43 protein-coding genes and 3 pseudogenes (1 of these 46 only partly in view) are annotated in these 46,795 nt (G+C 52.3%); 11 read left to right on the top strand and 35 right to left on the bottom strand.

The features are described from left to right. The first annotated feature begins 40 nt into the window (after positions 1-40). On the top strand, positions 41-241 hold the full coding sequence (locus GOV45_RS23670) for a DUF6635 family protein (RefSeq protein ID WP_170481839.1): 201 nt from the start codon (positions 41-43) through the stop codon (positions 239-241). Between the two features lie 73 nt (positions 242-314). Here the strand turns inward: GOV45_RS23670 and GOV45_RS21155 are convergent, their stop codons facing one another. Further along, positions 315-1,244, bottom strand: coding sequence for a LysR family transcriptional regulator (locus GOV45_RS21155; protein ID WP_170481836.1), 930 nt, complete (start codon positions 1,242-1,244; stop codon positions 315-317). 123 nt (positions 1,245-1,367) lie between these two features. Here GOV45_RS21155 and GOV45_RS21150 point away from each other — a divergent pair, with 123 nt between their 5' ends. Beyond that, on the top strand, positions 1,368-1,799 hold the full coding sequence (locus tag GOV45_RS21150) for a cupin domain-containing protein (protein WP_254448079.1): 432 nt from the start codon (positions 1,368-1,370) through the stop codon (positions 1,797-1,799). 5 nt (positions 1,800-1,804) lie between these two features. After that, positions 1,805-2,662 (top strand): glutathione S-transferase family protein, encoded by an 858-nt coding sequence (locus GOV45_RS21145; protein ID WP_170481831.1) that lies wholly within the window; start codon positions 1,805-1,807, stop codon positions 2,660-2,662. Positions 2,663-2,904: 242 nt separating this feature from the next. On the opposite strand, the gene GOV45_RS21140 is transcribed toward GOV45_RS21145, so the two are convergent. The 3 genes and pseudogenes from GOV45_RS21140 to GOV45_RS23185 all read right to left on the bottom strand — a co-directional run bounded on the left by GOV45_RS21140 (position 2,905) and on the right by GOV45_RS23185 (position 7,074). Beyond that, on the bottom strand, positions 2,905-4,500 hold the full coding sequence (locus tag GOV45_RS21140) for a tannase/feruloyl esterase family alpha/beta hydrolase (protein WP_170481830.1): 1,596 nt from the start codon (positions 4,498-4,500) through the stop codon (positions 2,905-2,907). Between the two features lie 375 nt (positions 4,501-4,875). Further along, positions 4,876-4,977 (bottom strand): annotated as a pseudogene (locus GOV45_RS21135) (IS6 family transposase); the annotation flags it as partial. 300 nt (positions 4,978-5,277) lie between these two features. Further along, positions 5,278-7,074 (bottom strand): MBL fold metallo-hydrolase, encoded by a 1,797-nt coding sequence (locus GOV45_RS23185; protein WP_217362468.1) that lies wholly within the window; start codon positions 7,072-7,074, stop codon positions 5,278-5,280. A 112-nt stretch (positions 7,075-7,186) separates the two neighbouring features. On the opposite strand from GOV45_RS23185, the gene GOV45_RS21125 reads away from it, so the two are divergent. Continuing rightward, a complete protein-coding gene (locus tag GOV45_RS21125) occupies positions 7,187-7,519 on the top strand; it encodes a dioxygenase (RefSeq protein WP_170481871.1) in 333 nt (110 codons plus the stop codon). On the opposite strand, the pseudogene GOV45_RS23390 reads toward GOV45_RS21125, so the two are convergent. From GOV45_RS23390 to GOV45_RS21110, 4 genes and pseudogenes are all read right to left on the bottom strand, one after another. Continuing rightward, positions 7,482-7,565 (bottom strand): annotated as a pseudogene (locus tag GOV45_RS23390) (IS6 family transposase); the annotation flags it as partial. The gene GOV45_RS21125 and the pseudogene GOV45_RS23390 sit on opposite strands and share 38 nt — an antisense overlap. A gap of 204 nt (positions 7,566-7,769) precedes the next feature. Further along, positions 7,770-9,518: an adenylate/guanylate cyclase domain-containing protein gene (locus GOV45_RS21120; RefSeq protein ID WP_170481827.1), complete on the bottom strand. Its 1,749-nt coding sequence runs from the start codon at positions 9,516-9,518 to the stop codon at positions 7,770-7,772. Positions 9,519-9,723: 205 nt separating this feature from the next. Continuing rightward, positions 9,724-10,371: a DUF1326 domain-containing protein gene (locus GOV45_RS21115; RefSeq protein ID WP_170481824.1), complete on the bottom strand. Its 648-nt coding sequence runs from the start codon at positions 10,369-10,371 to the stop codon at positions 9,724-9,726. 412 nt (positions 10,372-10,783) lie between these two features. After that, the gene (locus tag GOV45_RS21110; protein WP_170481822.1) at positions 10,784-11,860 is read right to left on the bottom strand and encodes a PLP-dependent cysteine synthase family protein; all 1,077 of its coding nucleotides are present in this window, start codon (positions 11,858-11,860) and stop codon (positions 10,784-10,786) included. 427 nt (positions 11,861-12,287) lie between these two features. On the opposite strand from GOV45_RS21110, the gene GOV45_RS21105 reads away from it, so the two are divergent. Continuing rightward, the gene (locus GOV45_RS21105) at positions 12,288-12,701 is read left to right on the top strand and encodes a cupin domain-containing protein (RefSeq protein WP_170481819.1); all 414 of its coding nucleotides are present in this window, start codon (positions 12,288-12,290) and stop codon (positions 12,699-12,701) included. A gap of 199 nt (positions 12,702-12,900) precedes the next feature. Here GOV45_RS21105 and GOV45_RS21100 read toward each other — a convergent pair whose 3' ends face one another. The 4 genes from GOV45_RS21100 to GOV45_RS21085 all read right to left on the bottom strand — a co-directional run bounded on the left by GOV45_RS21100 (position 12,901) and on the right by GOV45_RS21085 (position 18,142). Continuing rightward, positions 12,901-14,595 (bottom strand): adenylate/guanylate cyclase domain-containing protein, encoded by a 1,695-nt coding sequence (locus GOV45_RS21100; protein WP_170481816.1) that lies wholly within the window; start codon positions 14,593-14,595, stop codon positions 12,901-12,903. Between the two features lie 65 nt (positions 14,596-14,660). Continuing rightward, the gene (locus GOV45_RS23525) at positions 14,661-15,056 is read right to left on the bottom strand and encodes a GFA family protein (protein WP_170481814.1); all 396 of its coding nucleotides are present in this window, start codon (positions 15,054-15,056) and stop codon (positions 14,661-14,663) included. Between the two features lie 495 nt (positions 15,057-15,551). After that, entirely contained in the window at positions 15,552-16,568 is a 1,017-nt protein-coding gene (locus GOV45_RS21090; RefSeq protein ID WP_170481811.1) for an MBL fold metallo-hydrolase, read from the bottom strand. Positions 16,569-16,789: 221 nt separating this feature from the next. Then, positions 16,790-18,142 (bottom strand): tetratricopeptide repeat protein, encoded by a 1,353-nt coding sequence (locus GOV45_RS21085; protein ID WP_170481808.1) that lies wholly within the window; start codon positions 18,140-18,142, stop codon positions 16,790-16,792. Positions 18,143-18,264: 122 nt separating this feature from the next. On the opposite strand from GOV45_RS21085, the gene gntH reads away from it, so the two are divergent. Then, complete coding sequence (gntH, locus tag GOV45_RS21080) at positions 18,265-19,596, top strand: guanitoxin biosynthesis MBL fold metallo-hydrolase GntH (RefSeq protein WP_170481805.1); 1,332 nt, start codon at positions 18,265-18,267, stop codon at positions 19,594-19,596. Between the two features lie 392 nt (positions 19,597-19,988). Here gntH and GOV45_RS21075 read toward each other — a convergent pair whose 3' ends face one another. From GOV45_RS21075 to GOV45_RS21025, 11 genes are all read right to left on the bottom strand, one after another. Then, complete coding sequence (locus GOV45_RS21075) at positions 19,989-20,687, bottom strand: vWA domain-containing protein (RefSeq protein WP_254448076.1); 699 nt, start codon at positions 20,685-20,687, stop codon at positions 19,989-19,991. Positions 20,688-20,858: 171 nt separating this feature from the next. Continuing rightward, positions 20,859-22,223, bottom strand: a complete 1,365-nt coding sequence (locus GOV45_RS21070; protein ID WP_170481803.1) for an alpha/beta fold hydrolase — start codon at positions 22,221-22,223, stop codon at positions 20,859-20,861. A gap of 254 nt (positions 22,224-22,477) precedes the next feature. Next, positions 22,478-22,702, bottom strand: a complete 225-nt coding sequence (locus tag GOV45_RS21065) for a hypothetical protein (RefSeq protein ID WP_170481604.1) — start codon at positions 22,700-22,702, stop codon at positions 22,478-22,480. A gap of 230 nt (positions 22,703-22,932) precedes the next feature. Further along, complete coding sequence (locus tag GOV45_RS21060; protein ID WP_170481800.1) at positions 22,933-23,370, bottom strand: hypothetical protein; 438 nt, start codon at positions 23,368-23,370, stop codon at positions 22,933-22,935. Between the two features lie 258 nt (positions 23,371-23,628). Further along, entirely contained in the window at positions 23,629-24,312 is a 684-nt protein-coding gene (locus GOV45_RS21055) for a hypothetical protein (protein ID WP_170481797.1), read from the bottom strand. Continuing rightward, positions 24,263-24,418, bottom strand: coding sequence for a hypothetical protein (locus GOV45_RS21050; RefSeq protein WP_170481794.1), 156 nt, complete (start codon positions 24,416-24,418; stop codon positions 24,263-24,265). Before GOV45_RS21050 ends, GOV45_RS21055 begins: the two co-directional genes overlap by 50 nt. A 421-nt stretch (positions 24,419-24,839) precedes the next feature. Beyond that, complete coding sequence (locus GOV45_RS21045) at positions 24,840-26,144, bottom strand: ferredoxin reductase family protein (RefSeq protein WP_170481791.1); 1,305 nt, start codon at positions 26,142-26,144, stop codon at positions 24,840-24,842. Positions 26,145-26,419: 275 nt separating this feature from the next. Next, the gene (locus GOV45_RS21040; RefSeq protein WP_170481788.1) at positions 26,420-26,680 is read right to left on the bottom strand and encodes a hypothetical protein; all 261 of its coding nucleotides are present in this window, start codon (positions 26,678-26,680) and stop codon (positions 26,420-26,422) included. 328 nt (positions 26,681-27,008) lie between these two features. After that, positions 27,009-27,479 (bottom strand): hypothetical protein, encoded by a 471-nt coding sequence (locus GOV45_RS21035; RefSeq protein ID WP_170481786.1) that lies wholly within the window; start codon positions 27,477-27,479, stop codon positions 27,009-27,011. Positions 27,480-27,491: 12 nt separating this feature from the next. Beyond that, positions 27,492-27,794, bottom strand: coding sequence for a hypothetical protein (locus GOV45_RS21030; protein ID WP_170481783.1), 303 nt, complete (start codon positions 27,792-27,794; stop codon positions 27,492-27,494). A 73-nt stretch (positions 27,795-27,867) separates the two neighbouring features. After that, on the bottom strand, positions 27,868-29,451 hold the full coding sequence (locus tag GOV45_RS21025) for a sulfatase-like hydrolase/transferase (protein WP_170481780.1): 1,584 nt from the start codon (positions 29,449-29,451) through the stop codon (positions 27,868-27,870). 145 nt (positions 29,452-29,596) lie between these two features. On the opposite strand from GOV45_RS21025, the gene GOV45_RS21020 reads away from it, so the two are divergent. After that, a complete protein-coding gene (locus tag GOV45_RS21020) occupies positions 29,597-30,166 on the top strand; it encodes a TetR/AcrR family transcriptional regulator (RefSeq protein ID WP_170481777.1) in 570 nt (189 codons plus the stop codon). Positions 30,167-30,292: 126 nt separating this feature from the next. Here the strand turns inward: GOV45_RS21020 and GOV45_RS21015 are convergent, their stop codons facing one another. Further along, positions 30,293-32,056, bottom strand: coding sequence for an adenylate/guanylate cyclase domain-containing protein (locus tag GOV45_RS21015; protein ID WP_170481774.1), 1,764 nt, complete (start codon positions 32,054-32,056; stop codon positions 30,293-30,295). Between the two features lie 408 nt (positions 32,057-32,464). Here GOV45_RS21015 and GOV45_RS21010 point away from each other — a divergent pair, with 408 nt between their 5' ends. Next, a complete protein-coding gene (locus GOV45_RS21010; RefSeq protein WP_367648713.1) occupies positions 32,465-32,917 on the top strand; it encodes a thiol-disulfide oxidoreductase DCC family protein in 453 nt (150 codons plus the stop codon). A gap of 71 nt (positions 32,918-32,988) precedes the next feature. Here the strand turns inward: GOV45_RS21010 and GOV45_RS21005 are convergent, their stop codons facing one another. From GOV45_RS21005 to GOV45_RS20990, 4 genes are all read right to left on the bottom strand, one after another. After that, the gene (locus tag GOV45_RS21005; RefSeq protein WP_367648712.1) at positions 32,989-34,308 is read right to left on the bottom strand and encodes an ABC1 kinase family protein; all 1,320 of its coding nucleotides are present in this window, start codon (positions 34,306-34,308) and stop codon (positions 32,989-32,991) included. Positions 34,309-34,314: 6 nt separating this feature from the next. After that, positions 34,315-34,788: a DUF427 domain-containing protein gene (locus GOV45_RS21000; protein ID WP_170481771.1), complete on the bottom strand. Its 474-nt coding sequence runs from the start codon at positions 34,786-34,788 to the stop codon at positions 34,315-34,317. A 219-nt stretch (positions 34,789-35,007) separates the two neighbouring features. Then, complete coding sequence (locus GOV45_RS20995) at positions 35,008-35,826, bottom strand: GNAT family N-acetyltransferase (RefSeq protein WP_170481769.1); 819 nt, start codon at positions 35,824-35,826, stop codon at positions 35,008-35,010. Positions 35,827-35,961: 135 nt separating this feature from the next. Then, a complete protein-coding gene (locus GOV45_RS20990; protein WP_170481766.1) occupies positions 35,962-36,633 on the bottom strand; it encodes a deiodinase-like protein in 672 nt (223 codons plus the stop codon). 246 nt (positions 36,634-36,879) lie between these two features. On the opposite strand from GOV45_RS20990, the gene GOV45_RS20985 reads away from it, so the two are divergent. Then, positions 36,880-38,349, top strand: a complete 1,470-nt coding sequence (locus tag GOV45_RS20985) for a tetratricopeptide repeat protein (RefSeq protein ID WP_170481763.1) — start codon at positions 36,880-36,882, stop codon at positions 38,347-38,349. Between the two features lie 60 nt (positions 38,350-38,409). Here the strand turns inward: GOV45_RS20985 and GOV45_RS20980 are convergent, their stop codons facing one another. Then, entirely contained in the window at positions 38,410-39,102 is a 693-nt protein-coding gene (locus tag GOV45_RS20980; protein ID WP_174823734.1) for a DUF1214 domain-containing protein, read from the bottom strand. Between the two features lie 181 nt (positions 39,103-39,283). Next, positions 39,284-40,816, bottom strand: a complete 1,533-nt coding sequence (locus GOV45_RS20975) for a winged helix-turn-helix domain-containing tetratricopeptide repeat protein (RefSeq protein WP_170481760.1) — start codon at positions 40,814-40,816, stop codon at positions 39,284-39,286. Positions 40,817-40,965: 149 nt separating this feature from the next. On the opposite strand from GOV45_RS20975, the gene GOV45_RS20970 reads away from it, so the two are divergent. Then, complete coding sequence (locus GOV45_RS20970) at positions 40,966-41,124, top strand: hypothetical protein (protein ID WP_170481759.1); 159 nt, start codon at positions 40,966-40,968, stop codon at positions 41,122-41,124. Between the two features lie 147 nt (positions 41,125-41,271). On the opposite strand, the gene GOV45_RS20965 is transcribed toward GOV45_RS20970, so the two are convergent. The 4 genes from GOV45_RS20965 to GOV45_RS20950 all read right to left on the bottom strand — a co-directional run bounded on the left by GOV45_RS20965 (position 41,272) and on the right by GOV45_RS20950 (position 45,327). After that, positions 41,272-41,772 (bottom strand): GNAT family N-acetyltransferase, encoded by a 501-nt coding sequence (locus GOV45_RS20965; protein WP_170481757.1) that lies wholly within the window; start codon positions 41,770-41,772, stop codon positions 41,272-41,274. A gap of 163 nt (positions 41,773-41,935) precedes the next feature. After that, on the bottom strand, positions 41,936-42,904 hold the full coding sequence (locus GOV45_RS20960) for an adenylate/guanylate cyclase domain-containing protein (protein ID WP_254448075.1): 969 nt from the start codon (positions 42,902-42,904) through the stop codon (positions 41,936-41,938). 282 nt (positions 42,905-43,186) lie between these two features. After that, positions 43,187-43,936, bottom strand: coding sequence for an SDR family NAD(P)-dependent oxidoreductase (locus GOV45_RS20955; protein ID WP_170481754.1), 750 nt, complete (start codon positions 43,934-43,936; stop codon positions 43,187-43,189). Positions 43,937-43,986: 50 nt separating this feature from the next. Continuing rightward, positions 43,987-45,327: an adenylate/guanylate cyclase domain-containing protein gene (locus tag GOV45_RS20950; RefSeq protein ID WP_170481751.1), complete on the bottom strand. Its 1,341-nt coding sequence runs from the start codon at positions 45,325-45,327 to the stop codon at positions 43,987-43,989. Between the two features lie 180 nt (positions 45,328-45,507). Between GOV45_RS20950 and GOV45_RS23735 the strand changes: the two are divergent. Then, positions 45,508-45,678, top strand: a pseudogene (locus GOV45_RS23735) (IS6 family transposase); the annotation flags it as partial. 133 nt (positions 45,679-45,811) lie between these two features. Here GOV45_RS23735 and GOV45_RS20945 read toward each other — a convergent pair. After that, positions 45,812-46,795 carry the 3' portion of an adenylate/guanylate cyclase domain-containing protein gene (locus GOV45_RS20945; RefSeq protein WP_170481749.1) on the bottom strand. The gene runs 762 nt beyond the window's last position, so 984 of the gene's 1,746 nt are visible here — the last part of the coding sequence; its start codon lies off the right edge, out of view; the stop codon is at positions 45,812-45,814.

Genomic DNA, 46,795 nt, shown 5'->3' with positions numbered 1-46,795 from the left:
ACTCGTCCACGTGCCATTTCCATTTTGAAAAGGCTCGGAGTTGCTGAACCCGTTTGCCGGCGTTATCGCAGATCCGCTTCAGGTGGTTACAGGTGTTCATAAACGCCGCATTATGCGGTTGATCCGAGCGCTTGATGAGAATTTTGACGATCCTCCCAAGCTAGCACGGGAGCACATTCTTGCACGCATTTCCGACCTCACCGACTCAAGCGTGAACCTGGTGCGCACGTTTCGACCCTAGCTAATATTCTCAAAGAATGCTTTGGGCTCGAAGCGGACGCTTCCCGTTTTTTCGAGAGGCTCCGCACCTATAGTTAACTTTCATCCAATAGCTTCATCAGTTGAAAGACCTGCTGGCGCATCCATTTTGCCATCGGATTCTCATCAGATCTTTTGTGCCAAATCGCGATGACCAAGGCAGGAGCGATTTCGAACGGTGGCGTGAAATGTTTAAGGTCAAATCCTATCGAGACCTTTTGGGCCAATTGCGTCGGCACCAGCGCGATAAGATCGCTTTCGCTGACGGTTCTGCACACGCCCGAAAATACCGGCAAAGTCATGGCGACTTGACGTTTTCGTCCGACCTTTGCCAAGGCTGCATCCCCCATGGCCGACATTTTGCCCTCAGGAGAAAACAGGACATGGGACAAGTCGCAAAAAGTTTCCAAAGACATTTCACCGCCGCTAACAAAGCTTGAAAGCGCGGGATTGGTGGCTCTGCCAATGACTGAAAAAGACGAATGGAACAGAGGTTCGCGATTTATCCACTCTGGCAGGTCCGTATCCGGAATAAGGGCGACGTCGGCCTGATATCGGTCAAGGCTTTTGACATAATTGTAGGGAACCAAATCGACCAACTGGGCGGTTATTCCCGGTGCATTATGACTGAGGTGGTCGCCAAGCGCTGGCATCAGGAGTTCTGCAAAGAAATCGCTTGCCGAGATTTTGAAGTTGCCCTGTGCCTGCAGCGGATCGAAATCGTTGGGTGGAGTTAGCAATCCCTCCAGCCGATTGAGTTCTTCGCGCAAGCCATCTTTAATCGAAGCGGCAAAATCGGTTGGGACCAACTGGTTCCCGTGTCGAACAAACAGGGTATCATCTAAGGAATGTCGCAGCCGGTTCAGGGCATTGGACACCGCAGATTGCGACAACCCCAGCCTTTCGCCGGCCTTGGTCGTCGACCCTTCGCGAAGAATAGCGTCCAGTATTCTGAGCAAATTAAGGTCAAGCGTTGCGAAATTCACGTTGGTGATACCCTGTATTTTGAACTTTCGTTGGAGTGATACCGAATAATCCCGGTAAAAGGAAACCAATGAAAGCGCTTTCGTTTCATTTCAAGAACGGGGACTGAAACGATGAAAGATTTGATGACTGATGACGCCACAATCGAATGGCTTGGCGTCCGTTACAATACCATCCTGACGGTGGAAGAAACCGGTGGGGCCATGTCGATCGTCGACAGCCTGTCGCCAGTCGGCAGCGGACCGCCCCGCCACGTTCATCACAATGAAGACGAAACATTCGTGATGATCACGGGAACCTGCAAAATCTGGATCGAAGGGATCGAGACGATTGCGGGCCCGGGCGAAAGCGTCTTCATTCCGCGCGGAAAGGAACACACATTCAAGGTGATCGGCGACGAACCGTCTCGTCATCTCGTTATTCTGACACCGGGCGGCTTTGAGGGGTTCTTTCAGGACATGGCGGATGGACAGTGCCAAATCCCCGAGGATATGCCGGCCATCGAAGCCTCTGCCACCAAACACAACATGACCTTCACCGGTCCGCCATTGGATTGAGCTCCATGAACAAGCACATTGTATACCACATTCCAGTTTGCCCTTTCTCCCAACGTCTGGAAATCCTTTTGGCCCTTCGCGGTTTGCAGGATGCGGTCGAGTTCAGAGTTGTCGACATCACCAAACCACGTGACCCCGAGCTCTTACGAAAAACCCGTGGGACAACCGCCCTGCCGGTATTGGAAACGGAAGAAGGTCACATCATCAAGGAAAGCCTAGTGATCCTGCGTTATCTTGATGAAGTTCTGGAGGGGCCACGGCTTCGCCGCGCCGAACCTCGCGAACATGCGATCGAAAGCATGCTGATTGCCAAAGAAGGCCCCTTCACCATGGCGGGCTATATCTATGTCATGAACCAGGACCGGGCACAGAAAGAGGCTCACAATGACAAATTGCTCTCACTGTACCGGGACCTGAACGACTTTCTGATGGAACATAACCCGGATGGCACCTTCTTGTTTGAGAAGTTCGGTTTGGCCGAAGCCGTATTTGCGCCTGTCTTTAAACGCTTCTGGTTCCTGGATTACTACGAGGGCTTTGAGCTGCCTGTCGGGCCGGAATATGCACGTGTCAAAAATTGGCACGCCGCTTGCATGACCCACCAGGCCACAGACCAGGTCAGCAAAGAAGAGATCGTCAAACTGTACTATGACTATGCATTGGGCGCTGGAAATGGTGCGCTGGTTGAAGGAAGATCTGTGTCCAGCTTTGCCTTCCAACCTGAATGGCAATCGCGCCCCATGCCACCACGCGACAAATATGGAACGTCGGCCAACGACGCCGATTTGGGGCTTGTCGAAATTGGCGCAATCCTCGCTGATGCCAATTCCGATCAAACTTACGCCCACCCGACATCTGGCTAACGAATGCCAATTCGGACATCTGTCTGGCTGTACCAGCCGGATAGGTGTCCGATTTGGGCTCGAAGCGGTCATCTGACCAATTTCGTCAGGTGTCCGGTCTGGGGCGCAAACCGGTCGCAGCAAGCCGTTCGGCCGCGAACCTGGGCTGAAGCGACTGCTTCCATCGAAAACGAACTTTCTACAAAACACTGTGACTGTCTACATTGCGGACTAAACAGCCATCCGAATTTATCTGAGAGCCGTCAATTTTCGAAGCGACATGAAAAGCTAGCGGGATCACGTGGGTCGCCTTTCCCGTCATACTTTGCAACACTCGGATACGCGCATATAGGCCTAGCACCAGTTGGTCGCGCCTGCTCGTCAAGCCAATACGCAGTAATTTCATCAGGAGCTTCACCCGACTCTACCCACGCGTCGATTTCGGTCAGGAAATTTACCCACGAAGGTCCGGGACCTCCAAAGCAATGCTCTACCCCCGGCATCATGAACAATCGGATGTCGTCAGCCGCACTTGAGTCGTATTCTAGGAGATCCTCATAATATCCAATCATCGCCAACCCGGATGCTGCACTATCGTGCCAACCCGAATACAGCAGCATTTTTCCGCCTCGTGCGCGGAAAGCCGATAGGTCAGGGTCCGTCGCATTCAGCGTCTCCGCTGCTGCCGCTGAGTCCTTCGCGTAGTTGCTGAAGTCAAAATCCACATACGTCCAATTGGGATCATTGTAGACGAAGTACTTCATGATACCGTTGCCGAAGCTGAACAAGGCACTGGGAGACACCGGAGCCTCAAATCCACCGGCCCCGACACCTTCTTGGAAGTCTCCATCAAAATAACTCAATCCACCGGATATCCAGCGGCTCCAACCGTTTGGAGCCGTTTCCCCACCAAAGGGAAAGCCGTAGTAGAGACTGTTGCCATCAGAGTCCGACGGTCCATCATAGACGACTTTGAATGCCGCGACTTCCTCGGCGCTCAAGCAGTTTACGGACTTACCACCTTCGCATTGCAGGCTAGAAACATCGAAATTGCACTGTCGTGGGTCGTTGAGAATACCGTCTTCTAGCCCATCCAATCCATCACAGGCTGCGAGATAAGAAGTTTCGACCAGCGCCTGTGCGTTAGGTCCTACAACTGCCTGCGTTAAGTCTTGCGGGTCCGGGTACATTGCCTGATTGATTTGGGTCGCCTGCACTGCGATTCCCGTCCAGTTATGGGCCTGTGCCCCTGCAACCACGGCGTCGAAATCCTCGGGATAGCGTAGTGCCGACATAATTGCTTGGCCGCCGCCGCGAGAGCAGCCTGTGAAGTAACTGTAGGAAATCGGCTTTCCATAAAAAGCGTTGGTCAGTGCCTTGGCTGTTACCGCTGTTCGGTGCACTGCCAAATGTCCAAAATTTACGAGAGCTTCCAAATCATTTAGAGCCCAACTTGCGTCACCCGGATGGCCCTGGTGGCCTGTATCGGTACCGACGGTCGCATAGCCCGATTGGAGAGAGTTAAACATCAGCGATGTATTCATCACCGATCCTACGAAACCGCCTCCTCCGCCCATGACAAATTTGCCATTCCAATCATCTGGCAGCAGAAGCTCGAAATTGATCTTGCCACCGATCAAACCCGCGACCTTACAGTGTGATACAGGCTCGGTTTCAGCAGACGTCTGAGAAAGCATCACGTCAGGAAGTGACGGCAATTCAGTAGCACAGGATTTTTGCGCAGCGGCCTCTTGTCCCGATGTGAAAAAGAAAGCGAGCGATACTGCAACAACCAGCGAGAATTTCGTTTCTTCTGATGTCAACGCGTTTGGATGCATCTTCACGGTCCAATCTGGCAATCAAGAATTGCCGCACAAGGTCGTCGCAATGTGGATCACTTTTTGAGCAACGCAGAAGCGTCTTGGCTTCCGTTGCGAAACTATCTGACCCGGGTACTCTGTTCAAGTTCGGTCGGTCCGCAAAGGGCTCAACGCGGTCATCTGAGGCTTTCAGTCAGATGACAGCTTAGGAACAGATAGCGGTCATTGTTGGTGGTCATTCCGAGAATTTTCGCCTGAAGGTCTGCATTGACCGGCAGCGGACGTTCGCTGAAATCTGCTGAACGGCAGAATTGCGGACATTGCTGCCGTTAGCAGCCACGCTGTTGGCTGGTCGGGCGATTAGCGGACTGTCTCATGGCTGACATCGATCCCACGTTCATGCAGTAGGTCTTAAACATTTCGAAGTGAAAGCGGAAATCGGATGTACAGCATCACCGCCAGGCGGATAATCTCGGGACTGGCTTTGAAGTACTTGAAAGAGGAAGGTTTGGTCATTCCCAAACGCTACGCAAACCCCCTCCCCCGCTCAAGAAAAGTTCTTCTGACAAGACCCTCCAAGCTATCGTGGTGTCGCTGCGGCGAATGTCTTAACTGTAATGGGTTTCAAACACGTCCGCTTTGTCGACGGTGGAATGGCGGCCTTAATCAATGCCGGGGCAGCCACCCAACGACCTCGATAGCGCGCTCGTCCGGTAGCGTGAACGCTTGGTTTGCGGCTGGACTAACCATCGACTGGGACTCTCGGTTCCTATTGGGGAATGGCCAGAAAGATATCACTGAACGGATCAAGTTTTCTTACAGCGTAGATAATTCCAGTTCGACCATCTGCCCGAGGTCGCGCAACATACCGATTTGTTGCTCGTTCAGTTCGCGTGGCCGCACATCGATTACGCAGAAGGTGCCCACGCGACTGTTGTCCGGAAGTGCGAGAGGGTAGCCGGCATAAAACCGTACTCTAGGATCATTCGTCACCAGTGGATTGTCTGCAAACCGGGGATCGGCTAGTGCGTCGTTTACCACCAGCATGTTTTCTTCGTGCAGCGCATGCGCGCAAAATGACACTTCCCGTGTAGTTTCATCCACGGCTAATCCATGCCTGGACTTAAACCATTGACGGTCGCGGTCTACTAGACTGACCAGCGCGATCGGGACATTGAACAAATTGGCCGCGAGCCGCGTGTATCTGTCAAACCGATCCTCGGGCTCCGTATCCAGAATATTTAAGCGATGAAGAGACTCAAGGCGGCTGTCCTCATCGTGCGGAAGGGGTGAGCGGATCCAACGGCAAGTGTTGCGCAGTAACCATGCCCGAACACGTGTGCGGGCGTATTCTGTCGAGAACGGCTTAAGCAGAATGTCATCGACGAATTCAGCAGCGCTAGTCAGTTCATTTTCGTCGTCTGCGATAGCGATAATCGTTGCCTCAGCAGAGTACGCGCTTCCAATGGTTCGAAACCTCTGCGCAACATCGAGGCAGAAGCCTTCCTCCAGTTGCTCATCAAGGATAATGAGAGATGGTTGCTTGGCCGCCGCCACCTGCAGAACTTCTTTTGCGTTTTCCGCTACAACAATCCGCGCGTCCTCAGTTTCGCAAATTTCCGATATCAAATTCACTAGGACCGAATCGACACTTCCCAACAAGACATCGTGGTCCAACAGCGCCGGAATAATTGGAGTGACCGCCGAAAATGCACTATTATCTGTAGATGAGGAAACCCTGTCACTGTAAGCAATCTCGATTGACGTGCCTTCTTGTGCTGCGAAAACGTCAAGTGACGCATTGGATGCCGCAGCGTAGCCGCTTGCCGCTCTTTCGATTTCGGTAATGCTGTCATCATGTCTGAGCGGATCGTGATGAGTAAAAGCAAGCCGCTTTGCATTGGCCAATCGACACATGTCCACAACCCGTTCAATCGAACTGTGCCCCCACCCAACCTTCGATGGATATTCTTCTGCGGTGTACTGTGCGTCATGGATTACAAGATCGGCATTTCCCAAGAAATCTATGTGATGGCGATCTTGTTCACTTATACCTGCCACGCCAGCCCCGAATTGACGTGAGTACGGCTCATGATCACAGGCATAGACGACTGCTGCACCATCGACCTCAAGCCTGTACCCCAACGTCAAAGCGGGATGGTTCAGATATTGACTTCGGATCTTGATATCGCTGACTTCAAACACACCTTCCAAGATGTCATGATACCGAATGGTAGATACGAAGGATTCAAGCGTGATGGGAAAGTATGTATACTCCATTTGGCCAGCGAGGACGTTTTTTAAACTTTGGTTCAGTCCACGTGGAGCATAAATGTCCCATTCATTTCCGGGCTTGAAGAATGGTCCAAAAAACGGAATGCCTTGGATGTGATCCCAGTGAGTATGGGTGATTAGGATATGACCAATTATGGGACCAGCGCTATCCTTCATCAAAGCCTCGCCCAGATTCTGCAAACCGGTTCCACAATCCAAGATAACTAGAGTTCCTGAAGCCGAGCGAACTTCTACGCAAGACGTGTTGCCACCATAGCGCACTGTTCCTGAACCGGGTTTTGCGATTGAGCCACGAGTGCCCCAGAATCTTACTTGCATGCGCGAACTCCTCCTATGCTGGAAGATGAATTGCATAGTAGCATGCCGGGAGCACCGAGTAACGTTCCAACGCGAAAGGCCATTGGCGCAGCCATGAAGGTTTATGGGGTAAATAACACGACATCTGCATGCAGCTGTAAAAGAAATTGAGCCAACCCAAAAAGAGTGGATGCAAGCCATTGAATTCCCGACAAAGACTGGTCTGATGTGCGATGACTGGCGGCAGGATTACATGCTTTTGTCAGACATTCTCGGCGTTTCAATGTTGGTTGATGCAATCAACTCAAGACGGCCCGTTGGAGCGTCAGAAAACACGGCACTCGGACCATTTCATATTGGCGGAACGCCTGAATACGAAATGGGAACTAACATTTGCCTCGATGGTAAAGGCGAAGACCTTGGTGTTCGGGAAACCGGATATAAAGCATCACGGCCAAGCGGATGATCTCGGGACTGGTTTTGAAATACTTGAAAGAGGCAGGTTTGGTTATGGGCAGAAGCTACGCAACCACCCTGCCCGCCTCAAGACAAGTTCTTCTGACATGACCGTCTGAACGTCTGCTGCGCTGACCAAACTGACTTTGGCTTTAAGTTAAAAGTCCAGTTCGAACCCGACATCTGCGTTAGGCGCGACTTCTCGAAAGTGCCATTGATTGACGGCTCCCTGCGCAAACACACAGTGAAGTTTTAGCACCCTAATCCGATATGCCGGCCTTCTCTAACCCTTCCAAGTAGAGAGCCATTTGCTCTTCCCGCTTCAAGAAAAAAAGCTTTTTTTCAGCGAATTTTTGACTGAAGTCCGGCCGTTCCCTCAGCAGACGATTTTTCATTTGCCGCGCCTCGTCAATCCGATCAAGATAGGCTAGCGCTACCGTTGCGTGAGCCAATGCCCAATATTGGCAGTTCGGAATGTCCGCGGCCCGCTCTGCCCAGTCCAGCGCTTTCTCAAATTGACGGTCGAACAGAAAGTTAAGCGAGCCGTAGCTCAAAAATGCCCAAAGCTGTGGGTGGTTCGGGCTCATATCTACCGCTTTTTCGAACTGCAGTTCGGCTTCCTCGTAGCGTCCTTCATATGCAAGGGAATCGCCGAGCGCGCAGAATGCAGGTGCCAAGGTCGGGTTCAACTGAATGGCTTTTTCGTTCTCCGCGAGTGCAGCGCGATACTCCTTACGAGCCAATTGCACTCGCCCCATCAACATGTAGAGCAAGGCGTTCTGACTATCGAGCGACACGGCCTGCCGAGCCGCGACTAGCGCCTCATCCATCAACGCGGGATCAGGCTCTGTGTCCCAATAGACCATTCCGAGGATGGTCGCGTAGGCCCACATGCCGTGGGCTTCGGCATAGTTTGGGTCAAGCTCCCGGGCGCGCAGCAACAGGCGTTGTGCCTCATTGTTTCCTTCACTCGTAAACTTGTAGAAGTTAGCGACACCCAAGTGAAAAGCGTCCCAAGCATTAATATCCGGGCGCGGTGCCTTTTCGATCTTCTGCCGGATGGCTAGGCCGATCTCTGGCTCAATTCGACCAACAATGGTCTGAGTGATCTCGTCCTGAAGTTCAAAAATATCCTCTAAGTTTCGATCGTAGCGCTCCGCCCAGATGTGCGCGCCAGTGCTGGTGTCTATCAATTGGCCGGTCACCCGGATGCGCTTCCCCGCCTTACGTACAGAGCCCTCCAGAACATAGGTCGCACCAAATTCTGCAGCTAGTGAGGTTACATTGGGGGATTGTCCCTTGTAAGCGAATGTCGTGTTGCGGGCGATTACGTCCAGCCAGCGGTGTTTGGAGAGTGCAGTTATAATGTCTTCCGTCAGGCCGTCGGAAAAGTATTCTTGCTCCGGATCAACGGACATGTTGTCGAAAGGCAGCACGGCAATGCAAGGTTTCGAGTATACTTCTTTTGTTCTTTCCCCATCGTCACCTGAAACGTTAGCCACGGCTGGGGACCAGCGCCATGTCCGCACCGGCCGTGAGATGTTCTTAAGTTGCTGTTCGCCCATATCCTCCAGCGGCAGGTCAAGAATACCCATAAGATGATCATATACTGTGCTCGACAAGCAGACACCGCCTGGCTCAGCAATCTGCTCCAGGCGAGCGGCAATATTGACCCCATTGCCCAGCAGGTTGTCGCCTTCCGTCGAAACATCCCCTAGATTTATGCCAATCCGGAATTTCAACTGCGGTTCAGTCATCTCTCTACAGTCGATGGCGAAGTGGGTCTGCACGGCTATGGCACAGCGGGTAGCCTGAACCGGGCTGGCAAATTCCGCAATGAGGCCGTCCCCAGCACTACCAAATATCCGACCGTGGTTCTCCGCAATTAGGCTCTCAATAACGTCCCGAGATTTGCGTAGGGCTGCTAGTGTGCCTTGTTCATCAACCTCCATAAGCCTGGAATAGCCAACAACATCGGCAGCTAGAATGGCAGCTAGACGGCGGCTCATCGGAAAACCTCCGCTGGCCCTCGCGACGCCAAGAATTGGTAGGCATTTGGGCTCCATCGGCGCGGGCAAAACTCTTTTTGCACCCTTCGGTGTAATTTAAGAAGAATTTTGCAACGGCCGTCGCCAAGTGGCGACAGTCGTTGCTGTGGATCTGAAGGTGGATTTCGCCGGGAACTGGCGATCAGGACGAACGGGCACCAGTACATCATTGATGACGCACGATACCCTGGTCGGTCATGTGAAGACGCGCAATGCCTGCGAAGGTATTAGTGAAGTCAAGTTTAACTCTATCGGTCGCCTTCACGGTTCCGCTTGCTGTCTCCATTAAGGTCGACGCGAACCCTTCCGGTAGGACGATCTGTGCGCGGTGCTCCTTGCCGGTAACCGGATTGCGCACCGGCTCCACATCCGAAACCACGATTCCCGGCACCTCAGCATGAGCGACGCGGGTCTCCATATCGACTACCATCGCGATCAGAGCATATTTCGGCTCATGGATAGTCGTGCACATGGCACAGAAAACTGCGTAATGGGTTTTCAATTCTTCCGTGTCCTCGTTCAATACGATGCGCTGCAGCGCATTACGCTGGCGATCGTCAGCGCGGGCATCGATAAAGGTCAGGATCTCCCCGCCACATTCGTGCACTGGCCCCGACCAGCCACCAATCCAAGCGAAGCGCAGCCCGTCGAGATTAACGTCACCATAGCGTCCCTCATAAATTTGAGTGAAGGCGGCGTAGCGACAGCTTCCGTCAGCTGAAGACGGTCGTCCGTTGAATTGGCAAGGACAGCCATAGTCGCAATTGCAATTGCCGTATTCAATGCCATTGAGCACCCATGATGGAGCGGTCATGTTTTGGTCTCCCTCGGATCTTAACCAGTCGAGACCTGCAGTTTCAGCCCTGAGTCATATCGCAGGTTGAAACCTCTCCTCGACGTTACTAACCACATTAGCATATTTTCGAAAGTACTGCTTGGGTTTGGAGCCCGCACAAGGCACGCTGCTGGAGTGTGGCTTGTTCGCCTGATTTCTAACGTTCGAACACGGGGGAGCACTACGTGGATTGGACTCCATGCTGACGTTCGTCGAAGTTGCCTGAGCAACCGGTTTGCGTGCAAAGTATAAGTTCGCCGAAATGCGCAACGTATTTGCGCAATGAACGGCCGCCAAGTGGACCGTGGAGCGGGAAAAGCAAAGTCGCAGTATCTGTTTCGGCGCAACTCTCTCCTTACTCGAATGAGGTACGCAAATTGGTGAAATACAACTACTCGGCGGCCATTTGGGCAGATGGAGTGGACATCGAAATTGCTCGTTCCTCCTCTGTCATATCCTCTTCAATTCCTTCGAAGAGTGGTGTTGAGAGATATCGTTCGCCAGTATCAGGCAACATAACCAGCAAGACGGACCCTTCGGGAGCCTTCTCAGCCACTTTCATTGCGACCGCCAACGTGGAGCCACCTGAAATCCCGGTGAAAATTCCTTCGTCAGCCGCAAGACGACGCGACCACTCAATTCCTTCAATTCCCAGAATTGGAATCAATTCATCATAATATGACTCATCAATCGCCTCTTGCAGCACCCAAGGGATAAAGTCTGGCGTCCAGCCCTGGATCGGATGCGGCTCAAAATTTGGATGGCTTTCGGTCGGCTGATGGGCCTCGTTACGGGTGTTCACGTAGCCCGAGTCAACAATGGCTGCATTTGCCGGTTCCGTTAGAATGATCTTCGTGTCTGCGCGCTCTTTTCGTAGGACACGCGCTACGCCTGCGACAGTTCCGCCGGTGCCATAACCGGTGATCCAATAGTCGAGTCGTTCGCCTTTAAAGTCGCCGAGTATTTCTTGCGCGGTTGTAGTCTCGTGGATGTCGGCGTTGGCGGAAGTTTCGAACTGACTAGCGAGGAACCATCCATTTTCTTCGGCCAATTCTTTTGCCTTGGTATACATACCAAAGCCCTTCTGTGCCTTTGGCGTCAACACGACCTTCGCGCCCAGAAAGCGCATTAACTTCCTTCTTTCCACCGAGAAACTATCTGCCATGGTAATTACCAGTGGGTACCCCTTGGCCGCACACACCATGGCAAGGCCAATCCCAGTGTTGCCTGAGGTTGCTTCGACAACGGTCTGCCCCGGTTTTAGTCGACCTTCGCGTTCTCCAGCCTCGATTATACTAAGTGCCAAACGATCTTTGACTGAACCAGCAGGATTGAAGGCTTCGAACTTTACGTAGACCTTTACATGAGGTGGTGCGATCCTCTTGACCCGGATACATGGTGTATCGCCCACTGTATCCAGAACGCTATCAAAAAGGCGTCCACGACCCTTGGTGTTTCTGATCACCATAACATTGTCCCTGTCCACAATTTCTTATAGCGTGCCACAGTCTGGACCAAATTAACATGTCGCCGGCCGGCCCCTTTTTATAAAATCCGCTGAGTTAAAACCGTCCTGATTGCACGTTGAGCTAAGAACACAGCTCCAGTCGGCTGATCGAAACCACCCCGCGCTCCGCACCGCTACTGTCAGACGACGTGCCGATCCTTGTGGACTAAGGAGGACTGTAGATATCGTCTGCGCTTAGCACGGTGGAAATTCCAATTCGGGCTCGAAGCGAACTTTTTTCTTTGACGAAGGATGTCTAGTTAGCGGACTAAAAAAACGTACAAGGGCGTCCGATCAACGGCGAGGGCCGAAACATAAAAGCCAAGATGTAAAGTTGATTTCGTCGAAAAAGAATTAACATGACTAACGTTTTTGGAAGGAAATGGCTATGAAGAAAATTCTGGCATTGGTAGCTCTGTTTGTCGCTGCTGCAGTCTCCACCGCGATTGCACACGAGGCTCCGAAAACGACTGACCTGAAAGCCCCGGAAATCCAAGACTTGTTGGCAAATGCCCTAGAAGGCTCTGACGAATTGGAAGTGATCGTCAGCCACGTTGCGCTACCGCCCAACGTGACCTTACCCAAACACTGGCATCCAGGTGAAGAAATTGCATACATGCTACAAGGCAGCGTAACTCTATTGCTGGACGGGGAAGACGAAAAAGAAATTTTAGCGGGGGACGTCGGAATTGTGCCGCTGAAGGCGGTTCACACCGCCCGTTCTGGAGATGAAGGTGCGACTATTATCGTTTTCAGGATTCACGAAAAGGGGCAGCCTGGCAGGATTTTGGTAGACGAGTAACAGTTTTGGACAGTGTCTCGGACCTTATGGGGACTTGGTCCGCTCTCCAACATCTTGCGATTTTACATGCGCTGCATGCCGCAACTTATCATACTGTCAGTTGACGACATGGCTATCCGACAGCTCTCGACTTGGGGTGGTCATTCAGTAGAACCCGTTCAGCGTCTGCTTTCGGGACTTTCGATCCAGGCGGCGAAATTCATGAAGTCAAACGACGACCTACAACCGAGATCGGAGGCATTTTCCTTGCGCCTGCTGCTTCCAAGGCCTCCCGTATTGGAACCCAGCCCGACGGGTCCCTGAAGGGCCAGGCCTCCAGTTCTTGCAAATTGAATTGAGGAGCGATGGACGTGAGCTTCGCCATCGTTTCCCGGGCACCCTCGGTGTTTCCCAAGAGTTGGCGCGAAGCGGCTAGCCCCATAAGGTTCGCCGGAAGCCCGGGCGCAGCCAAGTCCGCCTTCATGAAGTACTCCGCGGCCTGATCATACTGCCCCAGAACCGCGAAACTGATACCGGCCTGACGCAGAAAGTAGAACAGGTAGGGATGGCTTGCATCATCTTCAACGGCCTGTCGCGCCAGAGTCATCGCCACTGCGGCATTGCCGAGATAGGCTTCGATCATCGCCATTTGCGCAACCGCGTGCATGAAGTTCTTGTTGAGTTTCAGCGCCAGTTCCGCCTCGGCCTTGGCAGCTGCATGGTCCTTTTTCACGGCAAGCAAAACCTTGGCATGTGTCATGCGAACGACGTCGCTGTTCGGGTTCAGCCGGACCGCGCGTTCGATATAGCGGCAGGTTCGCACCGCATCTTCGTTTGGCAGCCTGCGCCATCCGAAGTCCAGTTCGCTGGTTGCCTCGTAACAGAGCATCGCATAGGCCATCCAGTTGTCTGGATCATGCTGAAGGGCCAATTCAAGCGCCTGTCTAGCCCTTAGCCAGATGTCCCGCGACGTCGACATGTAGCACCGGGCAGCCACATTCAGTAGTTGTTCAACCGTCAACTTTTCCAAGGGTAAATCATCGACATACCCGGCTTCGTTGATTGAGATTCGCACCCTCACGGCGCTGGCAACCTTGATGCCGCATTGATCCTGTAGCCGGAACACATCCTCATCGGTTTCGTCATATCGTTCTGACCAGACCTGCTCACCTGTCTCCCTATGGGTCAGGTGCGCGACAACGCGATAGCGCGGGCCCGCGCTGCGCACAGAGCCGCCAACCAAATAGTCCGCGCTCTCCTTGTCATCGACCAGAATGAGGGCAGTCTGACGGGAGAACATGGTGGAAAGATCCTCGCAAACGGCACGGGCCACGTCTTGCGCGTCATTCTGGGTCGTCTCGAATTCGCCTACAAATACGCGCGGCTTTCGGCCAAATCGATCAGGTTCCGCTGCCGGGACCGGCAGCCTGTCAGGCCAGCTCCAGATCCACACCGGTTCGATTATGTTCTTGAGGTGGACGATTCCATTGTCGTGGAAGCTGCGGCTGATGAGACTCGAGATTAGCCGTCTGACGTCGTTTGAGATGACGATCTGACCGGCACCAGCGACCGCCTCGAGCCGGGCGGCAACGTTAACACCATCGCCGAAAATATCGTCGCCCTCGTGCACGATGTCCCCAATATGGATGCCGATACGGAGCGCAATATCTTTTTTCGCCAGTTTGTCTTGCACACCCAGCGCACAGGAAACGGCTTCTACTGCGGACTCGAACTCCACCAGCCAGCCGTCCCCGATTCTCTTGATGACCTTGCCAGATCTACTGGCGACTTCTGGCTCGAACAGATCGTCACGTAAGTGCTGCAGGGCTGCGAGAGCCTGCGCTTCGTCTTCGCCCATCATGCGCGAATAACCGACTACATCAGCAACTAAAATAGCGGCCAGACGTCTATTCAAATCCTGTTAAACCCCTCTGTTATGGCGCTCAGATCGCAGTTTCCACCTGGTGTGCAACAAATTTCTCATGATCGGACAGGCAAATGGTCGTGAATGTCCACCCAAGGGATCTTACCTTCCGTATGCCAATGACCTTGCGGTACATAAGCGGTCGGATCATCCAGGGTACCGATCCAGATAGCGGCAAAATCCTTACCTTCGGGTTGCCAAACAATCGGTGAGCCGCATGTACTACAAAACCCGCGCCGGGCGGCATCGCTGGCCGCGTACCAGTTCGGCTCTTTCTTAGGGTACCGGAGGTATTCGTTCTTGGTCATGATCCAGGCCCCGAACAGGTTCCCTAGGGCTCTTTGGCACATCCGACAATGACAATAACCGGCATTGTGGGGTGGCTGGCTGAGCGAATAGCGAACGGCTCCGCATAAACACCCGCCTTCTACGGGGCCATAGATTTCATTCATTCGAGCGCACCTCTCAGTCTATCCCGCCACTCCTTCGGCAGCTTGAATCTAGCACAAAACGAACTGAAAAGCGCCACTAGGCCATTCTACTAGGTCTTTTGAGGCCTGATCGAACTAGTCGCAGATCGGAGAATTTGTCCTTCCCAACAGAACCCCGCGCGATCTAGACGTAACTGACCACCGCTCTACAGCTCTAGGATTTGAGCGGCACAATTGGGCTCGATGCGGTCGTTCGCTGCGGGATACATACCCGCGTGCGACGCTGGCCGTACTTGATTGCGCAGGTCACAGTTTAGCTTGGGAACAACCGGACCTGTTCAAGTCGCTAACCGAAAACTGGTTAGACGCATGAAGCTGTGACTGGTTCCGCTGAGCTTCATGCATTCTTTGAAAGACCGATTTGCGGACAATGCCTGCGCACGTCGTGCTCTGGTGGTTGGAGCTGCGCTCGCTCTCTGCTCGCCGGCCCCGACCCGCCCAGACTATGAACAAACCTCAACTCCTGAAGGTGAAGAGCGACCCCACATTTGTGGTGATCAGCTTGTCGGGCATTCTCCGCTCCATCGCTGCGATGAAGTTCGAACCTGAGCAATGCATGGGAAGGACGACGTCGGGGTCCAAGGATTGCAGCTCGTCAATCGTGTGTTCGATGTAGTCCAGCGGCGCAGGACCTAGGTGGAAGCCGCCAATGACGGCGTGAAGTTTTGACACCCCTGATACTGCCATTGCTGCTCTCGTCGTATTGATCAACCCGACGTGTCCGCAGGAGGTGATGACAACCAGGCCCTTCCCCTGCACGATGTAACAGGTCGCGTGCTCGTCCGGGTGTAAGTCCGTGACAAGCCTGCCGCCGAGCTCAGCTTGAGTGAAATGGTTGTAAGGTTCTTCGGCTTCCACGACCATCGAACCGCCGGTCACAGTTTCAAACGAATTTCGGTCAATGTAGCCGGAAGTGAACGCCTGTTTGATGTCATGCGGCTGGTTGCAGCACACCGGCGTTACGTTCTGGGCCGTCAGCCACGTGCCGTCCAGCGCGCCCCAAGAGAACGGGTTTTCTTTCTTGCCCAGCCATTTTTCGCGAAATGTCTCCTCGCCGCCGACGTAAAACGGCACCTGGTCCGGCATCCTGTGGCGGTAATGATCCACAAACCCGGCAAGACCGCCGAAATGATCACGATGAGCGTGGCTCAGGATCAGCCCATCAATTCTGGTTGGGTCAATTCCAAGAAGATCGAAATTGCGGTTGATGATTTCCGGCGTCCATCCAAAGTCGAGAATGTGCTGTGCTGTTTCGCCATTTCGTTCCGAGCAAAGGTGCAGCGAAAGACCCCATTCGCATGCAAGTGTCGTCATCTGTCGCCCGGGAATGAACGTGATGTGGCTTACGTCGACGTGAGGGTGCTCGTATTTTAGCGCAAAAAGATCGTAGCTGGAATCAACAACGACCCGAATACTCAGACGATCGACGATAGATGGTTTGAACGATGTCCTGGGTGCAAGGTTGTTTGTCATCCTGAAAAGCCTCCACATCAGTTCCTCGGTCAATTATGACTGAGCGTCTCGATCGCATCAACCAAGGCGGATTGAACGACCTCTTTGGGCTCGAAGCGGTCATTCAGTGAAGTCTGCTCAACGTCTGCTTTGCGGACTCAGTGTACCCTAAACCAGATCCTCAAAAGGACATGCCATTTTGTTATTGCTATTTTACTCCCAGGGCAGGACTGGCAAAAACGCTATTCTTGGTCTGAAGGTCGCTTTACTGGGTTTGACCAACCGAGTTTTTCAAGTTCTGCAGTCACGTCACCAACAAACTCTCCCTTAGAAAATATTCCGACAAGCATCGACTTTATGGGAGCATTCGGCCAAGCAAAATCTAATTCTTTCAATTTCTCTGTCGCCGCATCGGTTTGACCAAGTCTAGCCAATGCTGCCGCGTGATAAGCCAACGAAGGCGCACTTAACGGATCACCGAATTCCGCGGCGCTTTCGAAGTTCTCCACTGTAGTGGCGTAATTCCCAAGGTGATAATTCGCTGCTCCCGAAATATTGCGACGCGCAAATCGTTGATTGCTTGACGATGTTAAATCATCCCGTCCTGAGGAATTCGCGGCCTCCTCGAACCGACCTGAGAAGAGAGCCACCGTTCCAAAATAATCCAGAACATGCCCGTCGTCAGGGTCCAATTGGACAGTTCTTTGCCCCAACGCCAGAGATTCATCATATTCCCCACTTGCGAACATGGCAAAACTCATCGCTGACTGACTCCAAGCTTCGGTCGGAGCAATCTGAACAGCTGACTCTGCCATTTCCAACGCAGCTGTGACTGTTTCTGATCTTTTGTCTGAAGACGGTTCCAATATCGACAGTGTAGCCAAAGCCTGAGCAGCCCCCGCGTAGCCGCCGTAATAGCTTGGATCGAGCTCAATAACCCTTTGGAATACGGAAAGAGCTAGCAGCTGACGGGGTCGATCGAATAACGGAAAGAGCATTTCGCGCGCTTGATCCGCGAGATTGAACGCTTGAAGGGTTACTGGTGACTTATCGTACAAGGAGGCCCGCTCCGCGCGAGCGATCACGGTGGATTGATCGTCGCCGTCAGTTGTTTTAAACGCCCACGGTTTGACGGCCACAAACAACAATGCAGTTAACGCTGCCCCGGTCAATGTCCCAATCGAAAAAGCTCCGATTGTTGTCCACTTCGATTGCTTGCGAACGGCGGCTTTAGGCGCCTGCTCGCGGAAAACGCGTTCAAATCGCGGTCGATAACTGCCGCGGTCTATGTGGATTCTTACTGGATCGTTTCGACCGGCAGTCTCATAGTATTGATCCAGCAACCTCCTAAGCCTTCTCGCTTGAACTCGGATCGCATTTACCGGGTCACTGCCCTTTAGCGTTTCGCGCCCATAGACGTCAGCAACAATCGTTTTGCCCCTTATTTGCTCTCCACGACCTGCAACTTCTTCTGCCACTGTATAAGACAAAATGTCTTTTACCCGCCCTGCGCCATCAAACCTAGGGTTGGTGAGAACACTCTGAAGGGCAGCATTGATTTCTGTATTGCTGATCGGATCTGAAACCGGTGCCATAACCTTATCCCAAAAGAAATGTGAGGAGTGACCCACCCCGTCCTCACTCCAACATAGTTAAACATTACACACTTTTGTGGCAAAATAGGCATAGCAAGATTGACGCAAATGGAGGGTTTCTAATGCCGCTAAATTTTCCATATCGAATGACAATTCAAACCTTTGCGATTGGTATCGCATTTGGCGTCGTAACTATCGCGCCAAAAACTGTTCGGCAAAGTGTCTTTGAAATGGTTTTGCCGGGCGCTGCGGTTGCGCAAGAAGTCGAAGAAGTTTCGCCAACCAAGACCAGCATGCGACCACGTGACGCCTATTATCCTAATTCTGAGGACTTGGCCGAGAATGAGATGCGAGTGATTGCCTGCGGAACCGGCATGCCGACGACCCGCGCGGCTCAGGCAGCGGCCTGCTTTCTTGTCGAGCTGGGCAATGGCGACAAGTTCCTTTTCGACATCGGCTCCGGCTCTGCCGAGCGGATTTCGTCGCTGCAGATACCCTATAATTATCTGGATAAAGTCTTTATCGGCCACCTACACACCGATCATTTTGGCGCGCTCCACGATCTTTTCATAGGCGGTGCCCTTATGGGCCGAAATGTACCGTTGCGGGTTTGGGGGCCGTCAGGCGCTGCACCCGAACTTGGAACAGCCTATGCGCTTGATCATATGCAAAAAATGCTAACTTGGGACCTCGCTGGTCGCGCAGGCAACGTCGACTTTCGCGGTTATTCGATGGAAGTGAATGAATTCGACTACAAACTGGAAAATGAGGTTATCTACGACGAAAACGGCGTCACAATCCGTACGTTTCCAGCCATTCACTCGATCGATGGAGCCGTCAGCTATGCGTTGGAGTGGAACGATCTAAAGTTCGTCTTCAGCTCTGACACCTACCCCAACAAGTGGTTCAGAGAACACGCGAAGGACGCCGATATCGCTGTCCACGAATGTTTCATCGCTGTGCCCGAACTCGTAACCAAGATGCGCTTCACACCAGAATCGGCGCTGCTAGTTGGTACGCAAGTTCACACCGCTCCGGAAGCCTTCGGCAAGGTGATGAGTGACATCCAGCCACGTATGGCGGTCGCCTATCACTTCTTCAACGACTTCGACACAGTCAACTCTGTCTATGAGCGAATTCGCTCGACCTATGATGGGCCGCTGAGCATGGCAGACGACTTTATGGTATGGAACGTAACCAAGGACGACATCACCGTGCGTATGGCCGTGACCGAGGAGCGCACATGGTCTCCGCCGCTCGCCGCTCCGGCAGAAGTACCCTCGCTGGAAGACCGAGAGGAGTTCTCTGAGCGTTCAGGCGTGCCTTTGGAAGCCATGCAATTTTCGGAGTTCACCGAGGCCGGATACGATGATGTCGACGACGTACTGCGTCCCATCTTTGAGGAAGCCAGTGAAGTATTAGGGCAAGAATTTCCTTATCCAGGCGATGAGTAAGGCCAATCCCCGGGGCCTCTACCTTGTCGCCCCGGGAGGCATCTGTAATTTGCCTATATGGCTCTACCGACCCAACAGCCTGAAAAATTGAGGCAGCTTGGCAGCCTTGCCGTTTTCCTGTTCCGTCATGTCCATTTTGCAGACCTATTATTCTCGGATTGACACTTTTGACTGAAAAAACTGGAGTCCGCTTTGGGCTCAGAGCGGTCATTCGCCGCGGAGCAGCGTACCTATGCCGGATTAACGGCGGCTCTGGGTTCAAAGCGGTCGTTCTGCTAAGTTTTGCGAACGACGCTAATGCGAAAAAGGCGGACATTGAGGGTTTCTGGAAACGTCTGCCAGCCGAAAAAGTCGGTTTCTTGGCCCCAAACTGGCTGGCATCGTCGAATGTGTTAGCCGACAAAATCGCAGCCCAATGTGCTGAGCAGGGCATCGGTGAGTTCTTCTATGGTCTGGGTAGTGACATACTTGCCACCGGTTCTATCAGATAGACATTTGGCCACAGAGATTCCATCGGGAAACAGCCTCACGTCCGGACTGTCCCAAGCGAACCGGTCTGTGGCGACACGGAACCCGATCACATGCACGGTCAGGTCTGCGGCTGTAGACGCCAACTCGGCGCCCAAAGCACAAGGCGCGCCTCCGCAAGTTTCATTGCCGTCCGTAACCAGCACCACGATGCCTGGATCTGTTCGGAAATTCAGCACCTCGGACGCCATGCGAACCGCTTCTGTAAGAGGGGTCAAACCGTTTGGATCCAGCAATGCAATAGCGTCCGTTACACGCTGTGCTGCATTTTCTATAGGTTCGAACTTCAGGTTGATACCTTCACAGGAATTCTCGGGGCCCGGACCATATGTGATTAATCCTATACGACGGATAGGGGCAATAAGGGGCATTGCATCCTGCACGGCCACCCGGGCATCATCAATGCGTCTGGGCTCATCTAGCTGCAAACCAAGTTCTGCCATAGACGCCGAACTATCAAACACGAGCATCGCATCGCGCGTACAATCCTGAGCATAAACCAACGATACATGGGGCAGAACACCAGCGAGGAAAGCGACGCAAGTTGTCATCGGACGGTTCATGCTTGGATAGAATACAACCACCCTCTCTCGGTCAACTCATAAAGTAAATAAGGGACTGGTTTGAAGGGTGGTCTAGCCCCGAGCGTTCATCCAAAGGTCAGAATCCAAGCGTCTGCAACACGTATAAATAATATTGTCTTTAAAAACGGAGCGAAAGAAAACGCCAACAGATCAAAGTGAACTCATAAAACGCTCAATTTCCTGCAGGGCTTTGGGCCAAGCGGGATCGTATTCTGGCATCGTATTGTTCGCTGTCTCAATACCAATGAAGCGCGCATTCTCGATACCGGAGGCGAATATTCTACCTTGCTCTACATCGTGCATCCTGTCGCGATTAGCGTGCAGAACCAATGTTGGGCAGGAGATTTGCGGAAGTAGATCGGTTATGTTGACACTTGCGACCAGTGGCCCAATTTTGAGCCAATCTTGGTGGTCCATTGCCACTCTCATAAACTCTGCATAAGTGCTTTGATCGTGAGGGCTAGCCGTCGGGGCAAATGACTGAGCCATCAAATCTCTTGCAGAAGGATATTCATCGTTCCAGCCTTCAAGGCTCATGTCCATCATTGCTTGTCCAAGCGCGGCGATCCCTGGCTGCGAACGCACCGCTAGACCTTGTGCAAACCCACCAAACAAAACCAAACCCGAGACGCGATCAGGATGGTACGCGGCAAAGGCCGCGGCTATCGTTGCTCCAAAAGATACACCGAACAGTGGAATTTTTTCGATCTGGGCCGCGTCCATAACAGCCTCAACATCTTCCACTATCCGATTTAGCGATACATCCTGAACGCCCCTTTCGGACAAGCCATTGTTTCGGCCATCAAATCGATAGAGGCAGTAGATTTCAGATAACAATGGCAACCATCCGGCAATTGAATTCATTGTCCAATCGTATTCCAGATGTCTTAGCCAATTTGGTGTAACCAGTAGCTTGGTTCCGCTTCCAGATGATGTCCACGCAAGAGTTGTACCGTCTTTCGATTTTGCAAAGCGAATGTCCTGAGAAGTGGCTAGAAGCTTGTTCTTGGCGCGTCTTTTGTCTCCATCTAAATCAATGGAATAGGCTTCCACCGGATTTGGAATACCCTTGAGCCGAATTGAGTTTTCTGGTCGTAACGAAACCGCAAGCGAGGTTCCGGCTACTTCGGCGGCTGTCTTACTTACAAGACAACTTCCGCTCTGCGCGCTAGACTGAAGACGAGACGCAATGTTTACAGCCTCTCCGAACAAGTCTGTGTCATTTGGCATTACATCGCCAACATGAATACCCGCTCGAAGTGAAAGGTCTTCGTTCCGCATTTGATAAAAAATTTGGCTGGCGGCATTGATTGCGTCTGTGGCAGCGGCGAACTCGACCAAAGCACCGTCTCCCATCAACTTAAATATTCGTCCCGTATTTTCGTTTACCAAGGGTTTGATTACTTCGCCCAAGATGCGTTGTAGTGCATTGAGCGTTTTCTCAGCATCCTCCGACATGCGTTTTGTGTAGTCGACAACATCGAGGCTCAGGATCGCAGCAATTTTACGCTTCATAAATCGATGTGATCCTCTTCAAAATATTCAGTTCTTAAGACTTAAAACTAACAGAAGTATGGAGTTTTGGGACCAATACTTGCTCTTGGACGTTGGGCTCGGCACTCTAAATCCAGATTAACATTTATTTACAATAACTTAAAAATGGGCTGTCAAACGAATTCGAACTCGTCTCCGGCAGGCCAATTAGCCATGAAAGTTACCCTCAGCCTTGGGCTCGAAGCGGACACTCGGCGATTTTGGCTTGATGGCCGCTATTCGGAAATTGGCCCGTCTACAGTAGCTTTATCAATTTCGAACAGGTCGGCATTTTCGAGAAGAGTGGTTACCATCCAACTCCCTTCGCTTTCGCGCAGGCCATAGCCATAGCCGCGCAGGCGAAAATGCCACTCACGTTCGCTCAGACTTTTGCCGCGCTCAGCGAGCACAAAGTCCTGAACCTGAGCAATCTCTGCCGAACTAAGGTACGTATGGATCATCCAGACCACTCCAAAATTGTTCCGTTCTCACAGCTCAATAATGAAAGGCATTTTTGCTCAGATTTTTGCATTAATACGACAAAATTTGGGTGTTTGTTGTCGATACTGAATTTTGGCAACTACATTCGTCCGTTTCTGCAGTTACAAACTGCATTCTTAGAACGTTGTAAGCTTTGGGCTCTTAGCGGACGCCGGTATTAGTTCTAGTGCGCAGGTCCCAAATTCCATCTCTATTTCGCGGCTAGCAGAAGCAAAATGAGAGCCAGTACACCCCAGCCTGCGATCACGGGTAGGACCACCCAATATTGCTCCTCCTTGGGCAACTCCCAGCCCTCAGCGCCCCGAGCCGCTCTTACGGTCCAGAGACACGCGACGGGCCAGTAAACGGTAATTCCCAAGGCTGCACCGAGCACCGCCGCGGCCCATGAAGCGGCCATTGCGTGCGCCACGAGCCCGAGGCCAAGTAAAGGTACATAGAAAACCAAATCGGCGCCCGCATATCCTTTGAAGAAGGCGACGCCAACTTCCGTAATCAGTTTGGCAGGCTCTTGGGTCCCCATCTTGATGCCCATAGCGTAACTCACCGCCGCGGTACATTGCGCTATCACCAGATAAATAAAGAGTAGCCAGCCTGGGACTTGGATAACCCAAAAAGCGACGTCGGACATGGGTACCTCCATAGCTTGTGACCCAACTCTAACATGCGGTGTCGCCAGTGTCCCTTTTGGGCTCGAAGCAGTCACCTGACGGACTTACTCAGATGACCGATTAGCAGCTTTGAGCGGACATTCACCCCCGAATACTCGGAGTTTCGACCAGGAACGACCGCTCTCACCAAAAGCGGTCGCTCTCCCAAATCTTGGCTACGACCGGCTTGCGGACAAAACAGACGCAAGCGACACGAGCGAAGTACGTTTCGTGCCGCACTATCCGCGAATTATGCGAAATACGCCCGAATCTACAGAAGCAGCCACAAGCATGCCTGCCCAAAGTGCACCGGGGATACCTGGGCTCGCAACGTCTTGGCCCGCAAGATAAAGGCCAGGGATCGGTGTTTTTGCCCGCAAAGCATCGCACATGACGCGTTCCGGCGTGACATCAAGGCCGTAGAATGCCCCATGATTATGCCCCGTGAAAGACACGGTCGAGAGCGGCGCGGCGAGGTTCTTGTACACAACGTGCTTGGCAAGTTCCGGAAATCGCTCTTTAAACATTGCCATCATGGTTGCTTCGGTGCGGCGTTTGAATTCGGTATAGTCGTCACCGCCGGCTCCCTCAGGATGGACGGCCCAATCTGCCACAATGGACCAATCCTCCCAGCGCAAAAGTTGCGCGGTGTGTTTTTGCCGAGGTCCAGGATCATGGGCTGCGTTTTTTAGTGAACCAAAAGACATCGTCATGTGCGGCGGCGGGGCGTCCGGTGTGTCCATCCAGAGAACGTCTGTTTCACCTCTAGGAAAGAACCAGTGGTTGGCTTTCGTGGCGCCAGCGGCCTCGATATCGCCTTCAAATCCAAGAAATACGTTGAAATGTGCGATGCTGGCCGGCAATCCGCGAATATCAGCTTTCCAGTCGGCTGGTCCTTTTTTTGTCAGGCAAGAGTATGTCATTGGTCTCGCGCGCACCGATGTCGGAAATGACCGCATTGGCGTGTAACTCGGCCCCATCTTCGGTACGAACACCCGCCACCGTCTCTCCGTCAAAAAGCAGTTTCATCACGCAGGTACCGGCGCGAACTTCACCGCCTGCCTTGGTGATGGTGGTCCCCGGGGATCAAGCCAAGCCAGCTCCGCGACGAAACTTCTGGAAAGTTGCGTCGTTGGAGTTGTTTTTTTAGCTCGCGTAAACTTCTGAAGGAATTTCTTTCATATTGAAACCCAACTTTGGGTGTCCCGCCCAAGCAAAGTTATTCTGACAAATCCTCTGAGAGCTAATAATGAGCCCGATTAAATCTGAAAAACCTCTTTGATGCAAACTACGGAGTCCGCTGGCGCGGCCGCAGGAATTTAAGACAGTCAACCAATTTGACTTATTTGTTTAGCGAAGCACGAAGGCCAACAAAACAAGTAAGAAGAATAGGTTGACCACCGTAATTACGATCAACACTCGCCTCTTGGAACTCAAATTCCCAATAAGATTAATCATAGTCAAAACGCTCTGAAAGAATTCGGTGCCAAGGGGTGCCCTTCTTTATGAGATGGTCCTCGATGGTTTCCATCATATTAGACGGACCGCACAGGACGAAAACCCAGGAACGGAACTGATCCAGCGAAAATACACGATCTATAATTTCAGCATCGATCAGACCTTTCTCTCCTTCCCAGCCCTCAGGCGGTTCCGACAGGACATAGGTAATATCCTCTTTATCCAACTCATCGCGCCAGGCGATTTGGTCGAACCGTTTGTTTCCATAAACCATTTTCACCTGGCGCGGATCACCACTTGCTCGCATCTCCCGCAGTATACCCAACAGCGGCGCAACACCGACGCCACCTGCGATCAACGCGACCCCCGGCTCGTCGCGATCGTCGATGGATAGGCTGCCATAGGGCCCGTCAATATATGCGACAGTTTCCAGTTTTGTCCCACCTACTGCTCGGCTAAAATCCCCCAGCTCCTTAATCATGAAGGAAATACTCGGACCATTGGCCGGCGCCGAACAAATTGAAAAAGGGTTTTCATTGATTGAAAAGGGACCATGTCCGACATTTAGCCAAACAAACTGTCCAGCCTTGTATTCGAGGCCAGAGTGGTTCTGAGGTGCCACTGTGATCTCCCACTGATTGGGAGTCAGGCTGGTTACAGACTTGACACGCCATTTTCGCCCCATGTCACGCAGCGGAACCGCCAGATAAATATATAGAAGGGAACCAACCGCAGCCCCGGTCATTACAAGCCAGAACCAAGTCAATTCGGGCTGAGATCCATAACGACCAGCATAGACTGTGTGATGTAACAGAAGTACCGCAATCATAAGTGCGCCCAATCCATGAATTAGGCGCCATGTCTCATACTTAAAATCCAACTTCTTCCGCCCTATCGCAAGAAACACGAGGCAAAACAAAAGTAAGAACGCGGCAATGCCGGTCGAAAGATATGCAAACTCTGTTGTAATCGTCAGTTGGCGCGTGGGATCCCAGGGCCGCGGACCGCCGGACGGTGTACCTCCATAAAGAAATGGGTGTATAAAGGCGAAAGCAAGCGCTGTCCGCGCCAGAAGCTGATGCGCCCGCATTGTCACATCCATACCCAATCCGTTCGAAATGATCTTAAAGCGCCCGGAAAGAACGAACTCGACGAGGATTATCGAAAAGGCAAGCATACCGAACCCCGAAGCAAGCTCTTGGTGAAATGGACGCGGCGGTCCACCAAATATCCATGAAAGTATCAGAGGAATCACGACCGTGATTGCGTAACTGATGATCAGAAAAATGGGTTTCACATGAGATTTCCGAATAACTCCGTTGACCAATGCAATTGAATTTTTTCAGTGTCACTGATCTCCCATAGAAAATTGAACGAACGTGAATTCGAAAAAATACTTGTACGAGTCATAATCCAACCTTTTTCACGGGTCAGCCTTGATGGGGATCAAGGAGAGCATCCCCTGGCCCAAGCCGAGTTCTTCCGAAAAGACCAATTCGTGATGGATGACCGCTGGCGGGACCTTTTTCTCTGTTCCGAAACGATGGGCTGGCCATCAGTTACTGCAATTGACTACCGCATGGCAGTCAGGTTGGCGATCAGCATATCGCGCTTTTTCGCCATTTGCTCTTGTATTTTGTGTGCCAGATCAGCCTCGGGACCGCAGCACACGACGGCCGTATCTTTCATCTCTCGGTGTGTTCGATCAGCGGAGTCGAGCATTGCTCGCCGGACGATTTCTAGGATTTCTTCACGCCTTTCCTTGGGAAAGTCGTTCGCGAGGGCTTCGTCGAGTTCCTGAGTTACACGACTCGAAAGTTTCTCAAGGTTCATTTTCTTGTTCCATCCCTTTTCCTAGTTGATCACCGGCCTAAGCACGGACAAATTGGAGTTGACCTTAGCTAATAACGCTTGTGGCTAATCACTTTTAACACACTCTGATCCAAGTTAGTGCCTCGATTGCAGAATTTGATTTCGTTTCGATCGTCGAAGCATTTATCGGTGGCTGGTAGTAGCGGATTTTGGACCGGCCTATGTCGGCTTGGCCCACAAAAACAGACGTTCTTAGCATCGGCACTGAATGACCGCTATGCGGACAAAGCAACCGTTGGCCGGAGTGCAGAGCATGCGTTCATCTGGGCCGCAAATCAGAATCTGAATTTTAAGCCAAGAACTGGACCGTGCTGATCGACGTCATATTCGAATTCACCTGTGGACAGTGTGTCGCTGTAGTCCATGCTGAAAAACGCCGCCCAAAAAACAGCGAAGTTGTCTCCCACGGACGCCAATCCACACCAACATTAGCTCCGACTTGCAGGTCGTTGCCGCCTGCGCCAAAGCCGCCAAGTTCCAAGGATGCAATTGCAGTCCACCGCTCGTTAAGCACCCAAGTGCCGCGCGCACCCATTACCGGCTCCCGCCAGCCTTCATCGCCGCCCAACACATGGATTGGTGCCGGAGCTGTTGCTGTAATCTCTTGGCGCAAAGAGTTGTAGCGCGCGCCAGCCTGTAGATCGATGGCGTAGCGCTGCCCGTTACCCCCGATGGCGTCGACTGCCTTGTACGCCGCAAGTAAACCCAGCCATTCCTGGCGAATATCGGCGCTGAACGTAGCGCGTCCAGGTGTGGGCAAGCTGCCACCCGCTTAAAGCGAAACATAGTTGGCATCAATTATGAAACCCCAATTGCCACGCCGGGTTTCGTATCTACCGGCTGCGGCGACATCGAAGAGCTCCAGTGCATCACCAAAATCCAGATCGAGAGGAACGGTTGTTCCTGCAACCGTTGAGTCTCCCTTGGTTCTAGCCGGTAGAAACGCGTAGATCGAAAGTGTGTCACGCCATTCTGTTTCGTTTTGTCCGGCGAGCGGAATTGGTTCCGCGATTGCTTGCTTCGAAGCAAGTACTGTCATTGTCGCTAAGGCAAGTTTCAATATGGTTTGTTTCATAGATCAACTCGTTTGACTATTTTGATTTCTCAATAAGCCGAGCCGCCAATTGGGCGGCTCAAATCTCGTAACCTTAGTGACTTTGGGCTTTGAGACGTGCTTCCTCGGGAGCCATGGGTTCGCGGTGAGGGAACTGTTCGACACGACCGTGGTGCATGCCCAAAAGCTTCTGCATCGGCTGAACCACCCAAAGGCCGGGATAAAGTGCGCCGTATTTCTCGCCGGGATCTCGCTTCACATTGTAGAAGTCCATACCCGGCAAGCCTCCGTGACCTTCTGTGATGTGGATCTTGTGATCATTGTATCGGAAAGCGCCAAGCACATCGGCGCTGTAGTGGGCCATAAACTGTCGACGTCCATGACCTTCACCATTTAGAAGTAGCGATGTCTGATCAATGCCATCGGTGATCCTGTCATTGGGGATCTTGTCCAATGCGCCACCGATCCGAGCTGCTGTAGTAAACAGGTCGGTAACATGAATTACATCCATAGGGTCCTGCATCGGTTCGATCATACCGGGCCACCAGGCCATTGCAGGGACCCGAACTCCACCCTCAAGAACATCCCCTTTTGCACCGCGCAATAGAGTGTAGCCGGCGGTCGGCCAGAAGGCGTACATTGGGCCATTATCACTGATCCAGACTACTAGTGTATTTTCTGCGATGCCTTCTGCTTTCAAAGTCGCAAGCAATTGGCCGACATGCTTATTATGTAAAGCCATGAAGGACGCCTGACGATTGTTCTTGTCGACCATCGGGTGGTCGATGAACTCTTGGCTTGGTGCTATTTGCTGAGCGTACGAGGCCCAGTAGATAAAGAATGGGTATTCGCCGTCCGCGTGTTCTTTCACATATTCTGTGATCTGGCTGATCGACTCGTTTTCAAAAGCTTCCTGCCTTTCAGGTGAGAGCGTCCCAGCTACACCTTCGATTGGTGTACGACCCTCGCCTTTCCTGCCGACATAACCGCCTATAGAAAGATCGATACCCGCCTCTTCCAGATAGGTTTCGTTTCCGGGAAAGTCAGCGAAGGGAAATGTGCCGCTTTGATCCTCATAAGACGCCTGCCAATAATACGGTGCTCCATTGAAGAGGCCGTAATACGCGTAATCATATCCTTGGTTTCCCGGCGCATGTTCGGGTAAATCACCAAGGTGCCACTTGCCCCACATCGCGGTTTGGTAGCCGACCTCGGATAGAACTTCTGCTGTCGTGACTTCTTCAGGCGACAACCCGTCGACCTGTCCCGGCCATAAAACAGTCAAAAGACCTGTGCGAACCGGGTGGCGGCCCGTGTTGATGGCGATCCGGGTTGGTGTGCACGATGGTTCGGCGTAACCCGACCAGAACCTCATCCCTTCAAAGGCCATCTTGTCCAGAGTTTCAGAAGGTGTGCCACGATGCTTTCCACCGCCTTGCCAACCTAACTCACCCCAGCCGATATCGTCGGTTAGGATATAAATAATGTTGGGCTTTTTTCCGAACTTCTCCTCCAATGCCGCGAGCTTTGCATCAATTTCGGCATCTTCGGCGGCCCAAGTCTCAGAATTACGTTGTGCGTTTGCCAAATGAGGGCCGTCGGGTTCAAAGGAGCTTGCTGGAGCTGCAATGGTCATAAGTACCGCGAGTGCGGCGCTTGTTCTAAGTCCTTGTTTCATAGTCTCCCCCCCTTCAAATTTGCATACAAGCTTGCAAAGAATACTGTACGGCGACGTCTATTTATATAGACAGTTCCGTATAGCTAAATATAGTAGATGGTTAAAATAACTGCTGAATTTGATACAGATCAAAGGCAATAGTGTTTTGGTAAAAAAGCGTGTCAGCAAGCAAGACTGGTTAAACGCCGCGCTCGACCTACTTCGGGCCGGAGGAATTGAAGCAGTCCGTGTCGAACGCCTTGCCGATAAGTTGAATGTGGCCAAAAGCGGTTTCTATTATCACTTTCGTGACAGGACCGATCTTCACAAGGCCTTGCTGGACTATTGGCTACAGCTTGATGGTACTCCTTTCCTTCGAGAGCGACGATTTGCTGAGGCTTCACCTGTTGAGAAGCTCGCAATCGTTGCCGACGTCGTAGACCAGGCCGATCTCAGCCGATACGACAATGCGATCCGCCAGTGGGCACGACAGGATCCAAAGGTTCGTCGTGTCTGGCGGAAAGAGATGAACAAAAGGCTTGAGCACATTCGCGGTCTGTTTCGGGCGATTGGGTTCGAGGGCGAGCAATTGGAGATGCGAGTCCGGACATTCGTCGCCTATCAGGTTGGTGAACGAGAGCTTTTTTCAGAGCTTTCTGCGAAAGAACGCTTTCGGCTTCGAAGCATTAGACTGACGCTTCTGGTGCACGGTAAAGCCGACGAACCGGAACTTTAGTGCTGAAGCTAAACAAGCTTCAACTAAATTGAGGCCGTATGTCTTAACTTGATCAACGCCCGCTTTGGGCTCGGAACGGTCATTCGGGTACATTCAGTGAATTTCTGCCTTGCGGACATAGCTGCATTAGTCGCGAGGCAATCCTAATTCGACAAGTGTCTCAAGCGCATCGAGATCGTTCTCATACCATTCCGGCCAGCTTGGCTGAAGAAACGCGTCCCTGTAATTGTCTTTTGTCAGCTCCGGACGTCGCTGCAGCGCTGCCGAAAGATGCTTTTTCGCACGATCTGTGAATCCCATTCGCACACAACCCACCGCGCAGATCATAAATACGAACCAAGGCGCATTTGTGTACCCGCACGCCGCTTCCATGTCTGCAATATAGGCGTCATCAGGGACCAGCCCGTTTTCGACCCAGCGCCCCAAGGCGGAAAAAAAATGGTACATTGTGGCCCGCGGATCCTTGGGGTTCAGCTTGAGGCATTCCTGCGCGCTTTTGAGCATCAGGTCCCCATCCGTGGCGGGATCGAACAAGCTTACCATGCACATCGCATAGTGGCACTGAACATTGTTTGGATTAAGCGCAAGGGCGCGGTTCACCGAGACCGATCCATCGCGCGGCTCTCCCGCCATTGCCAGCAAGACACCCAGTACGAGATGCGCCACTTCCTGTCGGTCGTCCAACTCCAATCCGCGTTTCACGCTGTCAATCGCGTTCTTGAGTTCCGACGCGGGATCCTTGCTCCACCCTGATCCAAGGCGCACCCACCCATTGCGCGCCAACATCACATGCGGATCGGCAAAGGTAGTGTCGCTCTCAATTGCTTTCCGGAAAAAGGTGTCGGCGGTGTCTATCGCCTCGGGCGTGAATTTCACTTGTTCGGAAATCCCTCTTTGGCACATTTCCCATGCTGTGAGGCTCTCAGAGGGTTTCCTACGCGCCAACGTGCGTTCGTGGGCACCCAGTTCAGGTTCGACAGCCGTGACGATGGCAGCGGTCAACTCGTCCTGAACAGCAAAGAGATCATCTAGAGTGCGGTCCCATTTATCGGCCCAGACATGGGATCCGGTTTCCGCCTCGATTAACTGGGCGGTCAGGCGCACCCGGTTGCCCCCACGCCGTACGGAGCCTTCGACGACATAGCGCACGCCCAATTCGCGCGCGACTTGCCTGATATCGGTCGCGGTGCCCTTGTAAACAAAGGTCGAGTTCCGGGCGATGACAAATAGGTTTCGGAACCGACTGAGTTCGGTAATCACGTCTTCGACGATTCCGTCGGCGAAAAACTCCTGTTCGGGATCCGAAGACATGTTGTCGAATGGCAGAACGGCAATCGAGGGGCGCTCGGTTTTTTCTTCCTGCACTGGCGCATTAACGCCATTGATCTCGACCCGCCAAACCTCGACCGGTTCCGGGATGTTCTTGACCATTTGCAGGCCAAGTTCGGTCATGGGGGCATCAATCTTACCACGAAGCTGGTCATGGACGCTGCGCGAGATGCAAATCCCGCCCGGCGGCGCGAGGCTTTCCAACCGTGCCGCCACGTTGACGCCGTCGCCGAGGATGTCATCGCCGTCTTCGACAACGTCGCCTACATTTATGCCGACGCGAAAGCGCAGGCGCTGGTCAGCGGGGCCGGTTTCACGCGCCACCATCTGTTCCTGGACTGAAATCACCGATCGCATGGCTTCGACCGGCGAGGGGTATTCGACCAAGATGCCATCGCCCATCGTCTTGATGATCCGCCCGTTGGCTTCGGCCACCGCCGGGTTAATCACGTCGCTCCGTGTTGCGCGCAAACGCCGGATAACGCCTTCTTCATCGAAAGCCATCAGACGAGAGTATTCCGCCAAATCGGCGGCAACGATGGTGGTAAGTCGACGTTGCATAAGAAACTGTCGCAGTCGGATACGCCTAATTCAACAGTTAAAATGTTGAACCCTACGCAATCGTAGGACTGGCAAATCCTAAACCAATACTGCTTTGGGCTCAACGCAGTCACCTGAGCATTTTTGTCGGCTGTCCACAAAGCGGCTGAAATCGGACGCTCAATACAAGTCGGCGCGCGGCAACGTCTGCTTTGACGCCCCACTGACCGCTTATGCGGGAACCGGACGTCGATTTGAACAGGACCTACTTCCGAGTTGCTGACAAACCCGCCGTTAAACTTGGCCAACTGTATCCCAAGTTGCGGCCTCATACCGCATCTGTTTTCCCCGGCTGCACCCTCGTTTCTTCGTATTGTGCGCTAGCTCTTACAGTAGGCGGGCGAGGCTCCACGAATGAGGTAAAACAAAGTGCATAAAACGGACAAGGCTGTCGCTGCGGTCAAATTGGTTGAAGCCGAAGTCAATCAATACGGCACTACGGTTTACTACGACGGATCTTGTCCGCTTTGCTCTGTTGAGATTGGTCACTACGCCTCTTGCGAAGGCGCTGATCGGTTGCATTTTCTCGACGTCTCAAAAGCAGGTGTTCGCGTTAGTGATGATCTAACGCGGCAGGATGCGATGAGCCGGTTCCATGTGCGTCGATCAGATGGAGAACTGGTATCTGGTGCGCGCGGGTTCGTGGAACTCTGGGACGCTCTGCCCAAATGGCGTTGGTTGGCACGTGTGGCGCGTTTGCCGGGTGCCATGCCTCTGCTGGAGCTTGCATATCGGGGCTTCCTGCCTATTAGACCGACACTTTCGCGGATCGCGTGTTGGATCGGGGTGAAGCCAGTCAACCATACAGATACGTTGACATGATCCGCCCTGACGAAAGCCATTTCAAATGTCTGATCTGGCCGTTCAACAGGGTTAAGGAGAATGGTGACCATTCAGATGACGTACTTTGCAAGAAGCGTCTTCACAGGCACCGACGCGTTCAAACGAGTGGCCAGTAAGAACATCCCTCCGATTTTTCGCTGAAGGTAAAGAATGTCCATTGGCACCTGGGGCGGGATGTACTTGGCCTCGGCCAAGGCCATGCCCTCTTTGTTGAGGTGTTTGGAAAGCCTTCGGTCTGAGAAGTCAAATTCATCCGCAGATAGGATTGCACCAAAAACGCTGCGGATCATTCCGAGGATACGGTCGTCGAATGGACCATCACCTTCAATGAATTTTAGTTGGATGGCAGCCTTGCGAAGGCCTCTGTCATCTTCAAGCAAACCCGCACGCAAAATTTGTACATACCCCTTAATTGCAGATGATTGCAGTGTGCGGGCCGCGCCAAAATCCAACAGACTGATCTTCCCATTGGCCGGATTGTAACGGAAATTGGCAAAGTTTGGATCGCTTTGCATGATACAGAACTCGAAAATCTCGCGCAGCGTGAGATCAACCAAGACCTTGGCCACTCGACTGCGTTCCTCTTTGGTCGCATCACTCACTGTCTCGATGGGGCGACCTTCCAGAAATGACATCGTTAGAACTTCTGATGTGCTCCAATCTGGATAGAACTGCGGAATTTCAAACGCTTCGTCACCCTGCAATAGTTCAGAAAAATGGCGTAGGTGCTGGCCCTCGCGTTCATAATCCGTTTCTTCATGTAATTGACAGCGCGCCTCTTGGATGTATGAACCAAGATCAAAGTTTTTGGGGAGCAAACCCGACATCCGAACCAAAGCAGCCACGTTGGCAATATCGCTGTCGATACTGCGAGCGACGCCAGGATACTGGACTTTTATCGCCACATCACGCCCATCTCTTAGGGTTGCGCGATGGACTTGCCCAATACTCGCCGCCGCTATCGGCCTAACATTGAAACTCTGAAACGACTTTAGCCAGCCTTGCCCCCAGTTTCGGTTCAAAACGTCTCGCAATTGTTTTGGAGGCATGAAATTTGCCTGATCTCGCAAACGCGCCATGATGTCAGCGAGCTCAGGTGGCAGAACCTCACCTCCATCCATAGAAATCAGCTGGCCCACCTTCATTGCGGCCCCTCGCATCCGCGCAAGTTGATCCGCGATCCGTGTCACGTTACCCGGTGTCATTAACAAACCACGCATATCTGGTCGCGTCCCGCGACCAATCTCCCGTAGGGCGCTCGCTGCAACGTTCCCAGCAATGCCTGCCGTCATACTGCTCAAACTGGCAATACGGGCCAAACGCCCTGTAGGAACGGCCAAAGGGTTGGACGAGGGTTTAGGGTCGGTCACTAATTCTCACCAAAGCTTCGTGCCAGGAGCACCCTTAATTTGACCATTCAAATTTTCAGTGATCCAGCCTCCGTAAAAGCCCCCACGTTGCGGAATCACTCGATGCTCGCCAACAAAACAAGCGTCCATAAGCCCGGCGTAAAAGGCGATGTAGCCCTTTATTTGCTCAAAACCCTTGGTTGGTGCCGCGTAACTCCATGCAGCTTTTGTGGCCTTGACTGCCCCGCTCTGAACGTCCCAGTAAGTCGCGACGCCTTTCCACTCGCAGTATGATCGACCAGCGGCCTGGATCAGAATGGCATCAACGGCATCCTTGGGGATGTAGTAAGTTGGGGCGTGGTGGGTTTCGAGTACCCGAAATGTATTGTCGGTTTTTACGATTGTTTCACCGCCAAACTCGACACGAATGGGCTGATGCACTGGTTCCAACACTGGAGGTCGCGGATAGTCCTGAACGTTTTCGATCTTGAGAAATGTCATTGAGAACCAACTACGGTAGGCGTCATGAGACTTACTGCAAGTGAGCTAGTGCAAGTTCAGAAGTAATCTAGAATCTCGGGTTTGAAGGACCGCATTCCATACCTTTGGGAGAGGAACAGAGCCGAAAGAGCACGTCTGCAAAGGGCTCAACGCGGCCATTCAGCAGAATTCAGTGGATGTCTGCTGTGCGGACAAAGGACACTTCCACAAAACGGACTTTTAAAGATGGTCCAGCGTCACCCAATCAGCTCGTGACATCCGATAGCTTGCCCAAGCAGGGTTTTCAAAACCAAGCTTTACATCCTCAGCTATCTTGCCTCGGACATCATCAGATTTCGCCAGACGAACTGGTAGCGCGGTCAAGATACGCTGTTCAGCTTCCGGCACCTCCAACAAGTCCTCAGCCGCGAGCTGCCCTACTCTTATCGACACCTGCCGCAGCGTTTCGGCGGACTTTTCGTTTTCCAGGTGCGATGCCCGCCAAAGATCAAACTCCAGGACTTCCCGCATTCGTTGTTCGCCGAAGGTGTCCCTGAGCGTGTGCCTCTCCGCAGGCATAAACCCCAATCGGCTCTGAACGGCATCGCTGGCGGGGTTCAGCTTGGGCCATACTCGGGTGTAGATCGCATCAGCGTCTGATTTTTCAAACACATGCCTACATAGTAATCGGGATGAACCACTAGATACACCTTTTCCCCAGTAGGGTCGGGCGACGGCCACAAATGTCGCGACCGAGTTGTGCGGCAACCCCGGTGCAACGAATACGCCGCGTATTCCTACAAATTTCCCCTCATCGGCCTCGTCACGGATAGTCCACAGACCAATGTGTTCAGCATTTCCGGTGTTCTGCTTCCCGTCGACGGCGAGGGTGTCAACCCAGGCATCTGTCGCCACCAATACGCCATCCTGCGTCGAAACATTGTGTACGAGCGTCTTGGAAACCTCCACATCCCCGAAAATGTGCGTCGCAATGTCCATACGATCCGCCGCCAAGCTTGGCCGTACACGGAACCCCGTGCGATTTAGAATGGCTTCCACCGTTTTATCCTCCTCGCCAAGACTCTCCTGCAAAAATCTCCTTGAGGTCAATCACTGGGACGTGCGGGGCACCGCTGAGAACATCCGCTCCGGGCTCGAAGTGGTGGTTCCCCACAACCTAAGCCGCTGGATATGCTAAGGGCTTGTCGTGGCGTTTCTTAATGCCGCCGCCCAATCCTCAAGGTGGTTATCGTGATATGGGCCTTGTTCGGATTTAAAGGTCACGATCCCCTTGGCGTCGAGGACATACAAGCGCTCTGGTGCTCCGGCATAATCGTCATTTATCCGATTGTCTGGCCAATCCAGAACAATTTGGCTGTGAAAGCTGTAGGCTTTTCGCCAATCATGGGCCACCTTGGCACGCTCTTTCACATCTTTTGGTTGCGCGTACATTATTTCGTCGGCACGATTTGAGTTTGTATTCCATCCGTCTGTCGGATGCGCTTCCAGCGTGTAAACGAAGACGAACTGAACTGAATTTTCGAATTCGCCAATCAACTGCTTCATATGCTCGGATTGCCGACGAAATATGGGACATGTGTAGCTCCCGAAAATCAACGAGACAGGCGCATCACGAAGATCGGATAGTTTCAGTAAGTCGGATGAAACGTCACCATCCTCACTCAAAACGTGCGCCAAAAAGTCTGGAGCCGGTTCGCCCACGTTGGCTTGGCACCTCTCTTCACCTGCGGCTGCTTTATCCAGATAGTCAAGAAAATCAGCTTTACTTAAGCTCATCGCTTCTTTGAATTCATCATCGGACATGCTGTCCATCTGATCACGCATACCGAATGCAATTTTGCTCATTGTCCGTCCTCCGACACGCCAAACCTACCACGCGTGGCCAAGAAGTCTGTAGCGGTCGTTTACCAAGTACTTCGGTCGCGCCTGCCAGGTGGACAAAGCGGTCGCGCGGCGTAAGCACATGTCCGATCGAAACAGAGCGCATCGCTGCCCAGATGGCAGTTCGGACATATCGCACAATTTTGTGTATTATGAAGCCGAGCCATACGCTCAAACAATTTCGAACAATAGCAATTTTGGAGACGATTTATGCAGCATTTGCATACCAAAGCCCGCAATACTCTTGTCGCCTGTATTAGCTCGTTCTTTGTTTTCGTACCCGCAGTCTCAGCAGAGGCTAATTTCCAGACGACATGCAACCAAAAAGCGGATCAGGCATTCAATGAAGGCCTGAACCTCATCCACAACATGATGTATATTCAAGCCGAAGAAGCGTTCAATATGGCAGCGGCGGCAGATCCAGCATGTGCTATGGCGCAATGGGGTATCGCGATGTCGAACTTTCATCCTCTTTGGCCCGGCACTCCAAGTGAAGCCGAAACAGAGAGAGGGTCTGCTGCAGCCGAAAAACTCGCGTCAATGTCCACCGAAAGCGCCCTTGAACAAGCGATGATGGATGCTGCTGCTGCTTTCTACGCCCCGAACCAAGAAGGCTACCGCGCTCAGCTTACTTCGTGGGCAGAGACACAAATCGCTGCGGCGGACCAACATTCCGACGACGTAGACGCTGCGGCTTTCGCATCGCTGGCGCGCCTTGCAACCGCGCCGCGGGGCTCCGACGGGATCAAAGTGAAGTCGCAGGTGGGAGACACGCTCGACGAACTTCACCAAAAGGTACCAGAACATCCCGGTGTCATACATTACGCCATACATGCTTATGACAATCCGCCCCTGAAGGATCGAGGCAGGCCATATGCCAAGATTTATGACAAAACGGCTCCTAGCGCTCCACATGCGCTGCATATGCCCGCCCACATCTTCACACGGACAGGGGAATGGGAAAAATCAATCGATCTGAATGGCCGATCGGCCGAAGCTGCTCTTGAACAATCCAAAGACGTTGTGCAAAGCCATTATGCGCATGCCATCGACTATATGGTTTACGGCCATTTGCAACTTGGCGATGTGGACGAAGCCGAAAGGCTCGTCGGCGAAATGCTGGCAATCCAAAACCATCAGGTCAGTTTCGGCAGCGCTTATGCACTGGCGGCTGCGCCTGTTCGGCTGCCTCTGGAGCAAGGACAATGGGAGATCGCCGCAGCGTTGTCAGAGGAGATGCATCCGGTCATTCCATGGGAGAAATTCCCGCAAACCGTTGCTATGCGGGTGTTCGCCATCGGTATAGGCGCAGCCCGTAGTGGCGATGTTAACAACGCGCAGAGCGCGGTTGCTGAACTTAAGTCGCTGCACGCCACGATGGAAGACCGCGGACAGGGCTACTGGGCGCAATTGACCGAAGCGCAGATTTTGACGGTTGAAGCCTGGATTGAGTTGGCCAACGGTGACGCCGAAATTGCGGTGGCCAAGCAGACTGCCGCGGCCGATCTCGAGGATAAGATTGGCAAAAGTCCGGTTACGCCCGGCCACGTACTTCCGGCTCGAGAACTTCTGGGGGACATGTTGATGGTGCTAGGAAAGCCCGTTGAAGCTGCGGTCGCTTATCAGGCGACGCTGGATCTTTCTCCAAACAGAGCACGAAGCCTCGCGGCACTTCAATAAGTGCACCCAATACACTCGGTCGGTGCTTAGTTTTTTTCAGCGGCATCGGCCGCTTTGGCCTCAACGCTGACATCCGACAGATTTGGTCAGATGACTGGTTTGAGGGTCGTAAACAACCACAGACCAGAAGTTCTTTGCTGGCACGTTGGATGGTATATTCAATTTGTACGTCTTGTCGCCATGAAGAACATTGCCGTCGGAGTCTGAATACGCCGCTGCATATTGCGAACCAACGCCTGGGATTTTCAGAACCATTGCGGGGGTACTTACTGTCGCCATGTAAAGAAACAGAGTTCGTGCATCTAGATTTCTTCCGCCTTCACCGTTTTCCCCACTCAACCACTTGTAATTTCCACCAACAAACGCAGTTTGCCAGGCTCTGTCCTCGTAGAGCACGGCATCCTCATTGCGATTATGCAACCAGATCGCCCGGGCGGTTCCATTGCCTACAGCGACAGCATCCTTGAGAATAGCTTCCATCCTGTTGTTTGGAGCAAATGCTTTGCCTTTCTCAATACCGATTGAAGCCGCCAGACCCCTGAGTTCGGGATCAAGCATGGAAATAGGTTCGCGTTGAATAACCGCATTTATTTCTTCGTAGAATTTGTAGGTGTTCGCGTGGATAGTATTATATGAAACGCCCGATCCATCGATAATCTCAACCTTCGGAGGATTATCCTTTTGGCTAAGCGGATAGATTTTGAGCCCGTTCTGGAATACGTCTACTGCGGCATCAGTCTTGCCGTCGACCAAGAAACCTCGCGCAATAAACCAGTTAACGTAGCTGGTGGATTGGGAGACAAAGTAGTCTCTCCGTCGACTTTAGCCTCGGACCCTAGAAGAACAGTCTGAGTAGAAACCGCAGGAGTATGGCCGCATCGAGCCCAAAGCCGCCGACCTATAATGGCATTTTGACAGAGGTTGAACGTGGCAATTAGTCGAGACCCGCTAGGACCAGATGCTCCAAGTAATGCGCCTTCTCTTCCGGAACAGCATAGGCCACAAAATCCCGAACATGGGTCAGGTTATAGCCAGAACTGGCGCGTTTAACCTCGTCGATTGTGGCACGTGCATCGCTCTTTCGCCCTAATGCAGCATAACATGCTGCCACGTGGGCCAGAGCGTTCGCGTGGTAGGGTTGGGATGTTCGAATACGTTCTAATCTTGGCATGGCTTCTTCGTATCTGTGCAAATTGAAGAGCGCTCTCCCATAGAACACATGGAAAAGTTCCGGGTAGTATGGATTCAATCGCATGGCTTCATCTAGTGCCACAAGTGCTTCCGCCGAACGCCCTGCATAAGTCATGGAGAAGGCCAGCATGCTGCGGAACTGTGCGTTGCCCGGATTGGTCTCAACTGCACGGCGTTGCTCCTCGAGGCCGCGGTCAAATGCTTTGTCGCTCCACATGTAAACCCAGCCAAGGACAGCATGTGCGAATGGTTCTCGATGATCTGCTGACACGCCAGCCAGGGCCGCTTCTTTAGCAAGGTCCAACGCCGTTCTAGTATCATCCGCCCAGGCGTTTGATGCCTCTGATATGTGTGTCCAAGCCACAAGCGCATGCGCCCTAGCAAATCCCGGATCTAACTTGAGGGCCTTCTGCGCCTCGGCCCGCGCCGTTTGAGCCTTGGATGGCTCCATACGATAGTTCAACTCTACTGCACGTAAGAAGTGATCGTAGGCGTTTACGGAATTCTCGCCTTTACTTTTCGCGCGACTGTGGTGCTGTCGTGTGATGGCTCCCACCAATGTGTTGGCAATAACGGCACTTATTTCGTCTTGCACCTCAAAGAGATCTTTAATGTCACGGTCGTACCTCTCTGACCACAGGTCATTGCCGCCCAGCGGATCGATCAGCCGGGCCGTGACCCGTATCCGCCCACCGGCGCGCCGAACTGATCCCTCGGCGATGTACTGAACACCCAAAGCACGAGCAATCTCGTCGGGTCTCTCCGATGCACCGCGAAAAGTGAAACTTGAATGACGAGCAATTACGAAAAGCTCATCATATCTTGATAGTTCGGTGATAATGTCGTCGGTGATCCCATCTGAGAAGTAGCTTTGCTCGGGATCGCCCGAAAGATTTTCAAACGGCAGAACTGCCAAAGATGGCCTGTCTATTGTGACGCCCGAAATTAAAGCCTGTGAAATTTCCACCGCACCTTGGAAACGAAAACCCCTACGTGGAACTGTTTTTATCAGGCGTTGCTTGCTGCCGCTGTCGCCGAGAGCCACTCTTGCCGCATTGATGGCGCTTGAGATGGCAGAATCCGAAACGATCCGCCCATTCCAAACATTTTCGATAAGGTCTTCGCGCGACACAAGTTGTCCGGGATGCGTCGCCAGCCAGACAATCAAATCCAATACCTTTGGCTCTAAAGGGATTGGGACGCCATCCTTATTAAGTTCCCCCCGAATTGGATCTAGCAGAAAACCGGCAAAAGAAAGGGCGTGCTGAGTACTCATAGATTGGATTCACCACAGCTATGAACGGTTTGGCAAGATGTCTGGACAAAACGACAAGAGTTCCCGGACAACGTCCCAAAGAACTGCACCTCTATGCATGCAAGATTAACACATCGCCGGATCACCCGGCAGTGACAGGAGTAATCGAGATGACACGCGACGAATATATCTTCAAGAACGCGCCCCAAATCGCCGAGCAAAGAATCCGCGCTGCAAGGGTGCTTCAGGCAAAGGAAGCTGAACGCAGGTGGAAAAGAGCGCTTGCGGAAATCAAAGGTTGGGGCATTCGAAGTATGCACGGACTCTAAGATGCCAATTCCAAGCCTTCGTGAAAGAATCATTCGCTCGGCATGAAGCCCTGCAGCCAACGACGGCTTTGTCTGCGGAACAGCCGTTCAGATGGTCGCGTCGCGTGGCGTTGTAGCCAACGACCGCATCGAGCCCGCACCCATTGCTTAAGCCTTCGATAAATTCATCATCATTTCATGCCACTGAATCCCTCCATGCGCTGATGCCGAAGGCTGTGTGTACCTGTATCCAAACTTCTCATAGAGAGGAATGTGGTGCTCTTTGCACATGAGGTGGATGGTTTCTTTGTTTGCGTTAGTCATACGCTCCACAAACTCAGACATGAGTGCAGTAGACAAACCTTGACCCTGATATGCCGGATCAACCACTACCGACATAATTACAACGTTGGGCGCAGTCGAGTCATTCCCGATGAGCTCCTTGAAATCTTCGTTAGACATTTCAACGTCATATGCGCAGCTACTGTTGATGAAGCCAGCAATTTCTTTATCAACTTCTAGAACTAAAAACCCCTCAGGATACTCGGCAATCCGCTTCGATATTGTCTCAAGCGCGGCAGCTTCGTCGCCATCGTAGGCTGTCGTTTCGACATCAAAGCAGCGTTTTGCGTCTGATGGCATTGCACTGCGAAATATTCGGGCATCCATGTTCTTCACCAATCCGCGAGCAAATCACCGATGACGACATTCGACAGTTGAATACAGATCCCGTTGGCAATGAACAGCGGCTTTGTCAGTACCGCAAACATATATCGAGATAAATTGAGCTGTCGCATCGGAGCAAGTTCTGACATTGAAGTTTCAATTATCCTCAGTCACGCCAATTTAGAAGCCAAATTTGGTGGCTGCCATCAAGCCCTTTCAAAGATACAAGTTGAGGGTCAGAGAAAGACAAATCGAAGTCTGCACCAACTACGGCATGAGTAGTGTCTGACACGCAAATTTCCCCTTGTTCCGCGGCTTCGGTTACCCGAGCCGCTTTGTTTACGACGTTCCCAAAAAAATCATCGTTAGATCGCACAACGTCGCCTGTATGCAGTCCTACCCTAAGGCTTAACTTTGGTTCGGCATTCTGCTTGAGCATCTCGGTTTGAATGGTTTTTGCCGCGGTTAATGCAGCCCGTGCCGAAGCGAAACTGGACATAGTTCCATCGCCCAACGACTTCACAAACTCTCCACCATTGGCCTCGATGACATTTCTTAGATTGTCAAAATGTGAAGCGACCAGTCTAGACCAAGCGAGGTCTCCTATTGCTTCAACAATCGGTGAAGAATTCACGATGTCAGTAAACATTATTGATGCCAAACCCTCAGCCTGACCAATGTTGAAACCTTCTTCGACAGAATCAAGAAGATCTTGGATCGCGGTATGTTTGTGGCCAATCGAAGTTTCATTTGGCGATGGAAGAGATGCGTGGCGATGCACAATCTTCCAAAGTCCGTGTTCAAGCGCGAAAATCAGAGTGGTGCGAAAGGTTACTGGATCAGGTAATCCTCGAAACCTGAACCGGTTGGCGAACAAAGACCAGCCGATGTCTCCCGACTCATATGCTTCAGCAAGGAGCTCTTCCCTATCCAGTATATCAGGAACTTCTTCAAAATGACGCCCGATCGCTTCTCGAACCGCTGGGCCGAGCCAAAGCTCTCCATCAGCTGAACCAACAAAGCGCAGTTCAGAAGATTCAGATAGGTAGTTTTTGAGTTCGGCTTCATTGCGGGCGACCATTGCCTTATACCAGCGTCGTGAAACCGACATAAGTTCCGGGGACTCTTTAAACATATTTGGAGAGTATTTGACGTGAAAAACTATTACTAACGCAAAAGCATTTTGCGCAGATCAAGGCGCAGGCTTCAACAGACATGTCTGAGATGCTCCGAATTAGTAGAAACATTTTGAGCGTAGTTTAACGGAGTCTAACGCTCAAGTTAATGACTGCTACATCCGCAAAATGGCACTTCGACTTACCTGAAGCGAAGGTCCGTACCGAGCCCATACCGACCGATGTTACAGAGCGCATGAAAGCCGGCGAAGAGCCTGGGTCGTTCATTCGCGCCTCGCCGTTTACCGCATCACTCTGCCACCATCGAAAGGGATTGTCTGACCAGTAACGAAACCGGCAGCATTCGACGCCAGCATCAAGACAAATGCCGATGTTTCCTCGTATGTTGTCAGCCGCTTGAGCGGCACGCTATTGGCCGCTTGCGCAACCTCTTCAGGCGTGAACAACTCCCGCACCAATTCGCTATCGACGAAACCCAAAGCGACGGCGTTCACGTTGACGTAGGGTCCCAACTCCAGTGCCATCGATTGCGTCAGCATGTTCAACCCCGCCTTCGAGGCCGCATAGTTGGCGTTTCCCGACCGTGCTACGACTGCCGAAGTGGCCGAGATGTTGACGATCCGGCCTCGTTTGGCAGCGACCATGTGACGGCCAACAGCTTGCGAGACGAGAAAGGGGCCTTTCAAATTGACATCCACGACCCGATCCCAATCGCGCTCACGCATTTCGAGGAACGGTGTGTCTATACTTAGACCTGCGTTATTGACAAGTATGTCGATGCCACCGAACACCTCGACAACCTGATTGACCATGGAATGAACGTCATCTGAGCGCGCAATATCGGCGCAACATGTGAGGGCTTCCCCTCCGGCGGCAACGATACGAGCGGCGGTTTTGTCAGCTTTTTCCTTAGACGACGCATAATTGAGCGCGACCTTCGCTCCTTGCGTCGCAAAATCAAGCGCCAGTTGCTTACCCAGCCCACCGCTTGCGCCTGTAATGAGCACCGATTGGCCTGCAAAAAGCTCCATGACGAGTGAACTCCGATACTACTGACAGTTAAAATACCCTAGGGGAACGCTTAAGGACACCCGAAGATTGCCAGTTTCTCCGCTCGCCCTCGAACTTCGTAATTGCCAAGGGGCTTCCAGGCCTCTTCGCGGTCTACGTCGAACCCCGATTTCTCTAAGACTACTTCAGATACAACGAGGCGGCAGCCAAATTCCTTTGTTGCCTGTTCAAGCCGCGCCGCTACGTTCACTGTGTCGCCAAGAACCGTAAACTCCAACCTGGATTCGTCTCCAACTGCTCCAGAGAAAACTTCGCCCGCATGTATGCCAATCCCCACTTTTACTTTCTTTAAGCTCATTCTGCCTCGTTTCGCATTCCAACTATCAATGGATTCGAGTATGGCGATACTGCATTTTAGCGCGTTATGAGCATCGTCGGCGGACGCGTCCGGGGCTCCAAAGACAGCCATTACAGAGTCACCAATGAACTTGTCGATTATCCCATTGTGCCCATGCACTTGAGCTGTCACGATTTTTCTGTACGTGGACAAAAACTCTCCAAGCGATCCGGGCGCCAGGCCTTCGGACATTGCTGTGAAGCCCCGCACATCGACAAATAGCACCGCCGCGGATTGCAACTTCCCTTTAAGCAATTCAGCTTGTTCAGCGGTCGACAACTGTTCGGCCAATTGAGCTGGCAGGAACTGCGCGAGCTTAGTCCGTCGGGTCGTTTCTTCAATCGCCCTGTTCAGAAGGGCTCTTGTGCGGACCGCCAGGAAGAACAGAATTCCACCAGTAAGTGCTACCATGAGCAGTCGCACAATGTTTAACGGCGTGTCGAAAAATCCCACTGTTCCCAACGCGTTGTCCATCTGGGGAGTAATGGGATCCGCGGCCAGGAAGTACAGGCTTATGAGCGCCATTACGACAAATATGAGTGCAAAGACCTGAAGCTTCGGATTATTCCTTAGCGCAACGAGCGCCAATATGGCGAAGGCTAAAAGTACCGGTGGCACGATGATAATCTGGCTCCACGGTAGATCTATAATCTTCACCGTTGCCACCAGCAGGCTCCACCAAAACACAATATCCATGGTGGTAAACAACCACGTCATCCAGGTACGGAACGAGTTTGAACGAACGACGTATAATGTGACGCAGCCGATGGCAAAGTAACCGGCTGAAACAAACACAAAATAGGGTGCCAGGTTCAATGCCGGATTGTCTTGTTCGAGCGTTGGAACGACGACAATGAAAAAGAAGAACGAAATTGATAAACCGACCGCACATCTGACATATCCAATTGACCGCTCAGCGCCGAGTTCCGCCTCTAAAAGTAGATTTTTCGCATGTGTGTTCATCCCCGCCACAATATCATGGCAAAGTGGAAGACCGTATAACTTCTCGGTCATTCTTGTTGATGATGCAATCTGCGACCGGACTATCGAGTTACCAGGATGTGACTTCGTTCGCGAATACGGAGAAGAAAGTTCTAGCAATTGCGGTTATAATCAGAAGAGAAATGGCCTATCGGCGGAGTGTTTGTGAAGATCATCGGCAAGCGCCACTATCTGTGACGCGCCGTTGATTGCGAAAGGGCGATGCAGCGGTTGAGGCGTATGAGAAGTTTGCAGAAATTCGCCGCAGTTCACTCTTCTGTCTACAGCCACTTCAATGAGGAGGGATTTCTTACTAACAGAGACACCTTCAAGCTGATACGTTTCGCCGCTCTTTCGGAGTACCGCGATCTTGGCGTTTCATAAAGGACAGCTTAACTGTCCCAGATGAGACTGGGTAGAATTCGTCTGACAGAACCGAAAAACGTATCGAGCCCAAATAGGACGTTCATCCGTTTCCTCTCCTATCAGGCCAAGTCGGTGTCCGCGACGCTGCGCATCACCTTTCCAAGCTTGCATTTTTTAGCCCTTGGTGCAGCAACTTGTTACTATCAGGAGACACATACGGCGCCCAATGCTCACGCGAACGAATAAATCCCGGGCTGGCTTCTTCGCACTTTTTCAAAGCCCTGCTGGCCTCTTCGTTTTCCCCTGCCAGACCATATGCAATTGCAAGAATGAATAAGGCAGGAGCAAAATCAGGGTTGCGACGCAGCGCTTGCTTGGCTCTGTCTATAGCACGAGAGTAGTCTCCTTGGTTCACGTAAGCACGCGCTAGGAAAGACAGCTGAGAGGGCAACTGTGCATCAGCAGGGTTAAGTTTCTGTGCCCGCTCCATATAGCCAATCCCGTCGGGATCGCCAGACAAATCCGATTTGTTTCCCAGTGCGTGAAGACCATACGCGTCATTAGGATTCAGTTCGACCGATATGCGAGCTTCCGCTAGAGCATCGTCAGGACGGTTTAACCATTGATAGGCAGTACTCAGTTCATGGTGAGCAGTGGCTGAAGCCTCATCATACGCAACGGCTTTCTGAGCTGAGTCCATTGCTTTTGTTGCAGTTGCAAACCGATCTTCCGTGGCACCGATCAGCACATCCTGACTGTAAGACCTGGCTAAGCCGCTGTAGGCATCTGAGTAGTCTGGTTGAAGCTCGATAGCGCGGGAGAAATGATCCCTTGCAATGGAATTTCCTTCCGCGGTGCGTTGCCGAACTGCGGAAATCCCGCGGAGGTAGTAATCCCAAGCTGTCAGATTTTCGGTCTGGCGATTTGCAGAGCGCTCTAATTCTGCTTTCGTCAGTTCCGGTGCTATAAGAGCTGAAATGCGTTGAACGAGATCATCCTGAACTTCAAAAATGTCGCTTAAGTCCCCATCGTATTTGTTCGCCCAGATTTGATGACCATCAGTGCCGTCCACCAGTTGCGCAGAGATGCGCACCCGGTTACCGCTTTTTCTTACGCTTCCCTCCAGAATATAGCG

It is taken from the genome of Ruegeria arenilitoris (genome assembly GCF_013035425.1).
GTDB lineage: Bacteria > Pseudomonadota > Alphaproteobacteria > Rhodobacterales > Rhodobacteraceae > Ruegeria > Ruegeria arenilitoris_A.
The sequence above is the reverse complement of the archived record's forward strand: the minus strand, read 5'-3'. Positions and strand labels throughout refer to the sequence as shown.

Coding starts and splice junctions, on each gene's coding strand:
- GOV45_RS21150 (WP_254448079.1), top strand. CDS start 1,368: ATGACTGATGACGCCACAATCGAATGGCTTGGCGTCCGTTACAATACC.
- GOV45_RS21145 (WP_170481831.1), top strand. CDS start 1,805: ATGAACAAGCACATTGTATACCACATTCCAGTTTGCCCTTTCTCCCAA.
- GOV45_RS23185 (WP_217362468.1), bottom strand. CDS start 7,074: ATGCAAGTAAGATTCTGGGGCACTCGTGGCTCAATCGCAAAACCCGGT.
- GOV45_RS21120 (WP_170481827.1), bottom strand. CDS start 9,518: ATGAGCCGCCGTCTAGCTGCCATTCTAGCTGCCGATGTTGTTGGCTAT.
- GOV45_RS21115 (WP_170481824.1), bottom strand. CDS start 10,371: ATGACCGCTCCATCATGGGTGCTCAATGGCATTGAATACGGCAATTGC.
- GOV45_RS21110 (WP_170481822.1), bottom strand. CDS start 11,860: ATGGTGATCAGAAACACCAAGGGTCGTGGACGCCTTTTTGATAGCGTT.
- GOV45_RS21105 (WP_170481819.1), top strand. CDS start 12,288: ATGAAGAAAATTCTGGCATTGGTAGCTCTGTTTGTCGCTGCTGCAGTC.
- GOV45_RS23525 (WP_170481814.1), bottom strand. CDS start 15,056: ATGAATGAAATCTATGGCCCCGTAGAAGGCGGGTGTTTATGCGGAGCC.
- GOV45_RS21090 (WP_170481811.1), bottom strand. CDS start 16,568: ATGACAAACAACCTTGCACCCAGGACATCGTTCAAACCATCTATCGTC.
- GOV45_RS21085 (WP_170481808.1), bottom strand. CDS start 18,142: ATGGCACCGGTTTCAGATCCGATCAGCAATACAGAAATCAATGCTGCC.
- gntH (WP_170481805.1), top strand. CDS start 18,265: ATGCCGCTAAATTTTCCATATCGAATGACAATTCAAACCTTTGCGATT.
- GOV45_RS21075 (WP_254448076.1), bottom strand. CDS start 20,687: ATGAACCGTCCGATGACAACTTGCGTCGCTTTCCTCGCTGGTGTTCTG.
- GOV45_RS21070 (WP_170481803.1), bottom strand. CDS start 22,223: ATGAAGCGTAAAATTGCTGCGATCCTGAGCCTCGATGTTGTCGACTAC.
- GOV45_RS21065 (WP_170481604.1), bottom strand. CDS start 22,702: ATGATCCATACGTACCTTAGTTCGGCAGAGATTGCTCAGGTTCAGGAC.
- GOV45_RS21060 (WP_170481800.1), bottom strand. CDS start 23,370: ATGTCCGACGTCGCTTTTTGGGTTATCCAAGTCCCAGGCTGGCTACTC.
- GOV45_RS21055 (WP_170481797.1), bottom strand. CDS start 24,312: ATGACATACTCTTGCCTGACAAAAAAAGGACCAGCCGACTGGAAAGCT.
- GOV45_RS21050 (WP_170481794.1), bottom strand. CDS start 24,418: ATGAAACTGCTTTTTGACGGAGAGACGGTGGCGGGTGTTCGTACCGAA.
- GOV45_RS21040 (WP_170481788.1), bottom strand. CDS start 26,680: ATGAACCTTGAGAAACTTTCGAGTCGTGTAACTCAGGAACTCGACGAA.
- GOV45_RS21030 (WP_170481783.1), bottom strand. CDS start 27,794: ATGAAACAAACCATATTGAAACTTGCCTTAGCGACAATGACAGTACTT.
- GOV45_RS21025 (WP_170481780.1), bottom strand. CDS start 29,451: ATGAAACAAGGACTTAGAACAAGCGCCGCACTCGCGGTACTTATGACC.
- GOV45_RS21015 (WP_170481774.1), bottom strand. CDS start 32,056: ATGCAACGTCGACTTACCACCATCGTTGCCGCCGATTTGGCGGAATAC.
- GOV45_RS21000 (WP_170481771.1), bottom strand. CDS start 34,788: ATGACATTTCTCAAGATCGAAAACGTTCAGGACTATCCGCGACCTCCA.
- GOV45_RS20990 (WP_170481766.1), bottom strand. CDS start 36,633: ATGAGCAAAATTGCATTCGGTATGCGTGATCAGATGGACAGCATGTCC.
- GOV45_RS20985 (WP_170481763.1), top strand. CDS start 36,880: ATGCAGCATTTGCATACCAAAGCCCGCAATACTCTTGTCGCCTGTATT.
- GOV45_RS20975 (WP_170481760.1), bottom strand. CDS start 40,816: ATGAGTACTCAGCACGCCCTTTCTTTTGCCGGTTTTCTGCTAGATCCA.
- GOV45_RS20970 (WP_170481759.1), top strand. CDS start 40,966: ATGACACGCGACGAATATATCTTCAAGAACGCGCCCCAAATCGCCGAG.
- GOV45_RS20965 (WP_170481757.1), bottom strand. CDS start 41,772: ATGGATGCCCGAATATTTCGCAGTGCAATGCCATCAGACGCAAAACGC.
- GOV45_RS20960 (WP_254448075.1), bottom strand. CDS start 42,904: ATGTTTAAAGAGTCCCCGGAACTTATGTCGGTTTCACGACGCTGGTAT.
- GOV45_RS20955 (WP_170481754.1), bottom strand. CDS start 43,936: ATGGAGCTTTTTGCAGGCCAATCGGTGCTCATTACAGGCGCAAGCGGT.
- GOV45_RS20950 (WP_170481751.1), bottom strand. CDS start 45,327: ATGACCGAGAAGTTATACGGTCTTCCACTTTGCCATGATATTGTGGCG.